65 protein-coding genes and 2 tRNA genes (2 of these 67 running past the window's edge) are annotated in these 57,311 nt (G+C 41.3%); 43 read left to right on the top strand and 24 right to left on the bottom strand.

Annotated elements, in window-relative coordinates:
• Positions 1-581 carry the 3' portion of a DUF4435 domain-containing protein gene (locus tag LCF41_RS08310; protein WP_225087643.1) on the top strand. It extends 277 nt beyond the left edge of the window, so 581 of the gene's 858 nt are visible here — the last part of the coding sequence; its start codon lies beyond the left edge, outside the window; it ends in the stop codon at positions 579-581.
• A gap of 386 nt (positions 582-967) precedes the next feature.
• Here LCF41_RS08310 and LCF41_RS08305 read toward each other — a convergent pair whose 3' ends face one another.
• The 8 genes from LCF41_RS08305 to LCF41_RS08270 all read right to left on the bottom strand — a co-directional run bounded on the left by LCF41_RS08305 (position 968) and on the right by LCF41_RS08270 (position 4,348).
• Positions 968-1,210, bottom strand: a complete 243-nt coding sequence (locus LCF41_RS08305; RefSeq protein WP_225087642.1) for an H-NS family histone-like protein — start codon at positions 1,208-1,210, stop codon at positions 968-970.
• Between the two features lie 61 nt (positions 1,211-1,271).
• The gene (locus tag LCF41_RS08300) at positions 1,272-1,637 is read right to left on the bottom strand and encodes a hypothetical protein (RefSeq protein ID WP_225087641.1); all 366 of its coding nucleotides are present in this window, start codon (positions 1,635-1,637) and stop codon (positions 1,272-1,274) included.
• 65 nt (positions 1,638-1,702) lie between these two features.
• Positions 1,703-1,939, bottom strand: coding sequence for a hypothetical protein (locus LCF41_RS08295; protein WP_023302109.1), 237 nt, complete (start codon positions 1,937-1,939; stop codon positions 1,703-1,705).
• A gap of 50 nt (positions 1,940-1,989) precedes the next feature.
• Complete coding sequence (locus LCF41_RS08290; protein WP_129317819.1) at positions 1,990-2,286, bottom strand: hypothetical protein; 297 nt, start codon at positions 2,284-2,286, stop codon at positions 1,990-1,992.
• 83 nt (positions 2,287-2,369) lie between these two features.
• Complete coding sequence (locus tag LCF41_RS08285; protein ID WP_103180576.1) at positions 2,370-2,687, bottom strand: hypothetical protein; 318 nt, start codon at positions 2,685-2,687, stop codon at positions 2,370-2,372.
• A 19-nt stretch (positions 2,688-2,706) separates the two neighbouring features.
• Entirely contained in the window at positions 2,707-2,919 is a 213-nt protein-coding gene (locus tag LCF41_RS08280; RefSeq protein WP_225087640.1) for a helix-turn-helix transcriptional regulator, read from the bottom strand.
• 197 nt (positions 2,920-3,116) lie between these two features.
• A complete protein-coding gene (locus LCF41_RS08275) occupies positions 3,117-4,010 on the bottom strand; it encodes a DUF6387 family protein (protein WP_016243657.1) in 894 nt (297 codons plus the stop codon).
• 248 nt (positions 4,011-4,258) lie between these two features.
• A tRNA-Ser gene (locus tag LCF41_RS08270) sits at positions 4,259-4,348 on the bottom strand.
• A gap of 109 nt (positions 4,349-4,457) precedes the next feature.
• On the opposite strand from LCF41_RS08270, the gene mtfA reads away from it, so the two are divergent.
• The 15 genes from mtfA to LCF41_RS08195 all read left to right on the top strand — a co-directional run bounded on the left by mtfA (position 4,458) and on the right by LCF41_RS08195 (position 19,472).
• Entirely contained in the window at positions 4,458-5,255 is a 798-nt protein-coding gene (mtfA, locus tag LCF41_RS08265) for a DgsA anti-repressor MtfA (RefSeq protein ID WP_225087639.1), read from the top strand.
• A 110-nt stretch (positions 5,256-5,365) separates the two neighbouring features.
• Positions 5,366-5,441: transfer RNA gene (locus LCF41_RS08260), tRNA-Asn, on the top strand.
• 179 nt (positions 5,442-5,620) lie between these two features.
• On the top strand, positions 5,621-6,895 hold the full coding sequence (locus LCF41_RS08255) for a tyrosine-type recombinase/integrase (RefSeq protein WP_225087638.1): 1,275 nt from the start codon (positions 5,621-5,623) through the stop codon (positions 6,893-6,895).
• 80 nt (positions 6,896-6,975) lie between these two features.
• Positions 6,976-8,184 carry an IS256 family transposase gene (locus LCF41_RS08250; RefSeq protein WP_225087637.1) on the top strand — a complete coding sequence of 403 codons (1,209 nt, stop codon included), beginning with the start codon at positions 6,976-6,978 and terminating at the stop codon, positions 8,182-8,184.
• 772 nt (positions 8,185-8,956) lie between these two features.
• The gene (gene speD, locus LCF41_RS08245) at positions 8,957-9,346 is read left to right on the top strand and encodes an adenosylmethionine decarboxylase (protein ID WP_225087636.1); all 390 of its coding nucleotides are present in this window, start codon (positions 8,957-8,959) and stop codon (positions 9,344-9,346) included.
• Complete coding sequence (locus LCF41_RS08240; protein ID WP_225087635.1) at positions 9,336-10,193, top strand: spermidine synthase; 858 nt, start codon at positions 9,336-9,338, stop codon at positions 10,191-10,193. Before speD ends, LCF41_RS08240 begins: the two co-directional genes overlap by 11 nt.
• 16 nt (positions 10,194-10,209) lie before the next feature.
• A complete protein-coding gene (locus LCF41_RS08235; protein ID WP_225087634.1) occupies positions 10,210-11,310 on the top strand; it encodes an amidinotransferase in 1,101 nt (366 codons plus the stop codon).
• Positions 11,303-12,685, top strand: a complete 1,383-nt coding sequence (locus LCF41_RS08230; protein WP_225087633.1) for a phenylacetate--CoA ligase family protein — start codon at positions 11,303-11,305, stop codon at positions 12,683-12,685. Before LCF41_RS08235 ends, LCF41_RS08230 begins: the two co-directional genes overlap by 8 nt.
• Positions 12,686-12,693: 8 nt before the next feature.
• Positions 12,694-13,932, top strand: coding sequence for an ATP-grasp domain-containing protein (locus LCF41_RS08225; RefSeq protein WP_225087632.1), 1,239 nt, complete (start codon positions 12,694-12,696; stop codon positions 13,930-13,932).
• The gene (locus LCF41_RS08220; RefSeq protein WP_225087631.1) at positions 13,913-14,932 is read left to right on the top strand and encodes an ATP-binding cassette domain-containing protein; all 1,020 of its coding nucleotides are present in this window, start codon (positions 13,913-13,915) and stop codon (positions 14,930-14,932) included. Before LCF41_RS08225 ends, LCF41_RS08220 begins: the two co-directional genes overlap by 20 nt.
• Positions 14,907-15,740 carry an ABC-2 family transporter protein gene (locus tag LCF41_RS08215; protein ID WP_225087630.1) on the top strand — a complete coding sequence of 278 codons (834 nt, stop codon included), beginning with the start codon at positions 14,907-14,909 and terminating at the stop codon, positions 15,738-15,740. The genes LCF41_RS08220 and LCF41_RS08215 overlap by 26 nt, the downstream gene beginning before the upstream one ends.
• 1 nt (position 15,741) lies before the next feature.
• Positions 15,742-16,512 (top strand): ABC-2 family transporter protein, encoded by a 771-nt coding sequence (locus LCF41_RS08210; RefSeq protein WP_225087629.1) that lies wholly within the window; start codon positions 15,742-15,744, stop codon positions 16,510-16,512.
• A gap of 6 nt (positions 16,513-16,518) precedes the next feature.
• Positions 16,519-17,412, top strand: coding sequence for a fatty acid desaturase family protein (locus LCF41_RS08205; RefSeq protein ID WP_225087628.1), 894 nt, complete (start codon positions 16,519-16,521; stop codon positions 17,410-17,412).
• Entirely contained in the window at positions 17,402-18,688 is a 1,287-nt protein-coding gene (locus LCF41_RS08200; protein ID WP_225087627.1) for a PIN domain-containing protein, read from the top strand. The genes LCF41_RS08205 and LCF41_RS08200 overlap by 11 nt, the downstream gene beginning before the upstream one ends.
• A gap of 232 nt (positions 18,689-18,920) precedes the next feature.
• Positions 18,921-19,472 carry an N-acetyltransferase gene (locus LCF41_RS08195; protein ID WP_225087626.1) on the top strand — a complete coding sequence of 184 codons (552 nt, stop codon included), beginning with the start codon at positions 18,921-18,923 and terminating at the stop codon, positions 19,470-19,472.
• A 308-nt stretch (positions 19,473-19,780) separates the two neighbouring features.
• Here the strand turns inward: LCF41_RS08195 and LCF41_RS08190 are convergent, their stop codons facing one another.
• Both LCF41_RS08190 and LCF41_RS08185 read right to left on the bottom strand, forming a co-directional pair.
• Positions 19,781-20,233: a DUF6998 domain-containing protein gene (locus tag LCF41_RS08190; protein WP_225087625.1), complete on the bottom strand. Its 453-nt coding sequence runs from the start codon at positions 20,231-20,233 to the stop codon at positions 19,781-19,783.
• Positions 20,234-20,300: 67 nt separating this feature from the next.
• Complete coding sequence (locus tag LCF41_RS08185) at positions 20,301-20,495, bottom strand: hypothetical protein (RefSeq protein ID WP_039308002.1); 195 nt, start codon at positions 20,493-20,495, stop codon at positions 20,301-20,303.
• Between the two features lie 241 nt (positions 20,496-20,736).
• Between LCF41_RS08185 and LCF41_RS08180 the strand changes: the two genes are divergently transcribed.
• Positions 20,737-20,910 (top strand): hypothetical protein, encoded by a 174-nt coding sequence (locus LCF41_RS08180; RefSeq protein WP_225087624.1) that lies wholly within the window; start codon positions 20,737-20,739, stop codon positions 20,908-20,910.
• Positions 20,911-20,990: 80 nt separating this feature from the next.
• Here the strand turns inward: LCF41_RS08180 and LCF41_RS08175 are convergent, their stop codons facing one another.
• Entirely contained in the window at positions 20,991-21,524 is a 534-nt protein-coding gene (locus LCF41_RS08175) for a hypothetical protein (protein WP_225087623.1), read from the bottom strand.
• 98 nt (positions 21,525-21,622) lie between these two features.
• A complete protein-coding gene (locus LCF41_RS08170) occupies positions 21,623-22,924 on the bottom strand; it encodes an ATP-binding protein (RefSeq protein ID WP_225087622.1) in 1,302 nt (433 codons plus the stop codon).
• Positions 22,925-23,465: 541 nt separating this feature from the next.
• Between LCF41_RS08170 and LCF41_RS08165 the strand changes: the two genes are divergently transcribed.
• A complete protein-coding gene (locus LCF41_RS08165; protein ID WP_225087621.1) occupies positions 23,466-24,005 on the top strand; it encodes a hypothetical protein in 540 nt (179 codons plus the stop codon).
• 33 nt (positions 24,006-24,038) lie between these two features.
• Here LCF41_RS08165 and LCF41_RS08160 read toward each other — a convergent pair whose 3' ends face one another.
• Positions 24,039-24,269 (bottom strand): hypothetical protein, encoded by a 231-nt coding sequence (locus LCF41_RS08160; RefSeq protein WP_225087620.1) that lies wholly within the window; start codon positions 24,267-24,269, stop codon positions 24,039-24,041.
• Positions 24,270-24,552: 283 nt separating this feature from the next.
• Between LCF41_RS08160 and LCF41_RS08155 the strand changes: the two genes are divergently transcribed.
• The 6 genes from LCF41_RS08155 to LCF41_RS08130 all read left to right on the top strand — a co-directional run bounded on the left by LCF41_RS08155 (position 24,553) and on the right by LCF41_RS08130 (position 29,380).
• Complete coding sequence (locus tag LCF41_RS08155; RefSeq protein ID WP_225087619.1) at positions 24,553-24,930, top strand: hypothetical protein; 378 nt, start codon at positions 24,553-24,555, stop codon at positions 24,928-24,930.
• Positions 24,899-26,281, top strand: coding sequence for a relaxase/mobilization nuclease domain-containing protein (locus tag LCF41_RS08150; RefSeq protein ID WP_225087618.1), 1,383 nt, complete (start codon positions 24,899-24,901; stop codon positions 26,279-26,281). Before LCF41_RS08155 ends, LCF41_RS08150 begins: the two co-directional genes overlap by 32 nt.
• Positions 26,282-26,599: 318 nt before the next feature.
• The gene (locus LCF41_RS08145; protein ID WP_225087617.1) at positions 26,600-27,403 is read left to right on the top strand and encodes a hypothetical protein; all 804 of its coding nucleotides are present in this window, start codon (positions 26,600-26,602) and stop codon (positions 27,401-27,403) included.
• A 36-nt stretch (positions 27,404-27,439) separates the two neighbouring features.
• Positions 27,440-27,814 carry an META domain-containing protein gene (locus tag LCF41_RS08140; protein ID WP_225087616.1) on the top strand — a complete coding sequence of 125 codons (375 nt, stop codon included), beginning with the start codon at positions 27,440-27,442 and terminating at the stop codon, positions 27,812-27,814.
• Between the two features lie 36 nt (positions 27,815-27,850).
• Positions 27,851-28,177 carry a hypothetical protein gene (locus LCF41_RS08135; RefSeq protein WP_225087615.1) on the top strand — a complete coding sequence of 109 codons (327 nt, stop codon included), beginning with the start codon at positions 27,851-27,853 and terminating at the stop codon, positions 28,175-28,177.
• A gap of 426 nt (positions 28,178-28,603) precedes the next feature.
• On the top strand, positions 28,604-29,380 hold the full coding sequence (locus LCF41_RS08130; RefSeq protein WP_225087614.1) for a hypothetical protein: 777 nt from the start codon (positions 28,604-28,606) through the stop codon (positions 29,378-29,380).
• 429 nt (positions 29,381-29,809) lie between these two features.
• Here LCF41_RS08130 and LCF41_RS08125 read toward each other — a convergent pair whose 3' ends face one another.
• From LCF41_RS08125 to LCF41_RS08105, 5 genes are all read right to left on the bottom strand, one after another.
• The gene (locus tag LCF41_RS08125) at positions 29,810-30,220 is read right to left on the bottom strand and encodes a hypothetical protein (RefSeq protein WP_225087613.1); all 411 of its coding nucleotides are present in this window, start codon (positions 30,218-30,220) and stop codon (positions 29,810-29,812) included.
• A gap of 124 nt (positions 30,221-30,344) precedes the next feature.
• On the bottom strand, positions 30,345-30,734 hold the full coding sequence (locus LCF41_RS08120) for a hypothetical protein (protein WP_225087612.1): 390 nt from the start codon (positions 30,732-30,734) through the stop codon (positions 30,345-30,347).
• Positions 30,735-30,769: 35 nt separating this feature from the next.
• Complete coding sequence (locus tag LCF41_RS08115) at positions 30,770-32,449, bottom strand: DNA-binding protein (RefSeq protein ID WP_225087611.1); 1,680 nt, start codon at positions 32,447-32,449, stop codon at positions 30,770-30,772.
• Positions 32,442-33,746 (bottom strand): site-specific integrase, encoded by a 1,305-nt coding sequence (locus tag LCF41_RS08110; protein WP_225087610.1) that lies wholly within the window; start codon positions 33,744-33,746, stop codon positions 32,442-32,444. Before LCF41_RS08110 ends, LCF41_RS08115 begins: the two co-directional genes overlap by 8 nt.
• Entirely contained in the window at positions 33,743-34,933 is a 1,191-nt protein-coding gene (locus LCF41_RS08105) for a tyrosine-type recombinase/integrase (RefSeq protein ID WP_225087609.1), read from the bottom strand. Before LCF41_RS08105 ends, LCF41_RS08110 begins: the two co-directional genes overlap by 4 nt.
• A 398-nt stretch (positions 34,934-35,331) precedes the next feature.
• Here LCF41_RS08105 and LCF41_RS08100 point away from each other — a divergent pair, with 398 nt between their 5' ends.
• The 5 genes from LCF41_RS08100 to LCF41_RS08080 all read left to right on the top strand — a co-directional run bounded on the left by LCF41_RS08100 (position 35,332) and on the right by LCF41_RS08080 (position 39,028).
• Positions 35,332-36,246 (top strand): hypothetical protein, encoded by a 915-nt coding sequence (locus LCF41_RS08100; RefSeq protein ID WP_211026288.1) that lies wholly within the window; start codon positions 35,332-35,334, stop codon positions 36,244-36,246.
• A 153-nt stretch (positions 36,247-36,399) separates the two neighbouring features.
• Positions 36,400-36,594 carry an AlpA family transcriptional regulator gene (locus LCF41_RS08095; RefSeq protein ID WP_039508997.1) on the top strand — a complete coding sequence of 65 codons (195 nt, stop codon included), beginning with the start codon at positions 36,400-36,402 and terminating at the stop codon, positions 36,592-36,594.
• Between the two features lie 16 nt (positions 36,595-36,610).
• A complete protein-coding gene (locus LCF41_RS08090) occupies positions 36,611-37,195 on the top strand; it encodes a DUF2857 domain-containing protein (protein ID WP_224072141.1) in 585 nt (194 codons plus the stop codon).
• The gene (locus LCF41_RS08085) at positions 37,185-37,394 is read left to right on the top strand and encodes a TraR/DksA family transcriptional regulator (RefSeq protein ID WP_225087608.1); all 210 of its coding nucleotides are present in this window, start codon (positions 37,185-37,187) and stop codon (positions 37,392-37,394) included. The genes LCF41_RS08090 and LCF41_RS08085 overlap by 11 nt, the downstream gene beginning before the upstream one ends.
• Before the next feature lie 368 nt (positions 37,395-37,762).
• Positions 37,763-39,028, top strand: a complete 1,266-nt coding sequence (locus LCF41_RS08080; protein ID WP_225087607.1) for a hypothetical protein — start codon at positions 37,763-37,765, stop codon at positions 39,026-39,028.
• 219 nt (positions 39,029-39,247) lie between these two features.
• Here the strand turns inward: LCF41_RS08080 and LCF41_RS08075 are convergent, their stop codons facing one another.
• The 6 genes from LCF41_RS08075 to LCF41_RS08050 all read right to left on the bottom strand — a co-directional run bounded on the left by LCF41_RS08075 (position 39,248) and on the right by LCF41_RS08050 (position 44,363).
• On the bottom strand, positions 39,248-39,430 hold the full coding sequence (locus LCF41_RS08075; protein ID WP_225087606.1) for a hypothetical protein: 183 nt from the start codon (positions 39,428-39,430) through the stop codon (positions 39,248-39,250).
• Positions 39,431-39,665: 235 nt separating this feature from the next.
• On the bottom strand, positions 39,666-40,310 hold the full coding sequence (locus LCF41_RS08070) for a hypothetical protein (protein WP_225087605.1): 645 nt from the start codon (positions 40,308-40,310) through the stop codon (positions 39,666-39,668).
• Positions 40,311-40,332: 22 nt separating this feature from the next.
• Positions 40,333-40,581, bottom strand: coding sequence for a hypothetical protein (locus LCF41_RS08065; RefSeq protein ID WP_225087604.1), 249 nt, complete (start codon positions 40,579-40,581; stop codon positions 40,333-40,335).
• 746 nt (positions 40,582-41,327) lie between these two features.
• Positions 41,328-42,260, bottom strand: a complete 933-nt coding sequence (locus LCF41_RS08060; RefSeq protein WP_225087603.1) for a hypothetical protein — start codon at positions 42,258-42,260, stop codon at positions 41,328-41,330.
• 592 nt (positions 42,261-42,852) lie between these two features.
• Positions 42,853-44,124 (bottom strand): hypothetical protein, encoded by a 1,272-nt coding sequence (locus LCF41_RS08055; RefSeq protein ID WP_225087602.1) that lies wholly within the window; start codon positions 44,122-44,124, stop codon positions 42,853-42,855.
• Positions 44,103-44,363, bottom strand: a complete 261-nt coding sequence (locus tag LCF41_RS08050) for a hypothetical protein (RefSeq protein WP_225087601.1) — start codon at positions 44,361-44,363, stop codon at positions 44,103-44,105. The genes LCF41_RS08055 and LCF41_RS08050 overlap by 22 nt, the downstream gene beginning before the upstream one ends.
• 743 nt (positions 44,364-45,106) lie before the next feature.
• Here LCF41_RS08050 and LCF41_RS08045 point away from each other — a divergent pair.
• From LCF41_RS08045 to LCF41_RS07980, 14 genes are all read left to right on the top strand, one after another.
• A complete protein-coding gene (locus tag LCF41_RS08045; protein WP_225087600.1) occupies positions 45,107-45,328 on the top strand; it encodes a hypothetical protein in 222 nt (73 codons plus the stop codon).
• 79 nt (positions 45,329-45,407) lie between these two features.
• Positions 45,408-46,073: a lytic transglycosylase domain-containing protein gene (locus LCF41_RS08040; protein WP_225087599.1), complete on the top strand. Its 666-nt coding sequence runs from the start codon at positions 45,408-45,410 to the stop codon at positions 46,071-46,073.
• Positions 46,070-46,351 carry a TrbC/VirB2 family protein gene (locus LCF41_RS08035; RefSeq protein WP_225087598.1) on the top strand — a complete coding sequence of 94 codons (282 nt, stop codon included), beginning with the start codon at positions 46,070-46,072 and terminating at the stop codon, positions 46,349-46,351. The genes LCF41_RS08040 and LCF41_RS08035 overlap by 4 nt, the downstream gene beginning before the upstream one ends.
• A 9-nt stretch (positions 46,352-46,360) precedes the next feature.
• Entirely contained in the window at positions 46,361-49,108 is a 2,748-nt protein-coding gene (locus LCF41_RS08030; RefSeq protein ID WP_225087597.1) for a VirB4 family type IV secretion/conjugal transfer ATPase, read from the top strand.
• A 23-nt stretch (positions 49,109-49,131) separates the two neighbouring features.
• Positions 49,132-49,848, top strand: a complete 717-nt coding sequence (locus LCF41_RS08025) for a TrbJ/VirB5 family protein (RefSeq protein WP_225087596.1) — start codon at positions 49,132-49,134, stop codon at positions 49,846-49,848.
• Positions 49,849-49,858: 10 nt separating this feature from the next.
• Positions 49,859-50,083: an EexN family lipoprotein gene (locus tag LCF41_RS08020; RefSeq protein WP_225087595.1), complete on the top strand. Its 225-nt coding sequence runs from the start codon at positions 49,859-49,861 to the stop codon at positions 50,081-50,083.
• An 11-nt stretch (positions 50,084-50,094) separates the two neighbouring features.
• Positions 50,095-51,135, top strand: a complete 1,041-nt coding sequence (locus tag LCF41_RS08015; RefSeq protein WP_225087594.1) for a TrbL/VirB6 family protein — start codon at positions 50,095-50,097, stop codon at positions 51,133-51,135.
• 87 nt (positions 51,136-51,222) lie between these two features.
• Positions 51,223-51,363, top strand: a complete 141-nt coding sequence (locus LCF41_RS08010; protein ID WP_040031394.1) for a putative periplasmic lipoprotein — start codon at positions 51,223-51,225, stop codon at positions 51,361-51,363.
• Entirely contained in the window at positions 51,356-52,039 is a 684-nt protein-coding gene (locus LCF41_RS08005) for a VirB8 family type IV secretion system protein (protein WP_225087593.1), read from the top strand. Before LCF41_RS08010 ends, LCF41_RS08005 begins: the two co-directional genes overlap by 8 nt.
• The gene (gene virB9, locus LCF41_RS08000; protein ID WP_225087592.1) at positions 52,036-52,929 is read left to right on the top strand and encodes a P-type conjugative transfer protein VirB9; all 894 of its coding nucleotides are present in this window, start codon (positions 52,036-52,038) and stop codon (positions 52,927-52,929) included. The genes LCF41_RS08005 and virB9 overlap by 4 nt, the downstream gene beginning before the upstream one ends.
• Positions 52,926-54,158: a VirB10/TraB/TrbI family type IV secretion system protein gene (virB10, locus tag LCF41_RS07995; RefSeq protein ID WP_225087591.1), complete on the top strand. Its 1,233-nt coding sequence runs from the start codon at positions 52,926-52,928 to the stop codon at positions 54,156-54,158. Before virB9 ends, virB10 begins: the two co-directional genes overlap by 4 nt.
• Positions 54,148-55,164, top strand: coding sequence for a P-type DNA transfer ATPase VirB11 (gene virB11 / locus LCF41_RS07990; protein ID WP_225087590.1), 1,017 nt, complete (start codon positions 54,148-54,150; stop codon positions 55,162-55,164). The genes virB10 and virB11 overlap by 11 nt, the downstream gene beginning before the upstream one ends.
• Positions 55,165-55,206: 42 nt before the next feature.
• Entirely contained in the window at positions 55,207-55,509 is a 303-nt protein-coding gene (locus LCF41_RS07985) for a conjugal transfer protein (RefSeq protein WP_225087589.1), read from the top strand.
• 724 nt (positions 55,510-56,233) lie between these two features.
• Positions 56,234-57,311, top strand: the 5' portion of a protein-coding gene (locus tag LCF41_RS07980) for a type IV secretory system conjugative DNA transfer family protein (RefSeq protein WP_225087588.1). 785 nt of this gene lie beyond the right edge of the window; the window shows 1,078 of its 1,863 coding nt (coding positions 1-1,078); the start codon lies at positions 56,234-56,236; its stop codon lies off the right edge, out of view.

Here is a 57,311-nt window from a genome sequence, read left to right as displayed (position 1 = left end):
TAAATTACGAGGGGGTTTTTTATACTGATGCTCATGATCTTGAAATGATGTTAGTTAAAGGTGGAGTGGTTGATAAATTTATTATGTCACACACAGATAGAAAACTAATTCAAGGGGAATTAGCTGAATCATTCTGTCGTGATGTAAAGATGAATATCCTTTGTGCATGTTATAAAATCGGACTTCTCAAATGGTACAATTATCTTACACATAGTAATCTTAATTTCAAAGGATTAAAACATCGGGATTTTGTAAGCATTAATAAAATAGAGGTTTTAGTTGATGAGAATGAGTATATAAACCATGTAGTTAATAGAAGTCGTGCCGGTGGGGATTTTAATGTAGCAGACTTATTTAATGAAGTGCGTAAATTAGAATTAATGTCTCCAGACCACTTTTCTATATGCAATGGACATGATTTCACTTGTATATTAAAAATGATGTATGGGACGGATGTATCTGTAAATAAGAACATGCGTCTGGATGAGATAGATAGTTATATGCGTATGAGTTACGATCATCACACATTTAGAACTACGAAATTACATAACTGCCTGAATCAATTGTTAACTTTACATTAAGGCTTAAGTTAAAATTATTGCGGTTTATGAAAATACAAGCTTTACTGAGCGGAGTGCTATCTCCGCATTAGCGCTGCAGGAGCGGTGGTATATAGCTGCTCCTGCCTATCGGACATAGTACCGGAGTGGAAAGAAGCCTAGCTGATCGTAACACCTCGTCTGCAAATTCTAGGCAATGAACATCTTTAGGGGCCCTTGAACCAACGGAAGTATCATTGCTCAGAAGCAGTACTTCTCAGGGTTCTTAAGCATTGGAGTTTATTCAATTTACTTCTCAGGACGTTAATGGTCAGAAAACTGAAAATTTCAATATGTCATAATGTTTTATTTATTCGCCATGCATGATAGACATTTCGGTGATAGTTAAAATATAGTTCATTACTGAATCATATAAATAGATCCTCCAGTGATACACGATCACGCCCCATTTTCTCAAGCAACTGTTGTAATCTCTTGGCTCTCAATTTCTGAGCCTTTTTCTCACCAATCTCCTGATAGTATTCTTCCCGGCGTTCCGCAACGACTTGACGGAACTTCTTCAAAAGCTGTTCCAGTGTTTTCATATCTGTTGTCGCAGCTTCAGCTTGTATTTTTTTATACATATACATAACATGAAATTCATCAATCATATGGTTATCTCCGTTTGATTACAGGATTATTTCCCTCTGCACGAGGGAATATTGCCATGTTTCAATACTGATTCACAGTCATTTTTAACTTCCAGAAAATACGTTCATCCACATCATCCGGTTTGATGTTTTTCAGTACAAGCTCAATGATATGTTCTTTATGCCAGTATAAGATAGTATCTTTCAACTCATCCATATTGATCTCAGATACATCTTTGCCTCTTCCACTTTTAACAGAGTCTTCAACTTCACAAGCAATCAAAACATCATAAAGTATCTCTGATAACATTTCCCCTGTTAAAATATTCATGGCTGTTTCAGGCTGTTTTTCAGAGATACTATAGATCGTTTCGCAATATCCCTGTAATACATTTGTGATAAGGTTTATTGACATTTTATTGCTTTCATTTAAAACAATCTCTTTCATACTGATTCCTTTTCTTAAGTTAAATATTAGATAAATATTAGATAAATATCGAGAAGGTATTAATACTATTTATTAGATACTATTTTGATGATTACAGAACCATATTCCAGATCCATCTCATCATACAGTGTCTCATTTACATAACGATTTAAATCATCTAACAAGGTCTTATCATTCATTATTTCTTCGACAGAGCTACCTCTTAATGCGATAAATATATCCAAGCTCTCTTGGATAAGGTTCATCACTTTAGGTGTTTTTTCACATAACATACTTACGATTACTGACATATCATTCTTCATCTGTTTTTCCTATTGTTTATAGTTAGCCCCTTCCGGGGCAAGATTAGTTCTTACTTTCTAAAGTTTTCTGAATACCCTACCAGCAGCGCTGCTACTTGTTCAAAGTTAACCTCATGAATATCACCACAGTTTTCTTCTTGCTTGGTGAATCTCTCAAAGTTATTCTGAATATGGTCAATCACATAAATAATAAATGGACTCATAAAATCAGGATCATCCAAATAATCATTGGCATCTCCATCGCCATTAACTTCCATAAACATATTCCAGCTTGCGCAAAATGATCTACAAGCAAGATCATAAAAAAGTTCTGTTGATTTGTTTTCAATAATATTTTCTTTAGTCATATTTATACCCTCATAATTAAATGCTTTTTATTCATTTCGTTTGTTATTAGCCCCTTGCGGGGCCGAATAGATGACGCCAGCGATTATGTATGTAAAATATAGTGACTCATCATATGATGTATCTGCCTCAGGTTGACAAGCACTTCATCAAAATATACGTTTTTAAGCGATGCTTTATATTTATGTTTTTTCAAGAACTCATTAAAATCTTTCTTACCATTCTCTATTATTGATTTTAAAACACCTTCCATATAACCATCATCTTCAAGATTATGATAGAATCTTTCCCCCATATACTCATGCATACATCGCAAATAGTAGTCATAGTCTTCGCCACTTTTCAGAACAAAGTATTTTGTATCATCATTACTAACATTTATTCCTATTTTTTGCACTTTCATTTTCGCTTCCTCTTATATGTTATTTATTATTTTTGCGTGAATCGGAAATAGTATTTTCAATCCATGCATCAATCTCACTTTCTACAAAAGCTACACATCTTGCCCCTATGATTACCTTATCCGGGAATCGGCCTTCCTTAATAAGCTCATACATTGTGGTTCGACTAAATCCGACTCTTCTCAGAACTTCAGGAACACGGATTAATCTTTTACCTGCGATTTCATTTCTCATTTGTCTTTTCCTCTGTTGTTTCGACAAGAGCTATAGTAGGAAAAATTGAGATCGCAGGATGCAGAGATTGGCAAACAAGATTTTTATGAGGAAGTCGAAAGAAATGATTTTCGGGGAAAATGGGAGTTTGTGGATTTCGCTGGTTTTGAAGAATGGGGACCAGACTTGACGGTAGTCCCCTACATGCAGGAAGTGAGTTACTTCCCTTTTCTCTCGTCTTCCTCTTCTTTTTCGTTCATTTTCATCGCTTCGGCTACCTTGGTATCCATCATGTAATCGTTTTTACTCAGCCAGAGGTTAAACAGTCGCTCAAATTCGCGCTTGAGAACTTTTTCAGTAAAAGGCTTGTCGGTATCCTTGATTTGAGAGCCGCCTCTGATGACCTCAGAGTCGTTAGGGTAGAGGAGACGGGAAAACTGCTCATAAGAGATTTTGGCATCATTCCGCTTCGCCCAAAGCAGCAGATCAAGCATTGGGATAACCCTGAGGTTGATCACCTTTTTGACAGTGCTTAGTCCGAACCGAAACGAACCAATTGCTGGCTCGCCAACGGTATGCTCCTTTCGCCATTGAGGGAGCATTCTTTTGATATGCTCAATAACCTCATCGTCAGTCAGAAACTTAATGTTTAACCACAAATACAGTGGATGCCCATCATCAAACTCGTCAATGTCTCTCAGCTTCCGCATCCCATCCTCTTTTGATGTCGGGACAGACGATGCATCAGCTGAGTAACCTACTCGGTGAAGTAGCTCAAGGTCCCGTAGCCGTGCCTCGTAGCGACTAATGTCGTTGACGGTCATATGTCTGACATGCAGCCGCGCATCCACTAAAGGGTTTTTCTTTTTAGTGGTAGGGGCGGTTCTTTCTGTCGAACTCGCTAAAAGAGGATGACCAGCCAGAATCTTGGCTTCTTCTTCCAGATAGCGTTCATGCCGGGAATGTTCTTCTTTAGTAAAATCATGTCGGTGCAATGATACGCGCCGACTGATTTCATAACTTAGGTCGTTAACTGTGATCTCTTGAAGGACATCATAGTTGCTTAACTTGAACCACTGCTTAACAGCCTTCATTGTGTCGCTGGCTTTCATCTGTATTCCATTTCTCCCTAACGTAACTCACCCGTCAGCCAGAGCCGATTTTCTCGTGCCAACAATGACCTAAAGATAAATTGTTTTGAGAGTGTGAGCCAGAGGAGATAAAAATGAATGCTCGAATGAGTGCAACATGATAGAAATGAGTGCGTCGGAACAGGCTGTTATTAATGGATTTTTAATGCATTACCTGATGCATGGCATGAGAAAAACTTAACGGTAACTTATTGATTTTAAAGAATGAGTGGCGGAGATAGGGGGATTTGAACCCCCGGTAGAGTTGCCCCTACTCCAGTTTTCGAGACTGGTCCGTTCAGCCGCTCCGGCATCTCTCCGTTTAACTGTTGCCATGATGCCCGCTTTTACGGCATGTTAACAACGAGTTAGTTTAACAACACACGCCCTCGCCTTTAAATTCAAGTGACGACTTAACGAGCAATAACGATGATTAAATGGCCATGGAAAAACACTCAACCTCAGGTGCAGACACTTGAACACTGGCAAGCTGCGGTCTCCATCCCACTTCTCGCCCCCTTAAGCGATGAAGAACTTCAGCAGTTGGTCGCACTTGCCGATCAGTTTCTGAAGCAAAAACGCCTGATTCCGTTGCAGGAGCTAGTGTTAACGGAAATCATGCAGCAACGCATCGCCCTGTTGTTTTCCCTGCCGGTCTTGTCGCTGGGAATGGATGCGCTGGATGGTTTCCACGAAGTTCTGGTTTATCCCGGCCCGTTTATTGTCGAAGAAGAGTGGCAGGACGACATCGGACTCGTGCATACGGGGAAAATGGTACAGTCCGGGCAAAGCTGGGATCAGGGGCCGATTGTCATCAACTGGCAAGAAGTGCAAGACTCTTTCGATCTCTCCGGTTTCAACCTCATCATTCATGAAGTCGCACACAAGCTGGATATTCGCAGCAGCGGCGAAGCAACTGGCGTTCCCCTAATTCCCCTGCGCGATATTGCTGTCTGGGAACAACATCTGCGTGGCGCGATGGATGCTTTGCAGGAAGAGATTGATCTGGTCGGTGAAGACGCCACCAGTATGGATCCCTATGCCGCCCACGATCCGGCAGAGTGCTTTGCGGTGCTGTCGGAATACTTCTTCAGCGCCCCCGAACTTCTCGACGATCGTTTCCCCGACATGTACCGCTGCTTTCAAAAATTCTATCGACAAGATCCGCTCGCCCGCCTAAAAAACTGGCAAAGCAGCGTCAACTACCGTGCACCATCCATCTACTAACTCATAAAAAAACAGCGAATTGTACATAGCCTAGGCAGTCAGACAATAAAGCTGATTTTGCCGTTGACAGTACCGCAGGTGGCGGATATTATGCGCCCCGTTCACACGATTCCTCTGTAGTTCAGTCGGTAGAACGGCGGACTGTTAATCCGTATGTCACTGGTTCGAGTCCAGTCAGAGGAGCCAAATTAAAGAATGTAGATGCCTACGGGCGTCTACATTTTTGCATTTAATCAATCACTTGCCTCCCCTCTCTTGTCTACTAACATCCACTGAAATACACCTATATCCAGCAATTTTGTTGGTAGATTTCTTGGTAGTTCTGGTTAGATTTTCCTTATACCAACAAAAAGGAAAGAGAATCTATGTCACTTACTGACACCAAAGTAAAAAAAGCTAAACCTCTTGAGAAAGAATACAAGCTTACTGATGGTTTTGGTATGCACCTGCTTGTCCACCCGAACGGATCTAAATACTGGCGGCTTTCCTACCGCTTTGCACAGAAGCAAAAACTGTTAGCGTTGGGGGTTTACCCTGCTATTTCTTTGACTGACGCAAGGGAGCGTCGTGATGAAGCGCGTAAGCTGATTGCTAATGGGATTGATCCAGGAGCCAGAAAAAAATCAGGCCGGGAGCGACAAGGAACACACGATGAGTCCCGATCCTTTGCTGTAATGGCTCGTGCATGGGCTGAGACCAAAACCAAGTGGTCAGAAGACTACAAAGTTAAGGTCTGGAGACGCATTGAAAACTACCTTCTGCCATATCTGGGAAATCGTGATGTATCAGAGCTTGATACCAGCGATTTACTCATCCCCCTCAAAAAAGTTGAGAAGTTAGGCTATCTCGACATCGCCATGCGCCTGAAGCAGTATACAACCTCTATCATGCGATACGCCGTCCAGCAGAAGATCATCAGTTATAACCCTGCTTATGATTTGCAAGGCACTATCGAAAAAGGTGAGACAGCGCACCGCCCTTCTATCGAAATCTATGAAATTCCCGATCTCTTACAAAAACTCGACAACTACCGTGGTCGAGGTCTTTTAACAGAATTAGCGATCAGGCTCACATTATTGGTTTTTGTCAGGTCAAGTGAGTTACGCTTTGCCCGATGGAGTGAAATCGACTTCAAAAAATCTCTCTGGGTTATCCCTGAACAACGAAAGGAAGTTAAAGGGGTAAAACACTCTGGTCGTGGTGCCAAAATGAAGAGAAAGCATTTTGTCCCACTGTGCAGGCAGGCGGTTGAGATCTTGAAAGAGGTTAAAAAGATCACTTATGGTGAAAAAGCGGGTGACGGGTTTATTTTCACCGGGTTTTACGACAGTGATTCTGCGATGAGTTCAGGAACTATCAATAAAGCCCTTCAGCGTATGGGATATGACACCAAAACGGATCTGTGTGGGCATGGCTTTCGCACGTTAGCCTGTAGTGCATTGACGGAATCGGGATTATGGTCGGAAGACACGGTTGAGCTTCAAATGAGCCATAAAGAAAAAAACACCGTTAGATCTGCTTATACCCATAAAGTTAGCCATCTTGACCAGCGTAAACTGATGCTGCAATGGTGGGCTGATTTTCTGGATGCGAACCGCAATGGAATAGTTAGCCCGTTTGAGTTTGCACAAAAAGGATAGATTTTAAAGAGCCTGTACATAAATTTGTGTAATTGCCTGATTTTGATATGTTCAATCCAACATCAAAAGCAGGTTAATTTATGGACGAAAAACAATTACAGGCACTGGCTAACGAACTGGCCAAAAATCTTAAAACACCTGATGATCTCAGCCAGTTCGATCGCCTGCTGAAAAAAATCAGTGTTGAAGCCGCCCTTAATGCTGAAATGTCCCACCATCTCGGGTACGAGAAAAACCAGCCCAAAGCGGGTCTTAACGCACGTAACGGTTATTCCACAAAAACGGTCATTACTGGCGATGGCCCGCTCGAACTGCGTACTCCGCGAGATCGTGATGCCACATTCGAACCTCAACTGGTGAAGAAAAATCAGACCCGGATAACCAGCATGGATAACCAAATCCTGTCGTTATACGCCAAAGGCATGACTACCCGAGAGATCGTCGCGACGTTTAAGGAACTGTATGACTCAGATGTGTCGCCGGCCCTGATTTCAAAGGTCACGGACGCAGTGATGGAGCAGGTTGTTGAATGGCAGAATCGGCCGTTGGATAGCCTTTATCCCATTGTTTATCTTGACTGTATTGTCCTTAAGGTCCGTCAGGATAGTCGTGTCATCAACAAATCCGTGTTCCTGGCCTTGGGCATCAATATCGATGGTCAGAAAGAACTACTGGGTATGTGGCTGGCGGAAAATGAAGGGGCGAAGTTCTGGCTGAATGTGCTGACGGAGCTGAAAAACAGAGGTCTGAACGACATTCTCATCGCCTGCGTTGACGGTCTGAAAGGCTTCCCTGACGCTATCAATGCGGTCTATCCGCAAACCCGCATCCAGTTGTGTATAGTCCATATGGTGCGCAACAGCCTGCGCTTCGTCTCATGGAAGGACTATAAGGCCGTCACTCGCGACCTGAAGGCGGTTTATGGGGCCGCGACGGAAGAAGCGGCGTTGCAGGAGCTGGAAACATTCGCCAGGGTCTGGGATGAGCGCTACCCGCAAATCAGCCGGAGCTGGCGTGCAAACTGGGCGAATCTGTCAACATTCTTCGCGTACCCGAGTGACATCCGTAAGGTGATTTACACGACCAATGCCATTGAATCACTGAACAGCGTCATCCGGCATGCCATAAAGAAACGCAAGGTGTTCCCGACAGATGACTCAGTAAGGAAAGTGGTGTGGCTGGCAATACAGTCGGCATCAAAAAAATGGACGATGCCGATCCAAAACTGGCGGCTGGCGATGAGCCGCTTTATTATCGAGTTCGGTGACCGCCTGGACGGTCACTTCTGAGAAATGGCATTTACACAGAATCATGTACAAGGTCATTTTAAAAAGTCAAGGACGACACTACTTCATAAAAATATCAATACCTCTACTAATTTTCTCTCTCATTTTTATATTCACAAGAGAAAATAGTCACCTCCGGTAAGATCTATACCAACAAGATTTCAGGTAATGTGGATTTCTCCATTATTTGTAGTATGGTTTTTTTCAGAAAACTAAAGTCATCCTGATGTTGAACCAGAACCCCCCCTCCTTCTGATTCTGATTTTTATCTTCTGGATCACAATTCTTCATAAAAGTATCTAAAGACACCACAATAAAAGACATTTAAATTCAGACATTCATACCTCTCTCACTCTACCTAAATAGAGATTTTATATTATCCCATGAAATTTATTTACTACAGTGTTTTATGCCAAAAACTATTGATAGTATTTCTATAAACCGAGGGAGATGTTGAAGACAACCGCTTCCCCGGTAGAGATTGAGCCAGACACACTGAAAGAATTAAATTACAATTCCTATATTAACCAATATCGTAAATAAAGAGATGCATTCAGGTGACACCAATTAGTTAGCATGAAAATTATAATTACTATAATTATATTTATTAACATATAACCACTAAAAACAAATTCATTGGAATTTTTTCCATGAGCATTTTTTCTTCAAAAAATAGATATATGAAAGTATTTGACTAAATTTTTTTTGCATGATAAAAAAGTAAATAGGATGTGAATGGATTGTTGCCTTTTAATTTCTTCAAGAGGTCATCATAATGGTGTCATCGGGTAAAAAGGATTGCTCCGATTATTCTTTCAGCGGAAAGCATGTTTTTGCAGAATTCTACGGTGTAGATAATGCCCTCCTCAATGATCAATATACTCTTATAAAAGTAATGCGTTCTGCTGTTGAAGCTACGGGCGCAACTATTCTTCAAGAAACATCACATAAATTCGATCCAGAAGGAGTAACCGCATTATTTTTATTATCTGAATCACATGCATCAATTCACACCTACCCAAATTTTTCGGCTGCTTTTATTGATATCTTTACTTGTGGTGACTGCAATCCAAGCTTAGCTATCAAGGAAATAGAAATGGCATTAAATCCAACAAAAATTCAATCAACAAGCGTCATTAGAGGAGAAATAAAAAATGCAAAATAAAATTATTGAGCCAATTGGTAAAGGGGTAAGCCGCATATGGGAATTAGAGAATATAATTTATCAGAAAAAAACACCTTTTCAAGATATGATTATAGCCAAAACAGCTCAGGGGATAAGCCTATTCTGCAATAACGAACGACAAAGTGTCGAAGAGTCACAACTTATATATCATGAAGGTCAGATTATCCCTGCTGCTTTATTTTGTGGTGAAATCAATAATGTGCTAATCATAGGCTCCAGTGAAGGAGTCATCAGTAAGCTTGCTGTTGAATTAGGTGCAAAAAAAGTGACACATGTAGATATTGATGCTGACTGTGTTGATGCTTGCGCAAAATATCTGCCTTATGGTTATACCTTAGAGGAAGTTAATACTGCAAAAGAAAACAAAGGTCCAATCCACATCATCATAGGTGATGGTTATAAATATATTGATGATGCAATAGCCAGAAATGACATGTTTGACATTATAGTACTGGACTTGCCTGACGAACAAGAAGACTGTGCGCAACAAAATCGTCTATATAGTGCTGAATTTAATAATAAGATCAAAAAGCTCCTCACTCCTAAAGGGGTATTTATCTCACAGGCAGGATGTACCACATACTGGAGAAATAGCACGTTAAATAATGCAATAAAGAGATTTCATGATAGTTTTACAAGCACAGTATTCTTTGAAATGGAAGAACAAAATTGGGTTTGGCTGGTCGGAGCAAATTTTGAATGTGAAGATATTGTCGAAAGGATGACTAATAAACTTGAAAACCTTCCTTATAAACCAAAATTTATCGACAGGCAATCAATTATAAAATCGACTATAATTCCTACTTCATTACGTAATAACATTTAATTCTAGAGAAGAAAAAATGGATTTTCAAAAAGAAGAACCGTGGTTTTCCACTCAAAAAACTTGTCCTGTTGAAGTTTATACAGAATGGGATCCTCTTGAAGAAATAATTGTTGGCGATATTGATGATATTCGTGTTCCTGAATGGGATCCAGGGCTTGATGCTGTAATACCAAAGAAATCAAAAAGCTTCTTTAAAAATAATGCCGGTGGTCGTTTTCCAAAAGAGTTAATCACGCTCGCTAAAAAAGAAGTAAACCAGTTAGCTGATATTCTGCAAAGTGAAGGTATTCGCGTTCGTAGGCCTGAAGAGGTAAATCATCATAAGACTATTATCACACCACATTTCAGCACAGGTGGAGGATTTTATTCGGCGATGCCTCGCGATTGTCTTTTCGCTATTGGGAAAAAAATCATTGAAGTTCCTATGGCTTGGCGCAGCCGTTACTTTGAAACATTTGCATTCAGGGAAATACTGAATGACTATTTTTCCCAGGGGGCGGAATGGTTGGCGGCACCAAAACCCATGCTAAAAGACAGTTTATGGAAAATTGGACATGACTGTGAACAAGAAGAAAGATTTGATTCAATTATTAATGAATCAGAGCCGGTTTTTGATGCAGCAGACTTTATGAAAATGGGAAAAGACATTATTGGGCAACGTAGTCATGTCACCAACCAAAAAGGAGTTGAGTGGCTGCGTAGAGCTCTGGGCGATGAATATCGAATTCATATTTATGAATTCGATGACGCATCTCCTATGCATATTGATACAACCATACTTCCCTTGGCTCCAGGAAGAGTATTAGTAAATAAGGCATGGGTTTCTAAAATACCTGATATTTTCAAAGACTGGGAAATTCTTACACCACCACCGTCAATGCTTGATGATGCTCATCCACTGTTTATGACGTCGAAATGGATACATACTAATGTATTGATGTTGGATGATAAAACCGTTGTTGTTGAAAAAGATGAAGAATTGTTGAAAAAAGCATTCAATAAATGGGGATTTAAAACGATTTTATGTCCTTTTAAGCATTTCCAAACCTTTGGTGGGTCATTTCACTGTGCAACCCTTGATGTTAAACGTAGCGGGAGTTTGAAATCCTATGTCTAATCTTTATGACGTAAGGAAACATCACTGCAATATTGACGCTATCATTTACCACTCGAATGTAGAACCTCTAGGGGTTGAGACTATTGAACGGCAAAAGGGTATGCGTGAACTGCTTGATAAAAAGTACACTGATTTTAGATCAAGGCTCACACTTGATCGTGAAGAACTTGATGTATGGAAGTTAAACAGACTCAGTAATTTAGTGGACTGGGCATTTTCCACCTCACCTTTCTATCGGGAAAAATACCGGAATTGTGGTTATGAAAAAGGGGCAATTCGCTCGTTTAACGATTTCGCCAAATTGCCTACTATTAATAAAGATGATGTTATAAATAATTTTCCTGTGGGTTTACCATCTAATGAATATGATCCAGCTACATGCCGTTGGATGAGTAGTTCCGGTTCTTCTGGTAAACAGGTTCAGATCATCCTTCCTCAATCTCGCGCCAATCTTGATATTTTACATAAGTATAGGATGTTTGAGTTTATGTCTGGCCGCCCCGTAGATCCTGATCGTTGGCTATACAACATTCACTATTGCGTGTGGTGGCATACTTCAATTCTAGGAGACTATAGGGTATTCACCCTGAGCCAAGACTGTCCTGGGTTCTTTGCTCTAGAGCACATTAAAAAACTCAAACCGCAGATTATATCATCTATTGGTAGCTATCTGGAGCAGTTAGCTGCCCTTGGTGAACGTTTAGATGTACATGGTGTAGAACTGGTATCAACCAACTCAGAGACCACAACCCAAGAAGAACGTAATCGTTACGAGAGTATTTTTCACGTTCCAGTAAGAGATGAGTATTCTTCTGAAGAACTTGACATTATGGCTATGCAATGTCGAGACAAACATTACCATGTAGTTGAAGACGATGTGCATATAGAAGTCATCAATTGTGACAGTCATGGAGTGGGTGAAATTGTCGGTACTGATCTCTGGAATGAAGCGATGCCGATGATTCGTTACGAACAGGGGGATCTATGTGAAATGGAGGTCAGTGGTGGGGTTTGTACGTGTGGAAGTCACTTCCATCAGTTAAAAAAACTTCACGGCAGGGCTGATCAAGCACTCACGACTCTGCATGGAACAACAATTCCACCAGGAAGCATTCTAGATGCAGTAGAACGTTTCTTTTGTCAGGATGATGCTAATATTGCAGAATTTCGTGTTGTGCAACTCGCCCCTGATAGAATTGAAGTGCTCTATGTTCCCCGAATCCCTACAGTCACTCAGAATGGTAATATATTTAAAGCATTTCAATCTCATATTAGTAAGATTTTTTCTCATGATGTCAGTGTCCTTCCTGTATTGTTGGATAAGATACCGGCAGAAAAAAGTTACAAACGAAGAACTGTTATTAATAAATGCTGAATACCAATATGGAAAAAATACTAGTTGTTTCATGTGAATTGGATATTCCCCAAAAACTCTCTGAGCTAAAAAATTTTTTCGGAATTCCTTCTGAAAATTTCATTTTTCTTATTGAGGATTTTACGGCAACTGGAAGTGTTATAGAGGACGACCGACATTTTGTTGTTCGCAATTTTGCTTTTCATGCTGATATAGCGGTGACAGTAGAACGAATTTGTCTTTATCATCAGATAACTAAAGTAATATCTAATGACGAGTTTTCAGTTTTTATCGCGGCATATGTTCGCCAAAAACTAAAACTTGAAGGGATGACGTGCTATATTGCTCAAAAATTCCGCGATAAGAAAATGATGAAAAAAATAGCATCTCTTCATGGTATTCCGACCCCAAAAGAATACAATAGAGACGATATTTTACGCGGCGAGGCAAACTTCCCTCTGATAATAAAGCCTAGATCTTTGGCTGGTTCTGTTGGAATAAAGTTGCTCTATAGTATTTCTGATCTCCCTTTATTAAAAGAACATTCTGGTGATGATTATCGGGATATGGATGATGCGCAGCACATGTTTGAGGCTTACAATTCCAGTGATATTTTCCATATTGACTGTGTCATCATAGCTGGGCGCATTGAGTTTATATCAGTTGGTGCTTATGACGGCACCCCTTTAAACTACCTCCAAGGTTACGAACTTGGCTGCATATCAGTTCCATATAAGCAAGTTGTTGAGATCTGGCACCCCTTTACAGAAAGATTGAAAATAGCATTTAATCTTCCTGATGGAGTTTTTCATATAGAGGCTTTTTATCGCACAAATGAAGAGCCTGAACTATTGGAAATAGCATACAGGCCAGGTGGCGCAGGTGTAGTCGACGCTATCATGCATACTTATGGTATAGATCTGCGGTTAATACATTTAGGCGCACAATTAGGCCTGATTCATGACCTTACTATTTTTGCAAAAAATAGCACTTATGCCTATTTAGTCTATCCAAAAGATCACCATTCAGATCATGAAAAAAGAGTGATAAGTGTCGAGACCCCCAATCTAAAAGAGTTGCCGACATTGAAAATTAATATTTTGCCAAAAATTGGAGATGTTGCATCTGGGGAATTTTACTGCCATAAAGATTGCTTAGGTATGTTTATATTTTCTGGCGACCGGAGCAATGTTATAAAAGACTATATGAATATAAAGTCAGGATATAATTTAGTTCTAGGAGAGACGAATGACATCACCTTTGATTGAGTTCAATAATGTGTCAAAAAGCTATTGTAATAAGCTAAATGAAGGTAATTTCAAAGAAAGGATAATAGGTTTATTTCGTCCAACCTATACATATAGTAAGGTTCTCAATGATATAAGTTTCAACCTGCATACAGGTAAGTCACTAGCGATACTTGGCCCTAATGGCGCAGGGAAATCGACTCTGATTAAGATTCTTTCCGGTATCCAGTATGCTGACAAGGGCTGCGTTAAAGTGCTGGGTATAGATCCTTATAAAAAGAGAAAAAATCTGTTTAAAGAATTAGGTGTTGTATTTGGACATAAGAATTGCCTATGGTGGGATTTGCCGTTGCGTTACAGCCTGGAGATGGTTCAGCCATTATATGATCTCGATAAAATAACATTTAATCACGATATAAAAGAGATTGCTACTTTATTAAATATCACTCATCTCATGGATAAGCCGGTACGATTATTAAGCTTAGGCGAACGGGTAAAAAGTGAGCTTGCTTTTAATTTATCCTTTAGACCGAAAATTCTTTTTTTGGATGAACCGACGATCGGACTAGATATTACATCGAAACATGAGATAAGAGAATTACTTAAACGTTTAAAACAAGAAAACGGTATTGGGTATGTAATAACCAGCCATGACATGGGGGATATTGATGGTTATGTTGATGATATAATTCTTTTACATAAAGGAGAAAAAAAATACCATGGAGATATCAACTCTCTTAAAAATATGATCTCATCCTTGGTCAGAATTACTCTTTTTCATGAAAATTCAATGGAACAATCGGTTGCCCTACAACGAGTCAATGAAATTGCGATAAAAGAATCAATTAAACTGGAAAGCAAACAGTTGAACAATGAAGATTTATCACTAGAAATTTCATTACATCGAGATAACTATCCACGTTTTATACAAACGCTGACGACAGAACTAAACTGCGTTTTCTCAGTTTCCACACCTTCCCTTGAGGAGATGCTCCGTGTTAAGTTTAAAGAATTTAACTAATCGATTACTTGTTATGTATTATTATGCAAAAAATGGTCTACTAACGATTGTGAATGACAGAGCAATGTTTTTTACTGACTTTGTCATGGGAACACTATCGCCATTCATTATTCAACTCATTTTATGGAGAGCAATTTTCTCTGAAGAGAGAGACCATATAAATGGTTTTAGTTTTAATGATATGATTTATTATTATATTTTCGCTTTGATATTTTCACGATTAAATAATGGTTATGATTTAATTCGCTCTCTCTCTGAGAAAATAAGAGAGGGCGAACTAGAAGTCTATCTCACAAAGCCATTAAACTATATAGCTCAGAAACTTTTCACTTTTTTCGGTGAAAGCATTTTATATACCACACCGTTATTACTCGTTTGTTTTTTTAAAAACAGCCCATCATCAGAAAATAACCTCATGTTTTTTAACTTAATAACTTATTTTATGATGATTGTATTCATTGTTGTCATATCACAGTTACTCTGTTTTTTGCTATCTTTCAGTCTATCCTTACTCAGTTTCTGGGTAATTGAATACAATATATTACTGTCTTTCAGTATACTTAGCTCAGCTCTCCTTGGTGGAGTCCTTTTACCACCTACTTTTTGGCCAGACTGGCTTGTCCCATTAATGCAATTTAATCCTTATCGTTTTACAATATCCGCGCCAGCTGAATTTCTCACAAATTATAATGAAACTGTATTTCACCATTTTATACTAGGTAGTTTTTTTTATATTACTGCATTTTTAGTGATAATTTTTATTCTCTGGAATAAAGGGCTTAAAATATATAATGGAGCTGGGGGGTGATATGAAAACCATTTCTTATTATATTACAATGAATATAAGAAGACAGTGTGTCTATGGAAAAAATCTAGCAGGCGAATTTATATTGTCACTATGTTATTATTTGATCCAATTCATATTTATTGATCAAGTATCTTCCTTCTCAAATGGCTTGGGAGATTACAGTAGAGAAGAAATCCATTTGATATTTGTTGTTTTTGTCCTACTTGGAATGTTGTTAAGTATTTTTACGAATTCTATTGAGATTTTTTTTGACAAGGTAGCAGATGGAAAAATTGAAGTATATCTAACAAAACCGATTTCTATATGGCTCATTATGTTATTTGGATGGTGCAAACCATTAAACATAATTAACTTTATTGTTCTCTGCGTGTGTGCTTATTTTTTTGTTGACTTTCCAAATAAATCATATAATGAGATGGATTGGTTCTCGTTTACAATATCCCTATGCTGTATAATTATCATAAATATATGTTTTTTCATGATTTTTAATTTCATGACTTTTATTACAAACAGAAAAATGCCAGTCGAATATTTTCATGAAATGATTTATGAATTATCATTTATTCCTATTTCACTTTATCCTTCAGCGATAGCCAAATGGCTTTTATTTATATTACCCATGGCATTTTCTGCTTCACTTCCTATATCACTACTTCTCGAAAAAAATGAATGGATGATTGAAAATTTATTATTTAGTACTTTGTTTTTTATTATATTAACCTATGTCACATACAGAGGAACAATAACCAAGTTCAACGGATTAGGGGGTTAAATTACTATGGACAATTTTTTGATTGAAAAAATAAAGAATGAGAATAGAAAAAAATCATTACTATCGGCCTCAATTGTCGCATTTAATAATATCCTAATCCCTTGGGTTGTTATTTTATTAACCTGTTGGCTGACCACTATAAATGCCTTTTTTTATGTTCTTTTCCCGTTTGTCTCTTTTTATATAGGAACCCGCTTCAGAGCTATTAACAACATGTCTCATGAATGCATTCATTTCAGCTACTGTCATTCTAGAAGATTCAATGAATTTTTTGGTGAGATATTCGCGGTGGCTGAGTTTTCTAAATTCAAATTAGTAAGAAAAGAGCACCTTTCACACCATAAATATTTAGGTGACATGCAAAGAGATATGGATTTTTATAGTATAAGAAAATATGGACTACATAAAAAAATGACACAAAAACGAGTAATTAAGCACATTAGCCAAGCACTGATGTTGTTGCAAATTAGAGATACATTCTTCTTCGTTTTATACGACAAAGATGCTCCACTCTGGGCAAATACTCTACGTGGCACATATATAACAATACTAATTTTACTTTGTTTTTATTTTCCCCTATGGTTTTTTTTCCTATTTATTCTACCGTATTGCTATTTCTACCAGGTGCAGAAACATCTCACTGACGTACTCGACCACGGCGGATTACTAAATAATGATACACCTGTAGATAAATCGAGAAATTTCATCATTAAAAATCGAATTCTTAGCGCTCTTTTAATGCCAAGATTTGATGGATACCATTTGGTGCATCACCTATTACCTTGGGTTAGTGTTGAGAATCATAAAAAAGCACATATGATTATGATGGAAAATAATGAGTATAAAAGTAAAGAGCATTATGCTTTTCAGCAATTAAAAGGGTGGTTCAATGACAAATAATAATCACTATTTGATCAACAGAATTGAAAATCTTTCATACGCGAATGAATACAGGTTGCAGGCTATAGAGCATGGCATAATAGATCCATCATGGGAATGGTTATTAACATCTATCGAATACAAAAAAAATCAGTTAAAAAACCTTGAAATATCTTTATTTACAATAGAGAAATTGATGGAATCACTATGGGATTCTTATAATCATAATCCTGACTTACTGATGAAAGAATTAGGAATCCCCGAATGGATATATCCTTTTATCGCTCTTGATAATCAAGCAATACCTATGCCTATGCGTTGGGATGCTATATTTATTGGTGAGCAGTGGAAAATTATTGAGATTAATACTGGATTCTGCCTAGGTGGACTAAATAGTTTCCCAATTAACGATATCCGCACAGACTTTTATGCCCATAGTAGCAATGGTATTAATATTGCTCCATTAGATAACTCATTTCAATTTTTGTCAGATCATATACATGATATCATAGCTGATAATTTGGTTATTATCCCTGTAGTTGAAACATCAGAGGGGTATGAAAAGTATAGTTTTTATTTAGATAGTTTTGCCATGAACATGAATAAAAATAGTTCATACATATATATACCAGGAACTATTGAGGATTTTCATATAACCGAAAATAATATTCTATTTAAAGGTCATGAAGTGACTTATTTTATTCCAATGTTCACTCTAAATGAGTTATCTGAAAGTAAATCAAGATACAGTCTTTTTCTAGAAGCGTTGTATGAAAAAAGAATTATTTCTCTGCTTGGGTTTAGGGAAATGATCTTTTCAAATAAAGCATTTATACCATGGATCATCAAACATGCTATTGCCACACTCCCCAATGAACAGGCTAAAGAGATAGAAAATATTTTCCCAATGGGAGATATTCTAACAAAAACGAATATAGAATCATTTTATGCTCTTAATTTTATTCTAAAACCTGCTGATGGTTATGGTGGAACAGATATTATCTGTAGTTGGCTATGTGATAGTGATGAATGGATAAAGGCGCTGCACGATGCTCTCTCAAGTAATTCTTTATGGGTAGTGCAAGAAAGAATTATTGGTAATTCATCTTATATGCAGTCCATCAATGCACAGGGAATCATAAAAGAAGGTAACTCATCAATTGTGCATGGTTTTATTACTCTACGTGGAAAAATGATCGGGAATTTAACAAGAGCGGCAATTGGGATTAATGAACCTGGTGTCATAAATGGCCATCAAGGCGCAGCATGTGGTTTATCAGGTCTTTCCTCATTTTAAGGTTATGGAGAATTCGTGATGATTATAAGTGTCTGTAAATGTGATAAATGCGGAAAGATGCAGAAAATCAATACAGATGGGGATAACTCATCAGGTATATTCACATTCCAACATAAAGAGGGAAATATAGATTACAGTCTAGATATCTGTAAAAATTGTTTTCTTTTAGCTTTCCACTCTTATTCTCAACCTCAACGCCCTACTTTAACAAATATAGAAAACCATGATTATCATGGCCTTAAATTCAAAAGAAAGAGATAAAATCATGATTATATATAATAAAATAGTTCCTGATGATTTTGATGTCCCCTTGATTGTTAAAGGTAATGGTTTTATTCTCCGCCCCCTAACTCCGGAATATTCCGACCTAGATTATGATGCAGTGATGAAAAGTAAATCAATATTGAGTGATATTTTTTCCGATAGCTGGCCGGAAGACATCAATAGTGCTGAGGACAACTTGAATTATATAGAAGAGGATTATGAAGATTTTAAGAATAGAATTGGTTTTTCCTATATAATATTAGATCCTGATGAACTTACATGCTTCGGATGTGTGTATATTTTCCCTTCAGTATTTGAAGGCAGTGATGTTGCTATTTATTACTGGTTTAATATAACAATTGTCGATACACAACTCTCTTTGAGTGTCGAAAAATTTATTCGGGAATGGATTGATAGCTACTGGAAAATAAAAGACCCTGCATATCCAGGTAGAGATATACCGTGGTCAAAATGGCTCAGTAGGCCTAGGAAAAAATTTCCATTACGTAAAATTCAATAGTGGTAACCTTCGTTTAAAACAGCCAGTGATATATTTCTACTGGCTTAGATTATTAAGATAAAATGAAATGGCTATAATAAGAATTAGTATACATTTAGCAATGCAATAAAAATCTTATAATTTAATCATGTTAATTACCACCTACTGGAAATGTAGAAAACTCTGAGTATTGATAACATGGCTATTCATAAGAAAATTTTATTTAATCCAAACCTATTATAAATCACAATTATAGTGCATAGCACTATAATTTAATTAACTTTAAATAACTCAGTGGTATCTTCTTCCCCCATAATAATTCATACCTACTAAAAATATCCTGACCAAACCTTCCGGCCAATCTGCTTAAATTTACTGACAGATAACGAGCCTCGTTCATTACGAGATTTAGAACCAGGTGCGAGTAATGCGTATGTGACTTCAGGGCGGTAGGCTTCCCACATCTCTTTGACAGTGAATACATCATCCATCAATACCAAAATCACAGAATCCCACTCATGCTCTAACCTGATAGCTCCCACCCTTTGCCCCGGTTTTGAACTATCAGCAAGAGAACGGCCTTTGATTTGGATTTTACGAGCCTCAGAGCCAATAGCGTCATAGCCAGCACTACGTGCTTCCATTAGCTTCAAACCTAATAGCTTAGCGGCATAAAACTCTGCTACTTCACCAGTTATTCCGAGCGGCTTACCTGTAAGTTTTTTGTATTTCGCTGCCAAGTCTATTGCTGCAACCAAGAGCTCTTCGACTTCATCGTTCACTTACATTTCCTGTGAGATAGGTTTTGCTAGTTTTTGGGCAAGACCAGGAAAGGGAGAGAAGGCCCATTCATCCCTTCGGCTCAATCCCCTGCTTTCTCAATTCCTGACGAGCAAGCTCTTTGAACCAGTTTCCGAGACTGACACCTTCTTTTGCAACTACCTCATCAAGCTGCTCTCGGAGTTCAGGCGAGATGCGTATCTGGAAAGTCGGTGATTTACCTGTTGATGAAGATTTTTTCGTATCGCGTTTTATCGTTGACATGTACGTACCTTTTTAACTATGATGAATTTTATAGGTACGTACACTATCACAAAGGCACATTACACTCATCACCAGTTTCGCCCCTGAAAGGTATGCGACTACCAGGCAGGGGCTAACCACACCGTTAGAGGAACTAACGCCATGGCTATTAGCAAGTCTAGCAATTCCCTTATTGATAAGCACCTTAAACACGTTAAGCGTTATTATAATCGCTTCCGGAAAGATACTATGGGGGTGGGCTATGTTCGATAACACACCTTTAGAGCAGGAAGAAATCATCGATCAGTGCAGAGCGTTGCTCTACGCTGTTATCGAAACCAAGAATCCTCAAGCCAAAGAGATTTTGACGTTCATCCTCTGGGAAAGACTCGACTGGTTATATCAGGACTTTCATTCTCAAGGAACTGTTCAATAATAATACGAGATTAATGCACATACTTTTTCAGTCGGATTTGGAATAAGATATTTTAATATTTTCAAATCCGAGCTTTAACTTTATATATTTAATTTTCCTATGACAGCATTCGCAGATTCTCTCCCATAACTAATCAAATCAGTTGGACCGGTATAATTTACATTTGAAGGTAAACTCTTTCTAAAATATTCATGAGCAACAGATGCGGACACTATGGCAGTATCAAATTCAGGAGTACTACCTTTAGAAAAATGCTCTGAATTAAAATGTGCTATTACATTGTTTCTAAAAGCAGTCATTTCTTTCCAATATAATTTAAATTGACTTTCAGTCATTCTAATTTCAGAAAATAACAAACTACGAAAACCAGTATGGTCATCTGTAATATTTTTCCAATGTGTTTCTTCAATATCAGAACCAAAAACCCTACACCAGTTTATTGCAGCATCACCGATCAAGGCATTACAGACACTTCGGAACGGAAATAAATCACCTGAATTATAGTCTAAGAAATCAAGCCTTTCATATAAAGAGAAAAAAATATGAATTGACCTAGAGAAAGTAGTCAAACACATCATGGAATTTTTAATACCCCTTATTTTTTCTCGATCCATAACCCCTCTTGTAGAAACATAAATTTGGCCATAATAATTAATTCATCGTATCTTTTTTAAGAAAAATTAAATTTATTAACATGATAAATTATATAAATTCAAAATCCATCCATAGGACATATTATCTCAGATTTTATTTCTTCTAAGTCTGCATTTTTTAAGAAGAAGTAGAGCGTGGAGTCAACTATCTTAAGTTGTCTTGAGTTCGAGTCATATGCAATCACAGGTGGATTAATACCTTTATTAGCTTGTAATTCAGCTAACCCTTTAAGGACAAATATAAGTTGTGACCCTTTTAATTCATCCCTTCTATGATGTATTTGTTTTATACTATGAAGTAAATTTTCCTTACTTATCCCCCCATTTACACCATGAAAACCCAACTTCAATATATGCATGACAATATAGTAATGAAGAAAATAAGGTAAAGGTGCGTCTTTAGCAATCGATGAACCATTACCTGATGCGATAGATTCTAAATTTCGATAGTGCCTCCCTGAATACTCTTCAGTTTTTAACACAATAGCCCGTTTAAATGCTTTTATATCATCAATAAAGAAATTTTCTGTTTTTTTATTATTAACTCCATTTTCGATACATGTGTTTTTTAACAACTCTTGAAAAACACCAACACTAGAAAAAGCATTTTCAATACACTCATTTAAAATCACAGAAGAGAATGTAATATTTAAGATACTTTCTCCTTTTCTACAAATTAATCTGAAATCATCCTCAGACCAAGGTTCTACAGGAATTTCAGAAACTCTATCAAGTAGCTCTCCATTAAATTGAGCAAGTCTATTCGCCTCTTTCCAAACCCCTAATATTATAAATCTTATTCTCAGATCCTGAAATGTTCGGAGATCGAATGCAAATGAACGCTGTAGTTCTTCTGGTAAGTAATGGAAATTTTCTAATATAACAATCTTTTTATTTCCAACACGATGTATCAGATCCGCCACATCATCAGGTAATTGCAAATTAAATTCAATTTCATCATATTGCTCACTTATGTTTTTGCTTTTTTCTTTATCGTATCCTAAATTTACTTCTCCTTTAAGCACCATAGCAACAGCCCCTTTAATCGTTGCTTTAGTGCTGACTTTTGATTTATCTCCAGTCCCCTCAGAATAAGAAGTTCTAAGGATTACACCAGACTTCCTCAAAATAGACTGATAAATATCCTTTAATTCAGTTTTAGGGGAAAGGCTGATAAGTATATTATCATCATAGTTTATATATTTTTTTACAAGTGCTGTTTTACCTTGCTTAGATGCACCATATACTATTATTTGCTTGTCGGTTCTTAATGCATCTATAAATCTACTATCCACATTCTCTCTTTCCAAGTAACTAGCAACCTGCTTTCCACTAACTCCAAAGACATCTTCAATTTTCAATTAAAACATCCTTTTTAATCAGATCAAAAAAACAAAAAACTACATTTTTATTATTGTTTTATATACTAATGATTGAAATTTATCTAGTGCTAACCACTAGCATTTCAAATAATTAATAAAAATAGAAAGCTAATTATTTACTTTAGTGAACATGATCACCCCCCCTTGTTTTCCCAATTTTTTGTAGCATGTTTTCGTTGCTTGGCCCATTAAGTAAAAAACCAAATTAGATAACAGAATAACTATTTCAAAGCTAACTATCTTGATGAGAGGTTATTTCTATGGATATGTGTCCTGCTTGTCAGAACTCTCTGCATGAATCCGTAATTGCAGAGGTTGGTAATGAATACTATAAAAGTTGTCCTTCTTGTTCATGTAAGAATGGTTCGCATGTTTTTTATCGTCATCAGGACTTTGGTATGAGAAACATGGGAGATGGTCGTTATATAGTTCAATCTTGGTGCCCAGGATGCAGATTGCAGCAAGGTGCATATCCTGAAGTTTCTTTTATTTGTTAATATTAATTAATCGAGAGATAATAATGTCAGAAAAAATTGAAAACAAAACAATTAAAGACAAGAAAATAAAAATATTATTAACTGGAGAAATTGACTTAAAAGATATAATTGGAGAAACAAGCCTCACAGAAAAAGAAAACCAAGAGATGGAGTGTAAAAAATACACGAAAATTTCTATATTCCATGAATTCGGCCTTCCACTCACATTAATATTTTTTTTATTTTTAGCAAGTCTTTTCTTTGAAAGAAAACCTTATGACGTTATAGTTTTAATTCCAATTTATTATGCATGGTTTTTTTATCGAGTAATTAACAAAAAATCTCCATCCAACATAAATTACTTGAGAAAAATGGCAGATATGGTTACTATATTCTCAGCGTTAGTAACAGCTGTTTTAGTGGTGTTTAATGTATTTGAAATTTCTTTCAATTCACTTATGAAAAATGAATTAATACGCATATCTTCATTTTTCATATTAGAAATATTTGTCGCTTTCGCCTCAATAAAATTATTTTTTTCTTTTAAAGATTTTTATGATGAAAGAAAAAAAATAGTAAAATAACAATCAGATTACTATGTCCTATCTGAGTGTATCTCATTTTTTATAATTTTTAATGAGTAATGAAATTGAATAGGGAATATATATCGGGCCTAAAATACAAAAAAGGGTTATAGCACCAAACCATATTATCTGTAATCCATTGGGACTATCACCAACTTGAGCCAAAATATTAAAATTAAAATAAAAGAAACCTAATATTATATAGACAAAAAGAATAAAAAAACCGACCAAAAAACCCACAGCCCATCTTATATCATTATTCATAAATTACCTCATTTAGCTTAATTGACCCCACATATGTACGTATCACGAGAAGAAATTAAAAGCAAATATTTTCACGAAACAAACATAATATAATTAAACAAGGGCTAACTCTCCGAAGCGCTACGCTGGCTTCTCCGAGTTCTCCCTTGTTTTTTTCGCCCTTCGGTTGAAAAAAATTAAAAGCAAAATCAACACCATGCATTGACATTGTTAGCTTCTGCCATATAAGTAAGTCTAAGCATAAGGAATATGCTTTGATTTAATTATATGAAAAGGAGTTCATATGATCGAAAATAATACTTTTAATAATATCCTTCGCAGCCATTGCGTCAGTGTCAGATTAAATAATGAAGAGTTGTCGCTTCTGAATGAAAGGCGTGGCAGTCATCGCAAAGGTGAATGGCTGCGGATGGCGTTTCTGCATAACCTCCCCTCGGTTATTCCATCGATTAATCTCGAAGCATGGAAAACCCTTGGTGAGATTTCGCAGAAGTTAAACAGGCTTGTCGTTCATCTGGACAACAAAGGTAATGACAGCCCACTCTCACAAACGGAACTCTTTGCAGTGAGGCGTCAGATCTCAGAGCTTCGCCAGCACTTACTTACTGATAATATGTGGAGTGCTTCCCATGAAGGGAATGCAAAAAATCCGCAGGGGTAAGGGTTTCGCTGGTGTTGTTCTCTACGCATTAAAGCCAGGCTCTCACCATAGAAAAGATCCGATAGTAATTGGTGGGAACATGCTGGGGGATATAGCCGGAGATCTGATCGCTGAATTCAATACCACAAAAACGCTTCGCCCGGATGTGGCTAAACCCGTATGGCATAATTCGCTTCGATTACCGAAGAACGAAGCGCTGACAGATGCTCAATGGTCAGAGATTGCTGATGATTACATGTCACGAATGGGCTTCTCTGAAACGCACCTGAGATGCTATGTGTTGCATGACGACACTGAAGGCCAACACATCCACATTATTGCCAGTCGTATCAATCTCACCAATGGAAGCCTTTACTTGGGTAAAAACGAAAATCTCATCAGCACACGTATCATTCAGCAGCTTGAACGCGACTATTCACTAAGAACCAAAGGGCCAGAATTGGTAGCATCACCATCCCCAGCTTCGCCCTTCCCTCCTTCGCTATCCAGAAAATCCCCGCCCCAGAAACCGATGGGCGCAAAACCAAAGCCTAAAAAGCTGTCGCGTAACGAAGCGATGATGGAGAAGTATAAAGAAGAGCTATCGCCCAAATCGGTAATCCAGGAAGCCCTGGAAGAATTGCTTGCCGGTAAACCATCAATGACTGAGTTTGTGACACAGCTTGTGGCACGAAACATCAGGGCAGTCCCGAATATCGCTTCTACCGGAAAGATGAATGGGTTTTCATTCGAATACCACGGGATTGCTTTCAAAGCTTCGCAGTTAGGTAAGTGTTATTCCTGGTCTGCCTTACAAAACAGGCTCGATTACCAGCCGGAACGCGACAATGCTTTCCTGTTTGAACTGAAAATGCCCTCAGTCAGTAAGGCATCGGTTAGCGAAGCTCTTGATATGACCAATGCTATAGATACCCCTGAAATCATCAAAGAAGACGTTAACAGCCCCGCCGAAACGCTTACCCCCAACAAAGACGGCGGTCAGGACGAATACGCTATCAATTATCCTACAACGCTTCACAATGAAGCTGTTGCAAGTAACAAAGAAGTGTATGCAACCGAAGCGGCAAAAGAAGCTGGTGCAGATGCTAAAGAAGCACATTCAACCGAAGCGGCAAAAGAAGCTCACCACAGAAAGACCCTCTCTATGATTCAGACCAGCTTCAGATGGTTAGAAACCATTCCCTACCTCAACATCATCATTGGCATGTTGAAAAAACTCAAAATCCCGACACTCAAACGCCCAGACAAACACAACACCATCACTGGCGTGAAGATGATAGAAATTACGGCAACACCAAAAACCACCATCCAAACTCCGCAAAAATCACACCCATCATCATTCCAAATGTAGGGCTGAGAAGCCGTCCAGCAAGCCTTTCTTCATACAAAAAACACAAGATTAACGATCGTTAATACCGATCTATATTTAATTTATGATAGCTTTTATCTATCACAAGTAAACCATCGATCGTTATAAGCGATTTGCTTTGTTTGATCACAACTGTTCAAAATGTAGCTGTTCCTTTTCCCATAATAGACTGATTTAACTGGTCTATTTACTTATTCAACTAACGATATAGGTTCAGCAATGACAAATTTCGTCTCATACATAGTTCCTGACCTCTTCATACATCGAATATGACTTTCACTCAGCTATTAAGGAATTTGTATGAGCCTTTTATTCATGAGACGTTTCTGGATCGGCGTATTGCTTCCTGTGTTTATCGACTGGCTTTTTATGGCAGGTGCAATTCAGCTTTGGTGGCTCTGGCTACCTATCAGTGCTCCCCTGCTCATCTGGGCTTTTTTTGCCTACAACAAAAATAGGAAAGAAGACGCAGATTCCAGAATCTGGATCCGCCAACAGTGGGAAGAGAAAATCACTACTGAAAAATTTGAATTTTGCGGTCGTGCATATACGTTTCAGGAAACGCTCTCAGGCACGGTCATCAGCTACAACCCGAATAATGACACTATCTGGGTAAAAACAGATGCTGGGGATGAGACACAAATTTCCGCGCATGGGCTACCGTTCCGTGAATCGCATCGTATTAAAAAATACGAATTCAATGGCTATCATGACCATCATTCCTATGCATCATTTCATGATGCACTGATCGTTAATGAAACCACCAAAGAACGGCATGTAAACGTGCCGGAAAAATGTTTTATTGTCTTCGGATTAACGACATTGACTCTGCTTTTGTTTATTCGACCTATAGTAAGATTTACTGCTAGTGCCTATAATTCTGCTATGCCCGTCCCAAGCTTTTTCCCTGTTACCTTTATCGTAACTAATATTATCTCTGCCGTTTCATTTATTATTTTCCTTTTTGATTTTAAAAATGATGATCTATGGGATATCTATTTGTTATCAACACTGGTCTGTCATGTCCTCATCAGATGGTTAAACATCAGGTCTAGCAAATTTAATATCAAGTTCAATCGTCTGGTTATTTCATTTACACGTTAAGACCTAATAATAGTAAATCCTTAAAGGTTTAAATTAATGAAAAAATTTATCATCGTAACATTGGTATCACTCACTCTCTCTGGATGTTATTCCTTCGGTAATCAGACTCTGAAAAATGTAACGCAGGAAGACGTAAAAGCTAAAATTGTAAAAGGAAAAACCACCAAGTCAGAAGTATTAACCGCCTTTGGTGAGCCGGATAAACGTATCACCTCAGATGATGAGGAGAAATGGTCTTATTCTATGCATAACTATCGCAGTAAACCAACATCATATATTCCGATTGTCGGAATACTGACTGGTGGAACGGATATTGAAGAAAAATCAATTCTCATTACATTTAAAGGTGAAAAAGTCAGTTCGTATGAATTCACTGCCAATGCTAGTGAAATGAAACGTGGTGCCTTTTAAATCCTTTTAAGTTCAGCAATAATCAGAACGAGAGCAATGATGAATAAAAAACTATCCTTAGGTTTATTACTGGTGCTGTCCTTTTTTCTCACCGGCTGTGACAGCGAACCGTCAGATGCTGACGTATCTAAGGCAATGCAGTCTTTTACTGAAGAGATGAACAAAGGAGCACCGTCCGAATCAGCAAGAGTCGTTTTCAATTCAGCCAAGAAAATTGCATGCAAAGAGAAAGACAGTGACGGCGGTTACAAATGCACACTCGAATACAATGCCAAGATCCCGTTTTTGGGTGAAAGAACATCAACCATGGAGCTCAAGTTCTTTAAATTTGAAGGCAAGTGGAAAGTCTCGCCGTCGAAATAACCTATAAGTCATAAGCAGCATCAGGGAAAGCATCAGCCCGTAGTTTCACCGCTACGGGCTTTTCATCACATCCTACCACCACTCTTCCTGACACAGCGATGGCACCCTAATCTGACAATCCGCTCAGTGCCAGGAGCGGACAGAAAGTAAGATCATAAGGTCCACTTTGAGCGAACAGCGGCCTTTAGATGGCCCCCAGAAAAGGCACTTCTTTTGTATGTATTTCAATCAATACCTACAAATCCCAGTGTAGGTTTTTAGTATAGTGGACGCTGAAATCAAAATATTAATACTTATTGACATAACCACGATCCGGTGAGAGGCTATATTAAGGCTCAATTACACAGATTTTAATACTATTTAGTAATGTGAATTTAGGTTGATTTACTTTGTTATGTATTAGGTGAATTTAATTATGAGGTTGATATGAGTAATTCTGAAAAATTTTGGGACATTGGACCTCATTCCCCGTTGCCTGTGGAAAAAACATTTCATTCGTTTGTCCGAAAGTATGGGGGGTGTGTTGTTTCTGAAATATTACCTGGAAACCCATCATTTGAAAATGCTGATTATTCATTCAAAAATAATAATATAATCGGGGAGTTAAAGGAAATCGAGACTGAATTCCTTAACCAAGAAAGTGCAAAAATAAAATTTTCCGAAATGATGGGGAGATTATTAAATGAACGCCCAAATTGGAAACCTTCTCTTATGGGAGGGAAGGATGATTATCCAGATTGGTTTAAGATTGAATTTATAAGGCTGGCTCGGCCGGGGATTACCAGGATTTTAAAGAAAGCAAACAATCAAATTAAAGAAACAAAAAAACATTTTCATGTCCCTAATGCAAAAGGGGTATTGTTTTTTGTCAATGATGGTTTTACTGGTATTTCACCTTTTTTAGTTCAAGCCTTAGCTTGTGATGCATTAACTCATTCCTATTCCTCAATAGATTGTTTTTTATACATGACCATCAATCGCTATGTAGAACTCGATGGTTCAAATGAACCTCAATTAATTTGGGCACCAAGCTACAGTGATCGAACTGATGATTCATTTGTTGATTTTATAGATAATCTGGGACGTAATTGGTTTGATTTCTTGGAGGCAAAAATAGGAGGTTTTACGTCGAGACACGAAGAAAGTGACAGAAGTATCCTATTAAACTCTAAAGCAATAATCATTCCACCTCACCAAAACTGAAAATAGCCTCATTTCAATGATTGATTGGTAGCAGGTTGGATGAAAGGTCTCCAGGTCTGCTAGGTAACTTTTATTTACAGTCCCTTAACGTACTGAGATACGAAAAAACTAAATCAGGATCTGTACTGACAAATCGTATGGAGAATTGAACGTTATACGGCGGGAAGAACTTCAAATCAAAAATCGAAAATCGAAAATCGAAAGGTAAGTGTAGGGCCGCTTTGACCTAATAACGGTAATAGTATTCATTAAAGATATTGCAATGTTTTTATTGAGTTACTAAGGCTAAAATTTAGTATTAAACACTTTTAGTTAGGATATTATTCTAAATTTCCCCCAAAGTCCGCTCTTGGCACAGAGCTGCCCGTCAGATTACGCTTAGCTCTGCGCAGCAACTGTGCCAGATCGGGTCTTAGCTAACACATGTCATCACAATCGACAACCACTCTTCCTGACGCTCGTTGAGGCTCTTATCAGCTTGTTGGCGTCATACTTCTTTTTCTCATGCACATAGATTCTTTCTGTTCTTCCACCGTTGTTGATGATGAAGCTGATGATAGAAAGAAAGACTTTATTCAGACGGGGTTTATCAATCAAATCATCACTGATTTTTTCGATATGAGAATAGTAAGAGAGAAGTAAAAAGCTCAGCACCACTTCTCGGTTTGAAAACGTCAGATTTTCTATGTCCTGCTGGTATTTAATATAAAATCCGGCACAAAAAAGATAAGACTGCTCGGTGATTTCCGCTTCTGAAAAGCCCGATTCATCGAGCTTATCAACAAACCTGTCCAGCAACAGCAGATACCTTTCCATTAAACTCATATTTATTTTTTTCATAACTATGCATCCTTGCATTTAAATTATTATTAATTGTCGTCCTGACAACATACCAATATCACCATTAAATTAAAAATCAAGCAATTCGTAAAAATATATTTACGCCACCTGTTTTCGTTTACAGTCACTTTTTTTCAGGTAACGGTTCATTAAGTTGGTGCGATTTCATCCCATATTTATTGGCGTTATACTGCCACAGGGAAAACTGCTCTTTATAACGGTTGTTTTGCTGCTCAAGCATTGCCATCTTGTTTTCAATATGTCGTATTCTCTGCGCCGCAATTTTCAGGCTGGCGGGTTTCTTTGGTTCAACGCGGCTTGTCTGTATCATTTTCTTTTTCATTAAATAGGCAGCCACGATATCTTCATGCATACTCAATGACTGACGACTGGGTTTCTTTCCGATAAATTTTTCAACTTCGATACAAAGCGCTTCCCATGTTAATTTTCCTTGCCAGCCCTGAAGCGTTTTTTTAATGACTGTGATATCTGATGATGTTAAATGTTTTGCCATACGGCCTCCTGATGATTAATTTTTATAAGATATTTTTATTTTTTACTCTGCATTTTCTCTAAAACAGACAATACGGCTTCGTGGTGAGCCACCCATTTATCCGCACCAAAATACGCGCCTTTCACTGCCTTTTTCGCCATCCGAAGGTGCTGACGGATTTTTTTGACAGGCTCATGCCCGTTCATTCCCCCTGCCCAGCCGTAATACAACGTGCTGGCTAATTTCTTGCAGGGGAGCATCAGGTAGTCATGAACACAATAACCGTAGGGCGTGACGTGAACCGCACCGTGATCCGGCTCTTCTGTGATAACCGGAATACTGACAGGCAGAGCGTAACCATGAGCCCCCAGCTTCAGCGCTTTGATTTTCTCGTGCATCTCTTCCTGAGAGACATGATTATAGGCACGGTTCTGCATGACACTGACTCTGCCTGACCATTTGGCGATCTCCATTTCTGAAAGTTCCCCCTGATGCGCCAGCGTGTTGAGAAGGTGCCTCGGCTGATGGGAGCGCAGAAATAAGGGGTTCCCCTCATCATCGATATAACCATGACGTGCAAAGATATTCTTCACCGTGCCGGAAGGTCTCGTCTTTGCAATATCAGAGGCAAAGAAATGATACGCTGGCCTGCAAATCTGAACGTCCCGCGTCTCCCTTTTCTCACAGCCCTGATATTTGTTCAGCAGACACAGCGCATTGCTATATCGCACAGACTTTTCTTTATCAAACCAGGGAAAATCCGCAGGCAGACACGGCATCACCTTCTCGTTTACAGAGCGTGCAGCAGTCTCAGGTTTTGCTGAACATGTTTGATTTTCTGCCCGTTTCGCTATTGAACGGGCGTTTTCCGACAGAAGGCGTAACCGGCTGACCGCTTTTCTGGCAACCGGCACCATAACATCAGGCACCCACTTGATAGTGGCCCCATAGCCCTTGACGGCATGAAAGCGAAGCCCGTAACGCTCCACGCCATTTTTATCTTTCCGGGTGATCTCACAGTCTGCCGGTAATGCCAGAATTTCTGAAATACGGTTTGGTGAGCACATCAGCAGGGCAAAGACCGAGGTGGTAAACAAATCCCGCTCACTGAGTTCATCATCCGGTCGTGAAAAAATTTCAGCGATAGCGAGTAAAGCCCGTTCGTCCGGTAATTTATGCTTTCTGTCCGGATCTTCTTTCTCAGGCAGATAATGATTTTTGAAATCGGGTTTAGCCGGATTGCACCAGCGAAAAAAACCACAGGTAACGAAGCCGTGGGTCGTAAGAAACTGCGCCAGTTTTTCAAGCTGTGTGCCACACTGGTATAACACATTATCTTTATAATACTGTCTGGCGGTCTGCATCGCTTCATCCAGCACCAGAACCGACGTGTTATAGATATGGGCATTCCGGCAAACCTGCAACAGCGCTTTTTCCAGACACCTCAGTGCCATGAGTGCCGCACCGTGACGTTTGACCGGGCGTAACGCCTGCTGGTAACGGATATAGCTTTTGGCAAAAGAAATGAAATCGCTGTCCATGGCACATTCATTGCTGACTGCGCCTCTCCCCGTCCCCAGCTTGCAAAACGTTGCAATACCTTTCCAGACAGGTGAATGCCAGTTTAAATCCGCACCAAATACGGTCAGCTTATCCCGGCAAAAAACAATAAAATCACCGGTATTCTTTTCCGCACTCAACCCGGCCTGAGATTTGAATACGGTCACGTTACCCATGCGCCACCTCGTCATTATTCTGGTGAGTGAAAGGTCTGAAATAAAGGCACTGATGACACGGAATGGCTGTCGCACAGGATGAACAGCTTTTTACTTTCGGCTTTTCTTTCCCAAGAAAAACATCGGCAATAAAGGATAATTTGTCAGAAACAGCATCGTTAATCCTGACGACACTATCCGGTAAATTTTCAACATAAATCCCGGCACAGGCCGTGGAAGAGTGATCTAACAACTCTGCAATGTATTGCACATCATACCCGTCACGCGCCATCCTGGTGCCAAGGGTATAACGGAGTCGTTGGGGACTTATTTTCATGATTTCACCGGTTCTTTCAGAGATGACCTGCTCGGTATTAACCACGTTGATCAGTGCATCATTAACCCCGTTTCGGGAAGCATGAAGTCTGTCCGACGCCAGTAACGCCGTCATATTCTGACCTTCGCTCAGACGACATTGCGACTCACACAGAAAAACAGGCACATCCTCTTTTTCTGCCGGTTGAAGCGCCCTGCCGATAGCCTTCTCAATCCGGCTTACCGACGCCTCTGCCTGTTGCCTGACAATATCAAACAGATATTTATCAACGTTCAGGAGCCTGAAGGTCGTCCTGAATCCGCCCCCCTGTTTGATCCTGGGGAAGTTGATGAAATAGCCAGCATCACTATTATTCTCTTCTTTTATGTCCTGATATTTTAATGAGGTGATTTGCAAGGGTCGTCTTCCGGTCAGGCTGACCAGCAATGCCATTGCAGACTCAGACAGCGTGATCCTGCCGTTTTTCCCGGCATGGTGGATCGCCCTATTTAATCCCTTATGCTCCGTATCCGTTAAGGGGCCCTTTTCAGGGCTTTCCTGTTTTACAACGTCTCCGGGCGCTTTAACCTTTATTCTCATGGCTTTCAACAGCGTAATGGCATTGTCATCGATACCCGCATAGCCCAGGGAATGCCACTTAATCAGAAAACATCTCAGCACAATCAGACTTGCCAGCGGCGTTGCAGGTGAAGCTCTGTAATTCAGGATCGCTGACTCATCAATATAATCAGGGGACATCTCACGGATAAACCGCCTCATGGTGTTATTGATCTTCACCACATAACCCGCACTCCGTTTACAGGAAAAAAAAGCCAGTGTATTGAGATACCCCTCATGCAATGACGGGGTTAATGTTTGCAATACAGAATAAACATTGACCGTATTATCCTTATCCAGATGCCACCGTGTATCGGAGAGAGAAAATGAATAACCTGAACGTGTTGCCATTAAACAGGGTTTGTTTTCTTTCACTTTATTCATAACATCTCCCTGATGATTTCTTGCTGAACAGCCAGTGAGGTTTCATTTGCCTTTTTAGTAAGATGTCTTTTGTTGTAGATCATCGCCATCTCAGAGCCCGGCACCCAGCCCATACAATACACTCTGCATTGCCCTTCTCTCACCTCAGAAAGACCATGGGCATCTGACATGGAAGAAAAGTGATCATTCCATGTGTGTCTCAGTTGATGCCCGGTTACCCCGTACAACTCCGGTGAGCACTGGCTAATCGTATGGATGATTTTCCGGTAAGCCGACATCGACAGGGGATTTCCCTCTGTATCCCCTTTCTTATAGGTAATAAAAAGAAAATCATTTTTCTTTGCATTTCTTATTTTTAGCCTGTCTTGCTGGATGTAATTATATAATTCAGACATGACCGCTTCCTCAGAGAGGAGCACCCTTCCCCGCGTTTTGACAAGCGGCTGCTTAACCCTTGGATCTGATTTGTCATTGGCGCGGCGCTGGATAGTAATAGAGGAACAGGCAAAATCAATATCACTGATCCGGAGATTTAAAAGCTCACCGGCTCTGATCCCGTAACTGAACAGTAATAAAATGATGAGCCTGTTCCGTGTCTGAACCTCAGGAGAAAACGGATTTAATGCAGACCCGACGCTGACTACGTTAAACAGAATATCTTGCTGCGCCTTCGTTAAGGACTTTTCAGGGATATAGTCACGATATCCGTCAGAATCAGGTCTTTTATTTTTCAGTTCAGCCACCATCCTTGTGATCCGGGCGTCAAGATTTACGTCTACCGAATGCGGTAAGTGATGATGGTATAGCCAGTCAAGGTAATGGCAAATAAACGTCAGTCTGAAATACTTTGTCGGCGCTTTCACACTTCTGCTACCGGACGTTTTTTCCCTATTTTTGAAGTTTTTCGAAGCGAAATCAGCCAGTGCATCAATTTCATAAGAACTTAAAAATTCCATTCGGGTGATCCGATCCACGATGTCTATTTCTCTCATATGAAAAAATCGATAAAGTAATACCAGACTTCCGGCAACCACCTCCATTGTATTAATCGACACTGATTTGCTCCTGACGTTTGTCGTTATATAAAGATTAGGATCAAAAAGCGGCTCTCCTGTCAGACTGTTAATAACATGGCAATATCGCTCACCATTATCAAACATAAATGTATTCGTTCTAATATGATCCATATTCTCTCCTTAAAATATTTTACAAAAGCACTCTAGGTGCAATATATTATTAAATTACAAATAATAAATTTACAAAAAAATCTTAAGAAAATGACAAAAAATAATAATTAAACTTATTTTTAATCAATCAGATAATAACGATATTTTTTACATTTAATATCTCAGGTGTACTTAATGGCATAAAAAATGATATGAGGAAGTTAGCCTATCTGGTAATAACCCCCCAGTTCGAACATTTTGTGACGGCTAGCGAAAAGCAATTAATAACATCACCGTTATCACAATAACCCCTCACTAATCCTATTCCTCATTTTTAGAATCCTATCTATACGTCATGGCTGCATAAGGAAACGTTAGCCACCTATGCATATATCATTTTCATATAAAGGAGATGAATCATGATAATGAAAAATAGGATTTTCAATACCTCGAGTGATAAATTTAACTGGATTACGATACCAGAAGCCATAGTGATAGCAACTCAGATACGAAGCTCACCGTTAACAGAAGCTGATATTTATCGCCATGCCTTATACGGAGATATCAACCTTTCGATCTACTTCCAATCTCCAGTCATCTTACGAAGAATCAAAACATCAAATGCTAAGGCAAAACTTAAGCCTATAGGCAATCATTTGATTAACCAGCTATGCATTCTCGAAAAAAACTGTTTCATCAATAACAGAAACTTAATCGTCACCACCGAGGGGAAATATACTTACCCCACACAACAAGTGATTGATACAACGCTTATCGGCTATGAATACGTTCTGGTTCAACGTTTATTAGCGAGATCTCTGGGTATTCCACTACCCGTAATCGGAGAAAGTCACGTTAACTATGGTCTTACTGTCAATATCGGCGACGATCACTTTCAAATATTTGAGAAAATCAGGTATCGCGAAAGAGTAAAACAGCAAATAATGAAGCTCCCTAAAAATATTGCATCACATATTACTGAAAAAATCCCATACCAGAAAACAAGGCAGTATAGCCATCGAGAATATTTTCCGATTCACGATTTACCAAAGGATGCCTGTTTTGTCATCAAACATGCCGAACTTGAGAAATTAATTAACATGCCAGCCAAAAACGATACTTCTCCTCCCTCCTCAACACGTATATCTACGCCGTTATCCAGATTGTTCTGGCTTGCCTGTAAAAACAATGAGTCTATCAGACCATTAATCAGGCAACCCTATAAGCTTCTGTCCATCTTTGAACAGTGGGCCTCAGACGAAGGCATGACCGATCGATTCAGCGGCGATACGTTAAAAACGGCGCTTGAACGTGGTTCACCGACGTCCGTTTAGGCACCCAATTAAAATGACATTACACGCTTCAATCTAAAAACCCGTATTAAGGATTGTGGTGTCCGTAATACGGGCTCTTCAACTTTCACTCCTTTCCTCACTGTGTTTTTTTGTCATCTCCGGGCATATCCCATTTCTGCACTGGAGGTATTTATGACAGCTCATCAGTTATTACGTCTGAAACAAGTGGAAGTAAAAACCGGTCTGAAACGCTCGCAAATCTACCTGTACATGAAAGAAGGCACCTTTCCCTCTTCAATAAAGATTGGACCTGCCAGCGTCGCTTGGCTGGAATCTGAAATTGACGAATGGATTAACCTCAAATTAGCTAACCGCTTAACGCGATGAAGGGAGATACAGCATTATGTTCCCCTCACTGAATTACGCGGTGTTAACAAACGCCCTTGCCGCGCTTAAGGAAGGCAATTTTCGTTATTGTGAAACGTTAGGATTCACATTCGACGAATTGAATGCCCTCAATCAGCTATCCCTCGACGAACTATTTATTGTCAGCCGGGCATCCGCACAGTTTATGTCGATCACTGTTCGTCACGACGTTCTACAACAGATTCTGGCGTTGTCCCGCCAAGAGGCGCAACGCCAGCAACAGATTAATCGGGCCATCATATTGGGGGGATCTATCGCACTCCTTAATCATTTTTTTGGACTCACCTCAAATGAGGTCTGCACTCGCCGCCGGTTGCTGGGTGTCACCATCCCTTATGGCCGAACGCCTATTCCAGATGAAACCGTTGATGCCGAAATCTGGCTGTCATGGCAAAAGAAACGCACTGAAAACCTTGATACACCTGACGCGCTGGAAGCAATGATGCAGGTTACTGAATCATTGTCTTCCCGCGAAAAAGGGCTCTCCCTGACCGCCGTCTGGAACCGTATCACCCTTTGTGAGAAAGAAGCACTGAACAGGAGGACATCGCATGCCAGATGAGATCGATCGCGATCAGGAATTTAATGAGCAACGCCTGGAAGAAATGATTGAACAGAATCGTTTTAAGCCAGCAACCACGCCTTCATTACATTACTGTCGTTTATGCGGTGAACCTATTCCCGAGCAGAGACGGCAAACCCTGCCGGGCGTGACAACCTGTACGGAATGCCAAACCATTCTTGAGCGTCGTCAGAGCTGATAATATGTAATCATACGCGCAGAGAAATGCCCTTCTCTGCGCGTTTTTATCATCTGGATAAATCGATATTCATATTTTAAACAGTGAAGAACTGAACAGGAATCGTGCTAACGTTATTACTTATCTGTGTAAGCTCAGACTCGCCCTAGTCGTGTTCTGTGTTAAAACTCGATAGAACCTGACAGTCGGCACGAGCGAGGAGCGGAAGTGCGCTTTAAAGGTAAACTAATCCGCTTGCTTGAAGATCTCTGAAAGAGAATGGTCCGCTTTGCCGGGATACTTACAAGGGCATAATGAAAATATGAGTAAAATTAGAGTACACTAATCCACGAGGAGCAAATCAGTCCGTTACGGAACGAGAAAGTTTCATGTCAAAATCAAAAGATCCATTGGCTATTGCTTTGAGCCTTGCATATGACCGGGCAATAACAGCACGTGAAGCTGTCGAGCACAGGTTAGCCAGTATCCTTCCTCAGGAGCGTATAGTTGAGCGCTGGTTTAATGATACAGCCACTATCGCGGCTGAAGAATATTCAGGATGGGATATACAGTCGTACCCGATTCAGACGCGGATACAAAATGAGTGTAATAAATTAGCGCGCTATAAAGACGAAATAGATGGCCGCCTTGCGAAATATGCAGAAGCTTTGAAAGCTCTGGAACAAGTAAAAAAGAGAATTCTTTCCGCTAAAGCCCATGCTTCTTCGCCTGAAATGGCGAACTTGTTAAAAGCTTACCCGCAAGTTTTACGTCGCAATCCCTGGCCTGATGACTGGCCCCCTCAGATAAAATTTCACGGCCTTAAAACGCCACTTCATGAAGCGCATTGTTTTAGGAAGAATATCGTCTTACCTACGCCCCCAGAGCCCTCGCTGACGCCATTCCATATAAACCTGGTTGGTCATGAAATTGAGCTTTTTGCTCGCTATCAGGAAGGAATTCCCTTCTTTAAAAACCAACTTTCTGCATTTCTTTATGAGCCAGGTTTTTCCTCTCGCTGGCCTGCTATCCTTGAAGCAATCCGATGCGGTATCCGCTGGCCACTTTTAGACAGATATATTGAAGAAGCCGAGGAGCCATGGCTTCCCAGGGAGTTTATCGCTGAAGAGTTCGGTCTCAGAGGTTCATTGAACCGTCGCGATCAGCTTGCGGATGTTATGAATCAGGTCTCTCAGGAGGCTGCTCATTGGTATCTGACACAGCATACGGGAAGTACGATTTTGTACGAAGACTTTGTGGATACAGATATTATTGAAGAGCTAATGAGCATCGGTCTGATAAAATGGGGGCCAGAGATGCCCACACGTGAACTATTACGTTACATTCCTTTTCCTGAAGTGAAGTTACTCTTCGTGCTTGCAGATTTAGCCCCACCAAGAGGATTTGATGCGGCAGTAGCTAAATTTAACGAATTGATTGAAGCCTACGGTAAAGATGAAATCGAATATAAAATCAAATGCCTTATAGACGCATCTCGCATCATTGATGTATTAGAAATTGATGGATGGAGGCGGGAAGAACGGCTTGGCCCCCGTGCACGCGCCAATGTTTTAGTCAGTACATTGGTTATATTAGATGAAGGAGACCCAGGACCTCTTTGTATAATCAACTGGAATTCTCATGGGAACCATTAATTAGTTGACCTGCTCCAGTTGCTAAACTGACTTCATGATATCGTAGAGGTCCGCTTCTTGGCACGAAGCCGCCGATCAAGTCGGATTGAACTCACAGCGAAAAGCGGAAGTTCGGAATGCATACTTACATCAAGGTGTCCTGAGTCATAGGGAGCAGGTCAGGTATATGTGTAATGACAAGCCTTTACTTCAGCGTAAAGGCCCATATCGATGGTTTGTCTACTGTTTATTATTCGTTGTTTTAGTGGCTGAGGGTGCAGTACCTGATGATTGACTGGGAACTGGCTGCATTTTCGGCATCGTTGCGCCATGTTTCTCAATGCTAGAGTTTGATACTTTAACCATCATAGGTGATATAGCACCATCTCCAATACGAACTGCTTTGTAATTATTTGAACTCATTACTAGGCTCCTTATTTATTCACGGCTATTGGACGAAGTTGTAGAAGGTTGCTGATTAGACCCTCCAGAGGATTGCTGAGGAGCGGGTGCGGTAGGGATCGCCTGCATCTGAGGAACATTTGCACCATTTCCTATAAATACGCGCTGCATGGAGGGAATAGGGGCTCCCTCCGTGATGGCTGAAACTGACTGTATTGTCTTAGACTTATCGTTCAAGCTATCTCCTATCCTTAACTTATTCTTTGGGGGAACCTGCAGATGGCTGTGAGTCAATCGCAGGTGTATCTGGCTGATTCGTTGGTGTTACTGGTTGCATGAATTGAACCGTAGCACCTTTATCGATAGGTACTTTTTGCATCACTGGCGGTGGCAACCCATCGTTATTAATTTGCTGCGTTTTTTTTACCATATCGCTTTTGCTAACCTCTGCTCTTCTATCAAAGTTGATCACACCAAATGTGATGACCGAGATTATAGCTAGAACAAAAAAAATACCTGAGAATCTGTTCACCCAACTCAAAACCTTTGATATCAGGCTTACTGTTCCATAAACACTTTCATCTTCTTCGATGTAATATTTATGAGCAATTTCTAGCTCAGCCCTCAGTGCTGCATTACTAATCAAGAAACTAAATATAGTTGCTAATATTGCACATCCAAATAATACCCATGCGGAGTAAAGCAGCCAAATATGTGCTGTTTGACCTTGAGGGGCTATATCTTTAAAGACAGTTAATGAGATGGCAAGGCCAGCAGATGATAACGTCAGAATGTTCTTATCATAGTTGTCAGTATTAGAGAGCTCACGCTTATCAACTTCTGCTTTGTAAGTTGCGAAAATTGCTGTTGCCTGAGCTCGCTGCTCTTCAGTCCTTGCCACTGATCAATTCCTTTAGCTGAACTTAACGAGATTTATTCGACTGCGATAACAGTGACGCTGCATAGCTTTTGGTTTCCTCGCTGTACTTTGAACTTTGCATAACATCGGAAGCTATCGTCTCCAACTCAGCACCAGTTTGCTTACCTGTACGAGCTTGGGCAACCACGGAGGCAGCAAGCTTCTTCTTAATTTCAGAGGAATTTTCATTTTGTAGAGCTTTCGCTGCTTGAGAGGCGAGCTTAGGTGAGGATTGTTTTTTGTTGATAGACATAGAATACCTCCGAGAGGAATACAATATATTGACAGCATAAGAACAATTACACCCATATATAGTAGTGAAGAAAAACATTAATAACAACGTCATTGCAAAGACTAATTGTGATTCAGATCATAGAAGCACTGTTTCTATAAACAGTGCTTTGAGTCGTGAAGCAGGGCTAACCTTTGCCACATAGTGCTGTGGCATTGACTTCCATTACATTCATAAAAAAATCAGATAGTTAGTATTTGGTGTCGCTTCAATCCAGCTCCGCCAATCATGATTGGACAGTGATAGGGCACCACTAGCAATAACAGGAATTTAACAGTCTCATCAGAACATCGACCAGACTGTGAGGAGACCCAAAGGGATACGCAAAGCAGCCTTGGATCCCTGGTGATATGAAAACTCACTTTTGCGGGCTTTTTTGTTCCTGCCCTATGTATTTTGTTCGCCACGCACCAATAGGTCCTATTTCTTTCACTATTGCTGGTTCCCAAACCTCATGTCTGCTTTTTAAGCCATAACTGATGTGAATGGCAGTTATGAGCGAGGAGCGGAAGTTTATCATAAATAGCTTCATAGGTTTCTTCAGTAACTAGTTATTCAGCGAATTAGAAAGAAAATAAACCCATATCCAAACAGTGAAGATTGGGGGAAATAATGAATAATATGCACAGTTATCTAAATTAAAAAATAAATTCATAATCGATATTTTTATGCCCTAATTAGATTAGAGCATAATTAGTAAAAATACATTATTTGTTATGGAGAAAATCATTAAATGCGTTAGGCAGGTTGTAATTATCAGGCTGAATGTAATCAGCGTTTGAAATGTTATCAATCAATGTTATCTTTAACGACACAGCTATATTTCCAAGGGGGCTTTTGATCCTTGTTGAGGAGTGTAATACGATGATTATCAGAGGGAGTGCCTTAGGATAATTGTTAAATATTTCCTCAATCTCATCTTTTAATTCAACTTTAATCTTATTTATTATTTGGTAGATATCATGGTTAATAATATTAATGGCTTGAGGGTAATCGTCATACACATTTCCTTCTATCTTAGCATGTTCAGCAATATTCATTGCATTTAATAAAATATAACCAGTATTACATTGTGCACGATTAATCTGTTTTGCAGCAGACCTGATATTATCAACCACCGTCTTGGGATTGTTACTGTTTAATGTCTTGCAAGCGATAGATGTGACTGTACCATTAAAATCGAATATTACATCAGGGTTCGTACCATCAGAGGAATGAACGAGATCATCCAAGGTAACATTTTTTCCTGCTGACACCGCAAATAAACCAAAAATCAGCTCAATGAATTTATTGGTTTTGTCGTCTTGCTTACCTGTAACGTTACTCAAAAAATTAGCTTTTCTATTAATTTTAGGAACAGCTTCAACTAAAAGTTTTAAATGAGGAATAAGTTTATAAAATTCTTCACAATCTTTGACAGACCAAATCCATCGATAAAGTTCATGCAATCCCATAAATGCAATCCGTCCCTTTTCAGATAGAGCCGGTTGTGGTGTTTGGTTGTACTTTTCAAAATAGTCCATGGCTTCTAAATAATCATCTTCCAAACCTGAACCGGTTTCTGGGATGACATCCGAACTTTTAAGGAAAGACACTAGTTCGTCTAGTTGCGGCTTCATTTCATTTATATCAAAAAACATAGTTTCCTCATGTTTTACAAAAAAAGAAAATGTGTATTTAAAAAGGTTAGTTACTAAAGCACAAACATAATCATATTATTGCATATAACGCACAAATAAAAAAAAGGCATTAAACATGTTTAATATTTTTTTGAAAACTTTGAGATACATACTTATCAATATCACTAATTAGAGATAAAAAAGTGGGTACTTTATAAACATTGCCACGCCTCTATCAGAAACATTTTTCAACGCTAGTGAAATGTTGCAAAATATTTGGCTAGCATACCAATTTCGCGGCCTTGGAAATATTAAGATTATAAAGTTAATGTTGCATCCCCCCGTTGAACTCACAGTTAATAACGGACAACAAAAGACAATACTTCACAGTGAGATTAAGTCTTGGTCAAGGTAAGATCCACATAAGAATTATTCCCCCAATAATAAAAAATTAAAGTTTAAAAAACATGTAATTGATCTGATAGCTATAGTCACAAGGCATACCTAAATCCGCTTATGATTGAGTTGCATTTTTTTAATCTAACATCGTTTCTAATTGGAGAGCAGTATTGGTATAGTAATCTGTGATATATGCCCCTATAATTACTGAATGTCATTTATATGTCCCCTGAAGTTGAATTATTTCTCTCTTTAGCTTCAAGCAGTTACTATTTTCAAGGATAAAATTTAACAATGGATTGCAGTTCTGGATCGAGCTAAGTTCAACTTTCTCTAAATCGGATAATGTAAGGCTTTCTGTACTGACAGCATAATTTGCTCCATCAGATGTCAATGCTGTATCAAGAAAATCGCCATCAAACTCAGGGCGGAACCATATGGGGAATGGCATGGCTGAAATTTTATATTCATTTTTAATGAAGCAAAGCATGTTAATTTGATTCGGGTTCTCTTCAGCAATTTGCCCCTCAAGGATAAAAATAATGTTCTTTCTTAATCCTTTCATCACTATATAATCGCTGGTTTTTTTGGGTAGTACTTCAGGCATCACATAATCTGCTAGTTCTTCGGCAAGTTTATTATAAGCATCATCAACTTTATTGTTATAATCCCCACCCAATTTAAAGAAATGTGTAATTGCATCAATATTCAGCTCCCCCTTACCGGAATCGTCCAAGAGGTCAGCAAAGGCTTGTTCGGATTCAATGCACCACTCATATACTTTAGACCTTGATAGTTCAAACTGTGCTTCGTCAAAATCAGAAAGAGCTAGGCAATAAGAATGCATTAGTAATGCCATTCTATATGGAGGTAAAGGTTGGGGTACCTGTAACTGATCGTTGGGATCCCAGTAGCTGGGGGCATGCATTCTTAGCGTAATATAACTAGTCATGAAACAGTATTTCATTGTCTCATTTTCATTTTGATAAAACGCTCTCCATGAAATGCCCAAAGGTTCATTATTTTCAACTTTTAGCTCTGAACGCCACCCTCTCACCAACTCAGTGAAAATCAATGTCCATCCTATTGCACCATAATCAGCATCACGCTCAAGCGCTTGTTTTTCTAATATTGATAATTGTGGACGCTTTACGTTTTGAGCCGAAGATTTTATTTTATTAATTATGCCAAAATGACCATTAGTGATATGCGTAATTTCATGTCCGAAAATAAAATCCAATCCAGTCATAATAAGATGCATTGAAAATAATCTTCTAATTCGGCAGGTGGGTTGACAAGGTGAGAAGATGTTAAAATCTTCTTCACTTGGTATATAAATTGTTTTCTCAGTGTTTTCTTCGAGATTAGAGAATCCAATTCGTGGAAGAATATTAGGATTGCTCATCATTCTGGTGAAAATTGCTGATACCATTGATATGGTACCAAAGTTAATTCCAATGAAATCTATGTTTTTTTTCCAACGCAAGCAAATCCACCAATTTTTCCACTATTGATTATTCCATATCTAAGAACTCTATCAGACTCACTATAAAAGCGTTCCATTGTCAGTTTTGTTAGATGTGAAAAGTGTTTTATGATATTGTCAAATAAGTTACTGTAAAATCCTTCAGTTATGATGCTCTCATCATAAAGCCCCCCTCTCCCCTCAATGGTTAGCTTAATATCATCTGAAACTTCTTGCACACTTCTGATGATGGCTCTCATATTAATCTCCATTTTTTTTATAAAAAACACTTCTCAAAATAAAAATTATTTACCATTATATCAATTAGATTTTTTTTGAAATTTTTTATATCAAAAGTCATAATGCTAATTTATTCTGTTAGAGATGATAACTCAACCTGGAGTAAAGAGTCCTAAAGCACTACCACTGAACAGGCGATAGGAGAAAGTTTCTGAGCAACTCCGGGCTTATGTTGGCAGGATAAGTAGCATGCTGAATGTTGTTCGGAATACATCATACTCAGTCTATATGTACTTCTTACAATTTTATCAAGATTATCCAGACTTCAATGAATACTCTTATCTTGCTACAGTGTCTCACTGCATTCAAATTTTTCTATGTTAGCAGAGTCCGCTCCTGGCACACAGCCGCCTGTCAGGTTAGGTATTTCTATGGGCTATAAAGCACCAGTTCAAATCTAATCCAACTTACCATCGCAATAATTACCACGCTATGTATTATCTCTCTCACTTCCTTTTTGATTTTAGCATTCTCATCCTGTCTCTGATCTCACATTCTAATCGCGTCACTTTCTACTGGCGAGCTTTATGGACGTTTATTCGTCCGGGGCGGGTATTGCTCTTTAACAATACGAGTCGGGCTGTCACACAACCACAATTCAGGGTGCCGCTGAATGTTCTCGCTGACCCGTTGAAACCGGAATGCAGAATCGGAATGTGATCGATTGAGTTATTCACCATGACTTTTTATTGAAGGAAATAGCATGAGAAAACCTACCTATCACGTATTTGTCACGCAGGAAAGCCAACCCGATGCCGGCAGAGAGAAAAACACCTACTGGACAAAGGTCGGCGTGGCGTTCGCTCATAACGGAAAACCGGGATTGAACATCGTGCTGACACCCGGTATTGCTGTCTCCGGTAAGTTGGTGCTCCTTGAACCAAGGGACGATAGCGACATACCGCAAGCCTCCCTGCACGATTAACCCGTCCCCCTCACGTACCTTTCCTCTGCCACCGACAGACTGATGATTACGTGTGGCTCGACTTTTTACCGAGGCAACCATGCTTTCCCCCACTGCCTTTCTGGCGGCGGCCATGCAGTGTGCCGCCACTATTCACCCATCGACCGCGTTTGATGTGGCGAAAGCAGAATCCAGCTTTAATCCTTACGCTGTCGCTGAAATTGTACCAAAGGAAGAAAGAGCGCCCGATAGCATAGGCGTCATTTCTCATCAGCCCACCAGCAAGCAAGCTGCCGTCAACATCATCAACCGGGTAAAGGAAAAAGGTCGCCGCTATTCGGTCGGGCTGATGCAAATCACCAGTACCAACTTCCAGCATTACGGCGTGACGGCCCATGACTTGTTAGACCCCTGCACTAATCTGTTCGTTTTTGAGCGCATCCTCACCGACTGCTACCAGCGAGGCGGCACGCTGAAAAGAGCACTCAGTTGTTACTATTCCGGCAATTTCGATACGGGTCAGCAGCCAGAATCCGCCTTTAACCAAACCAGTTATATCCAGCGTATTGGCTATGTGGTCCCGTCTACGCGAGCAGCTCTCAAGCACAATACCACCAGCCAATCCACATCAGATGTTCATTACCCGACCACCGTCCTGCGCGGTGAACTTACCGATAAAACCACACCGGCTTTAACCTCCTTGCACTATCCCAACGCCGTCATTCGCGGCGATGTATCCCTACCTGTAATTAAAGAGGAGAAATGACGATGCAAACACGTAAATACTGGTCTGCGTTTTCTTCCCTGCTGATATCGACCCAAACACTGGCAGCCGGGAGCGGATTTAATAAAGCCAACGATACGCTGAGTAACACCTCCACTGGCTTGCTCGGGCTGGCCGCCGTCACGATCACGCTGGCAACCATGTGGGTGGGTTACAAGGTGCTGTTTGACGGTAAAAGTTTGCATGATATGCGCAACGTCATTATCGGAGCCATCCTGATTGTCGGTGCATCGGGCTTTGGTGCCTATTGGGCATCATAGGAGGAACCGATGACCACCCTGAACAAAGCGCTGACCCGCCCTGCCGCCATTATGGGTATCCCTCTCGTCCCGTTCGTGATCGTCAGCGGGGCTATCGTCCTGCTGTCGGTCTATATCAGCTATTACCTTGCGTCGTTATTGATCCCAGCCTGGCTGGAAATGAAGGCAAAAGCTCGAACGGATATTCATTATTTCGAACTTCTGTGGCTGGCCTTTAAAACCCGTGGGCGATTTGCCACGGATCGCCATTTCGGTGCTAGTGCCATGCTGGCAAGCCACTATGACGCCGTCGATGTTTCGGAGTTTACCGATAAGATGAAATTAAACGAGCGCATCACGCTGGATAAATACATTCCCTACTCCTCCCACATTCACCCACACATCATAAGAAATCGTGCCGGTGATTTAGTCGCTACCTGGGAATTGGACGGTACTGTTTTTGAATGTGAAGATGAACATCATCTGACATTTTTGGCAAGCCACCTTAACAACCTGATCCGCTCGTATGAAGGGCTACCGATCACCTTCTATATCCACCGCATACGAGAGAAATATCAGGATGGCTTTGAGGCCAGTTCGGGCATTCCCTTTGCGGATGAAGTCACGAAACGCTATTACCAGCCACTAAAAGAGAAACCACTCTGGCGACATCGGCTGTTTTTCAGCGTCTGTTATGCCCCTTTCTCCACGCTGGAGAAAAAAATCATGAAGACGCAGACCGCCGGAAAAAGGAAAGTAGCACTGGATGATGCTCTGAAAGGGATGCTGGAGCACCATGAAGCCATCAACACCGCCCTGTCACGTTACGTGGCAACACCATTGGGCCTCTATGAGGAAAAAGGTCGGGTTTACTCTTCGCAACTCGCTTTCTACCATCGGCTGATTATGGGCAAATGGCAGAACGTGGCGGTGACACGCACACCGTTTTATCACGCACTCAGCACACCGGATGTGTTCTTTACCACCGATACCGCCGAATGTCAGACGGTCGGCGGTTCTCGTTTCTTCCGCAGTCTGGAAATTAAAGACTATTCACCGGAAACCTATACCGGCCTGCTGGATGCGCTGTTGTATGCCGAAAGCGAGTATGTGTTGACGCAGTCTTTCACCTGTATGGCACGGGATGAAGCACAAAATCATATCCGACTGGCAGAAAAACGGCTGAACTCAACCGACGATGACGCTATTTCACAGCGAGAGGAATTGATCGTCTTACGCGACCTGCTCCAGTCCGGGCATGTGTCTTGCGGCAAGTATCACTTCTCGCTGCTGGTCTCGTCCGTCAGCGCCGCTCAGGTAGTCAAGGAGACCAATGCGCTGGCCCAGCCTTTTAACGATCTCGGCATCATGACATCCCTATCTACGTTGTCGTTACCAGCCGCCTATCTGGCTCAACTTCCCGGCGTCTATACGTTACGACCCCGTCTGGTGGTGGTCAGTAGCCAGAATTACGCGGATATGGGGAGTCTGCATAACTTTCATTCTCACAAGAGAAACGGCAATCCATGGGGTGAGGCTATCGCCATCCTGAAATCACCTGGTGGTGGCGGTTATTATCTGAACCTGCATGACAGTCAGGCAGGACGGAATGACTTCAATGAGAAAACGCCGGGGAATACCGCCATCATCGGTAAAACAGGTTCAGGAAAGACCCTGCTGATGACGATGATGAAACAGTTGATGCAGAAGTACCGCAATCCGGCGACATTTGCCGCCTCTTCCACCCTCAAACGGCTGACCACTGTTTACTTTGATAAAGACAGAGCGGCGGAGATGTCTATCCGCCAGATGGGCGGTCGCTACTTCCGTATCCGAACCGGTATCCCTACCGGATTCAACCCGTTTTCACTTGCACCCACTCAACGGAACATCAGCTTTATCAAGCGGCTGATCCGGATGCTGTGCCGTCGTGACGGTAAGCCACTTGATCCCCGCGATGAAGAGCGTATCAGCACTGCGGTGGATACCATTATGCTGGACTACCCGCCGGAATATCGCCGTTATGGTATTACCCGATTGCTGGAAGTGTTGCCAGAGCCACCGACCAAAGAGGCACGAACCAACGGTCTGCGTATACGCCTGAAACAGTGGGCGCAAGGCGGTGAATTCGGCTGGGTATTCGATAACGAGGAGGACACATTCAACATCAGCAATATTGATAACTTTGGTATCGACGGTACGGAATTCCTGGATGATGACGACATACGCGGGCCGATCACCTTTTACCTGCTATACCGCGTCACCAGCCTGCTGGATGGTCGCCGACTGGTGATGTTTATGGATGAGTTCTGGAAATGGCTGGCTGATGTCGAGTTTTCTAAATTCTCCCTCAATATGCTCAAGGTGATCCGCAAACTGAACGGCGTTTTTATCCCCGCTACCCAGTCGCCCGATGAAATCGTCAGGCATCCCATCGCTCCGGCGATTATTGAGCAGTGCAGTACCCAAATTTTTCTCGCCAATCCCAAAGCCAGCCATGCGGATTACGTGGAGAAAATGAAAGTCCCGGAAAGCGTTTACGACATTGTCCGCAACCTCGATCCGAGCGAGCACTATATGGTCGTCCTGAAAACACCACTGCGTGCTGGTGAAACTCGCCCGTTTGTCGCCATGGCAAGAATGGATTTATCGGGCCTCGGGAACATCACCAAAATCCTAAGCGGCAGTGAAGACAACCTGAAAATATTTGATGCCATTTATCAGGAAGGTATGTCACCCACCGACTGGAAAGAAACGTTCCTTAACCAGGCTATCTGATATTTACCTCGGAGGTTATCACCATGCAAACCAGAAACGTCTTTCTGGCGTTATCGCTATTAGTTTCCACACCCGTACTCAGCGCGGGTATCCCGGTGTTTGATGCAGCCAGTAATACCGAGTCGATTAACCAATGGGTACAGAAACTCCAGCAATGGCAGGAAACAGTCGCCCACTATAAAAGCGAGCTTGACGCCTATAAGCAGCAATTAGCGACCGCAACAGGCATACGGGATATTCAGGGGTTTCTCCGCGAGGCGAAAAGCCTGAAAAACGATATCGAACATCTGCGTAAAAATGGTATTTCACTGGATGACCTGCTGACCAACCCAAGCGGTTATTACTCTTCTGACCTTCAGCGCCTATATAGCAAATATCAATCGTTTGATATTTGTAATCAGTTCAGTTCATCGCAACGGTATCTGGAAAGTTGCAAACAGCTTGTCCTCAATCAGGCGGTATCGATTGAGAATACCAGTGAGGTCCAAAATAAGATTAATAGCACATTAAACGACATATCAGACTTATCTGACCGCATTGCCAACGCCAAAGACTCGAAAGAGTCACAGGACCTGGCTAACGCGGTGGCAGCCAAAAGCGTACAATTGAACGCATTAACCAGCCAATGGGAAATGTCAGTCAAGCAGGCTGAACAGCGATCCGTGATGTTGACTCAACAGCGGCAAAAAGCATTCAATGAACAACAACTCGTCTCCCCGATTCCTGACTTTAATCATTGAGAGGGTAAGAATGAAAACGTCACTTTGCATTTTTCCGATTATTTTAGGCTCATTATTTCTGGCGGGGTGCGACAACCCGAAATCAACGCAGTGGTACAAAGAACATCCGGATGAAATGAGTCAGAGATATAAGGCGTGTGAATCATCTGGTGATGACTCCCTGGATTGCAAAAATGCGCGAGAAGCGCGATTTGAACTCCGTCAGGAAAATGCCAAGGTTCCCGATTTGAATTAAAGGGGTAATCTATGTCAGGTGGTATGTTTGTTGGAATGAACAACACGATCACTGACGGTTTACATGCCGTACTGCGGGGACAAACCTCCGTGTACGGCGATATGGTAAGCGTTATCGCCGTCAGCTCCTTCACGTTATTTGTCACTTATCGGGGTTATCAAACCCTGGCAGGAAAACTTCAAACACCAGTAGAAGATGTCATATGGGATGTCGGGCGAATGCTATTAATTATGACATTCGTTTTAAATCTCGATGGCTGGCTGGATTTAGCCATTTCTGCCATTAACGGATTAACTGACGGCGTCAGCGGGGATGACAATGTCTGGGTCTTACTGGATACCGTCTGGGCGAAAGCGCAAACGATAGGACAAAAGCTTTATCAACAGGATGATTCCACCTATGTAAAGCTCAACGGCGGTATTGCCCAACTTCTGGTCTGGGGAGGTGCAATCGTCACTTTGCTATTTGGTTCGGCGGTTAACCTGTTAGCCGGAATAATCATTGTATTAATGACCACCACCGCACCGTTATTTATTTTCTGCCTGCTGTATGGATTCCTTATTCCGATGTTTAACAACTGGCTGAAAATTATCTTCACGGTGATTCTGACGATTATGTTTTCCGCGTTATCTATCAGGATTGTCATCAACTATCTTAATGGGCTATTAGATAAAGCGGTTAATTTTGCAGATAGCGCCAATATCATCACACTGGGTGTTCAGTGCTGCGTTGCAGGTATTATTTCTGGCGTCATTATCTGGTTTGCAGCAAAAATCGCGAACGCATTAGGCGGCGTCGCTGTTCAGGTCGCACTACAGGGTGCCGCTATGGGCGGTCTACGTGGGCTGACAAAACCGTCTTCTGACGCGGCGAAACCCGCTATGAAAGCCGGGGCGGCGGGTGCCCGGCTAGCGGCAAAAGCGGGCGTCAACGCCGCTACTGCAACAGGTTCACTTATCGCCGCAGGCACCAACAAAGCCCTATCCGCATGGCAAAAACGTGCGGCGTCTATCGATAGTATGAAGCGCTTCAACCAACAGCGTAACCGCTAATCCCCTTCTAACGTAGTCTCTCCACCGCATGCCGTGGCAACCGCCATCGGTATGGTATTTCTGTCTTCGACAAACACAGGAATCGATATGAAATCCAGCCTCATTTTTCTGATGCTGTGCGTCCTCACGGGCTGTGCACAGCGTCAGCACGATTTGACGCCAGTATCTGGCGATCCTCAACCGGTTAATTCCCCCGCGATTATTCAGGAGCTGACAAAGCATGTCTGAAACAGAAAACATCATTGCGTCATCCCGTACCTTTGAATCTGTCCTGCTAGAAAAGGATGAACGGGAAAAAAAACTGGCGTGGCGCATAGCAGCCATAGGGTTTGCTTTGGCCGCTATGGCGATCACCGCACTGATTATTCTGCTACCGCTGAAAAACACCGAAATAGAATTATGGTCGGTGGATAAACAAACCGGGCGTTATGAATATATGACTCGGATTAAAGAGCAGGATATTTCCTCTGAAAAAGCACTGGCTCAGGCGTTAGCGGCGCATTACGTCAGGCTCCGCGAGGGGTATAACTATTTTGCTCTCCAGCGTGATTATGACGATGTGCAGTTATTCAACAGCGACAGTGTGAACAGGGATTATCTCGACGGGTTTAACAGCAATCAGGCACCCGATGTCATTTTCAATAAAGCGGAATATGTCGTGTCTATCGACATTATTTCCAACGTTCACGCGACCGCGACAGCGCCTGACCATCTGGCGACCTTACGCATTAAACGCACTATCCGCCGCATTGTCGATAACTCGGTTAAAGCAGATGTCTGGAACATCCGTCTGACTTATCGCTACCTCCCACGAAAACAACTGACAGACAGCCAGCGAGAAGTGAACCCGCTGGGGTTCATCGTGACCAGCTACCAACGCGATAAAGAACTGAGGGGTGAATGATGCTGAAAACAACCGTGATTTTGAGCCTCCTTCTGATGTCATCAACAGCTTGGAGCGCGGCGATACCGCACAGCAGCACGTATGACAGCCGAATGCAGAATGTCACCTATAACAGCCAAAATGCGACCATCGTCAACACCCGCCCCGGCTACCTCACCACACTCCTGTTTGATGACGATGAAGAAGTCATCGACGCGCAGGCAGGTTTTCCAAAGGGTTGGAAAGTCACAAAAAGTGATAACCGAGTCAGTGTCAGTCCAAACCCTATCACCCAGCCGGTAACCGATGATAACGGCAACAACGTCAATAAAGTGTTTCTGCCAACGGCGAGCGAATGGAGAACCAATCTCTTTGTCGTGACATCGAAGCGCGATTACAGTCTGGAACTAAACGTGCTGGAGAATGACTCGCCTTCGCAGGCCTTTATTATCCGTTTTCGCTATCCGGATGACGAGCGCAGGCGATCAGAAGCAGCCAGCGCAGCTCGCCTGAAGCTCCTGCGTGAAACACAGGAAAAGCAGCAGATAACGACAGCCTTCGAGCAAGCTACCACGCCGCGTAACTGGCTTTATACCAAGCGAGTCGCGACGGGTTCAGCCTACATAGCACCAGATTTTACTTACGATGATGGCCGCTTTATCTATCTGGGTTTTTCTCCCACCAAAATCCTTCCGTCTCTCTTTCGGGTCGTTAACGGGCAGGAACAGACCGTAACACCTCGCATAACCAAACACGGAAACTACACCGTGGTCGTCGTGCGGGCAATGTCGCCACAGTTGGTATTGCGCTACGGCAGCGCGGTAGTCGGGATTGAGAATACGTCATTCGGCAACGCCACTACTGGCAGCGGTGACACCGTATCACCTGTCGTCACACTGGAGGCCAGATGACTGATAAAGCAGACCCAGAGACAACGGAAAAAACCGTGGCGGAGCTGGAGGCTGAAGCCCGTGAACGCGCCCGTTCAGCGATGGCGAACCAAGCACCAGAGCAAAACACACCTCCCGGCCAACCCGAAGTCACCCGCTTCAAAAAAGCCTCAAGCCGCCGGACACTGCTGGTCAGCCTGCTAAGTCTGGGCGCACTGATTGCGCTGGCATTGGGTGGAGATCGCTTCCTTGCATCATTAAAGCAAAGCGATGATAAGGCGGCTGAAACCACAACCCCGCCATCAGCCAGTACGGGGCAACATGAGCGTAAAAACCTCGGTATGGACAACAATCCGTTCGGCCTGTTCGGTCAGGACAAACAGGAAACCGCAACAGATAATCATCCAATACAAACGGCACCACCGTCAGAGCCTACCGTTTTAAATAAGGCAGCAGCACTGACCGATGGGTCAAATAGTGCCGTTGATTCCGCACAGAGCGGTCATGCTCTGGCTTCACAAACGGCACCTTCCGGCACACAACGCAATCAGAGCAAAGACACGCCTGCAACCACATCTGGCAAAGAGGCTAACGACGCCAATCCCGGTATTGCAACAGTGGCCAGCGTCAGGCGACTGGGTCTCGATCCCAATCTCTATCTTCCGGTTGATCGTTATATTCCGTGCTCAATGATGCGACGTTTTGTCTCTGACGTAGGCGGTCGTATTTCTTGCCTCATCGGCGAAGATGTCTACAGCGCTAACCATTACGTGAAGTTGCTCCCTGCCGGAACCGTCGCCAGAGGGTTTTACCGCACCGGGGCGATGCAACATGGCCGGAGCCGAATGTTTGTCATCTGGACGGAATTACGCACACCAGAACCCGGTAGCCTGCAAATCCCGCTGATTGATACCGAAGCTACTGGTCCATTGGGTGAAGCCGGGATTAGCGGCTGGATTGATACCCACTTCTGGGAACGGTTCGGCAATGCGTTGATGTTGAGCACTGTACAAGATGTGGCCGCCGCCGCATCCAATTCAGCACCGGGGAAAGACCGCAATACCGATTACACCGAAAACACCCGCGCTTCCGCGTCAGAAATGGCGAAAACGGCGTTAGAAAACAGTATCAATATCCCGCCCACGATGTACCTCAATCAGGGCGATGTGATCGGGATCATGACCGGTACGGATATCGATTTCTCTTCCGTTTATCAACTGCGTCTAAAAAAGAGGTGGTATGAACGCTGAAAACCTGTCGCTGGATTTTATGAAAAACCAGTTATTTGGTGAGTTTCTGCCACTGGCAGGCCTAACGGAAATCGCCATCAACCGACCCGGAGAGATTCACACCAAAATAAATGGTCGATGGCAGAAGCATGATTCCTCTATTACATTGCGTCAGTGCCATGCGTTTGCCAAAGCACTGGCCTCATGGAATGAGGACAATATCGATGATACCTCCCCTATCCTTTCCGCTACATTAGGATCAGGTGAACGTGTCCAGACCATTATCCCCCCAGCCTGCGAGCGGAATACCGTATCGATTACGCTGAGAAATCCGTCATTTGAGCAGAAAACACATCAATCCTGGATTGATGCAGGTTTTTATAACCGGATAGCGGGTAAGGAGAGAAACGAAAGCAAAGATGATGAACTGATCCGCTGTTATAACAATGGCGATATTCCCCACTTTATCGAAAAGGCCGTCGAGTATGGCAAAACCCTCTTTATTGTGGGTGAAACTGGTTCCGGTAAAACCACCTATATGAAGACGTTGCTGCACTATATTCCGCCACATCTCAGGCTAACCACGATTGAAGATAATCCCGAAATCCGGTTTTACCACCATGCTAATTATGTTCATCTATTTTACCCGGCGGATGCTGGAGAGGATGCGATTATCACGCCCGGCAGGCTTATTCGTGCGAATTATCGCATGAATCCCGACCGTATTCTGCTGGCGGAAATTCGTGGGCGGGAGTCATGGGACGCACTGAAAATTATCGGCTCTGGGCATGAAGGTCTTATCACCTCCCTGCACGCAGGCAGCCCGGAAGAATGTATTGAAGGGGTCATTGACCGCTGCTATGAGAACCCTGACTGCAAAAATATCCCGTTCGATGTACTGCTACGCAAGGTGCTTAAATGCGTAGATATCATCGTCAGCGTAGATATTCACGGTGATATTCGTCGGATGGGGGATATTTATTTCAAACCGATACACCTTCATCAAATGAAAGAAACCTTCAGATAAAAATAGCTAAATCGCCTGTTATTTCCAATAAAGGTATTTGATATGAAAACGATCCTATTCACCGCCTGTCTTTTCTGCATGAGTTTACTACTACCCTCTTCCGTAATGGCCGCTGATGCCTGCGAGATTGTTTTATGTCTGTACGGTAGAACAACCGGTAAGGGGGGAGGAAATGAATGTCAGTCTGCTGAACGTTCCTTCTTTAAGGTTGTGAAAAAGAACAGACACGGATTTCACCCCAACCGTACCGCCGATGCACGAGAAGCCTTATTACTCGAATGCAAATCAGCCGAGCCGAAAATCATAGACCAGATAATTAATAAATTTGGCCGTGTGCGTAATTGAAATCAATGAAAAACGGTAATAACAATATCTGGATTATTACCGATTCCCCTGTCAAATCGAGATGGCAAACTCGGCACCGGTCGTGACGGTTTTAGGCTTTTAAATTTATGCGAATAGCAAAAATTTAAAAGTGGCGTAAGGCGAGTAAATTCTATTTCGTAGAAATAGCTAATTTGCGTCACCGAACCCATCTGCAAACAGACGCGCCCACGCGGATTTTGCAGGCCGGGGGAGCCGAATAAATTTCGCCGCCCCAGCGAGCGAAAAGCTATCGCCCACGATAGCGGTTTATTTGGGGGGCTTGCCCCGCACACCGTCGCAGCTAAGTCTCCGGCCAAAAGCCGGTAGCGTGGCGCGACCACCCGCTTTGAAGGCGTTTTCCCATTTTTTCGCTTGGCCGGAACGGACAAAAGAAAAAATAGGCGAAAAACGGCGTCTCAAAGGGGGTGGTCGCGCGTAGCAGGCGACGGTGTGCCGCCGTTGACCTTGGGGGTTTTGGCGCGGCGTCCAGCCACGACATTACCCCCATGTGACAGGTAATAAGGGCGTCCAGCCCGCATGAACTGGCGCACGCTGTTTCGTGTCGGGAAGCCTGCTTTCCGACACATGGCCGCAGAGCGGTCACCTTCTTCGCCCCAGACGTTCGCCCCGCCTTTTCGCCCAACACCGTGGGGCGAATTGATGGGGCGATGCCTTGGGGCGAGTCGCTGACGAAGGAGGCATCATGATTTTAAATAAGCTTGCCGTTTCACTGTCGCCAATAGTGAATGGTACGCTGGCCTTTATTGATGTTATTCAACAGCATCAATTGATGCTGGCGCTATTATCGGGCCTGACCCTGCCATTTTTTGCCTCAATGAAAAACGATGAACGGCAGAAAGCTCCGCTATGGAAAAAACTGATTATCAGTTTTTCCCTGCTGTGTTTTCTGTTTGGCACAATGGGACCATTACTCATTAGTCTTTTTCAGTGGCTTTATAACGGTCGGATACTTACCCGCACACCCATTCTGGACTGGTCAATATTAATCATATTTACCGTGGCAGGGTTTATTTTCCATATTACTCTTCGTCGGGTATTAACGCCTGAACTGGATAAAATAAAAAAACAACTCATCAAAAAGAGCAGTCTTGAGCGGGAATTACGCACCGATGTACGCACGGTAAAATTCCTACTGCCGGAAACGCTGCATTATAACCCGCTGTGTTATATCGATCTAAACAAGGGCATTTTTATCGGGATAGACCGTGATGAAAAACCGATGTATCTGCCGTTAGGAGACTGGCAAAAACAACACGCGGATATTATCGGCACCACCGGAGCCGGTAAAGGTGTAGCAATCGGTATATTGCTTTATCAAAGTATCCTGGCGGGTGAAGGGGTATTTATTATGGACCCCAAGGATGATGAATGGGCACCACATCTTTATCGGAAAGCCTGCGAGGATGCAGGTAAACCCTTTTGCTTAATTGACCTGCGAAAACCGCAATACCAATTAAATCTGATTGAAAATATTACGCCTGACGAACTGGAGGAATTGTTTGTTGCGGGATTCAGCTTGGCGGAAAAAGGTCAGGAATCCGATTTTTATCGTATCGACGACCGAAAAGCGGCACGTATGGCGGCACAATTTGTCAGCAGTCATCCCTCTTCGACTATCCGCAATATTTATAACGGCGAATATGTTCAAGGTATCGCGGAGGATATCAAAGCCTTTTTCGGCAAGATTGAAGAACTGGCATTGCTCAATGCCATCAACGCGCCGACAGGATTTTCACTCCAATCGGTTTTTGATGAAGGTG

The organism is Pectobacterium colocasium (assembly GCF_020181655.1).
In the GTDB taxonomy this organism is placed as follows: Bacteria; Pseudomonadota; Gammaproteobacteria; order Enterobacterales; family Enterobacteriaceae; genus Pectobacterium; species Pectobacterium colocasium.
This window is presented reverse-complemented; position numbering and strand designations above follow the sequence as displayed.

Coding starts and splice junctions, on each gene's coding strand:
- LCF41_RS08305 (WP_225087642.1), bottom strand. CDS start 1,210: ATGATTGATGAATTTCATGTTATGTATATGTATAAAAAAATACAAGCT.
- LCF41_RS08050 (WP_225087601.1), bottom strand. CDS start 44,363: ATGAGAGCCATCATCAGAAGTGTGCAAGAAGTTTCAGATGATATTAAG.
- LCF41_RS08115 (WP_225087611.1), bottom strand. CDS start 32,449: ATGGGTAACGTGACCGTATTCAAATCTCAGGCCGGGTTGAGTGCGGAA.
- LCF41_RS08075 (WP_225087606.1), bottom strand. CDS start 39,430: ATGAGTTCAAATAATTACAAAGCAGTTCGTATTGGAGATGGTGCTATA.
- LCF41_RS08240 (WP_225087635.1), top strand. CDS start 9,336: ATGCAAAATAAAATTATTGAGCCAATTGGTAAAGGGGTAAGCCGCATA.
- LCF41_RS08255 (WP_225087638.1), top strand. CDS start 5,621: ATGTCACTTACTGACACCAAAGTAAAAAAAGCTAAACCTCTTGAGAAA.
- LCF41_RS08085 (WP_225087608.1), top strand. CDS start 37,185: ATGCCAGATGAGATCGATCGCGATCAGGAATTTAATGAGCAACGCCTG.
- LCF41_RS08020 (WP_225087595.1), top strand. CDS start 49,859: ATGAAAACGTCACTTTGCATTTTTCCGATTATTTTAGGCTCATTATTT.
- LCF41_RS08095 (WP_039508997.1), top strand. CDS start 36,400: ATGACAGCTCATCAGTTATTACGTCTGAAACAAGTGGAAGTAAAAACC.
- virB10 (WP_225087591.1), top strand. CDS start 52,926: ATGACTGATAAAGCAGACCCAGAGACAACGGAAAAAACCGTGGCGGAG.
- LCF41_RS08275 (WP_016243657.1), bottom strand. CDS start 4,010: ATGAAAGCCAGCGACACAATGAAGGCTGTTAAGCAGTGGTTCAAGTTA.
- LCF41_RS08160 (WP_225087620.1), bottom strand. CDS start 24,269: ATGAATAATGATATAAGATGGGCTGTGGGTTTTTTGGTCGGTTTTTTT.
- LCF41_RS08145 (WP_225087617.1), top strand. CDS start 26,600: ATGAGCCTTTTATTCATGAGACGTTTCTGGATCGGCGTATTGCTTCCT.
- LCF41_RS08185 (WP_039308002.1), bottom strand. CDS start 20,495: ATGTCAACGATAAAACGCGATACGAAAAAATCTTCATCAACAGGTAAA.
- LCF41_RS07985 (WP_225087589.1), top strand. CDS start 55,207: ATGAAAACGATCCTATTCACCGCCTGTCTTTTCTGCATGAGTTTACTA.
- LCF41_RS08235 (WP_225087634.1), top strand. CDS start 10,210: ATGGATTTTCAAAAAGAAGAACCGTGGTTTTCCACTCAAAAAACTTGT.
- LCF41_RS08100 (WP_211026288.1), top strand. CDS start 35,332: ATGATAATGAAAAATAGGATTTTCAATACCTCGAGTGATAAATTTAAC.
- LCF41_RS08040 (WP_225087599.1), top strand. CDS start 45,408: ATGCTTTCCCCCACTGCCTTTCTGGCGGCGGCCATGCAGTGTGCCGCC.
- LCF41_RS08200 (WP_225087627.1), top strand. CDS start 17,402: ATGACAAATAATAATCACTATTTGATCAACAGAATTGAAAATCTTTCA.
- LCF41_RS08300 (WP_225087641.1), bottom strand. CDS start 1,637: ATGAAAGAGATTGTTTTAAATGAAAGCAATAAAATGTCAATAAACCTT.
- LCF41_RS08230 (WP_225087633.1), top strand. CDS start 11,303: ATGTCTAATCTTTATGACGTAAGGAAACATCACTGCAATATTGACGCT.
- LCF41_RS08035 (WP_225087598.1), top strand. CDS start 46,070: ATGACGATGCAAACACGTAAATACTGGTCTGCGTTTTCTTCCCTGCTG.
- LCF41_RS08140 (WP_225087616.1), top strand. CDS start 27,440: ATGAAAAAATTTATCATCGTAACATTGGTATCACTCACTCTCTCTGGA.
- LCF41_RS08125 (WP_225087613.1), bottom strand. CDS start 30,220: ATGAAAAAAATAAATATGAGTTTAATGGAAAGGTATCTGCTGTTGCTG.
- LCF41_RS08045 (WP_225087600.1), top strand. CDS start 45,107: ATGAGAAAACCTACCTATCACGTATTTGTCACGCAGGAAAGCCAACCC.
- LCF41_RS08220 (WP_225087631.1), top strand. CDS start 13,913: ATGACATCACCTTTGATTGAGTTCAATAATGTGTCAAAAAGCTATTGT.
- LCF41_RS08130 (WP_225087614.1), top strand. CDS start 28,604: ATGAGTAATTCTGAAAAATTTTGGGACATTGGACCTCATTCCCCGTTG.
- LCF41_RS08165 (WP_225087621.1), top strand. CDS start 23,466: ATGTCAGAAAAAATTGAAAACAAAACAATTAAAGACAAGAAAATAAAA.
- virB9 (WP_225087592.1), top strand. CDS start 52,036: ATGATGCTGAAAACAACCGTGATTTTGAGCCTCCTTCTGATGTCATCA.
- LCF41_RS08210 (WP_225087629.1), top strand. CDS start 15,742: ATGAAAACCATTTCTTATTATATTACAATGAATATAAGAAGACAGTGT.
- LCF41_RS08295 (WP_023302109.1), bottom strand. CDS start 1,939: ATGAAGAATGATATGTCAGTAATCGTAAGTATGTTATGTGAAAAAACA.
- LCF41_RS08285 (WP_103180576.1), bottom strand. CDS start 2,687: ATGAAAGTGCAAAAAATAGGAATAAATGTTAGTAATGATGATACAAAA.
- LCF41_RS08280 (WP_225087640.1), bottom strand. CDS start 2,919: ATGAGAAATGAAATCGCAGGTAAAAGATTAATCCGTGTTCCTGAAGTT.
- speD (WP_225087636.1), top strand. CDS start 8,957: ATGGTGTCATCGGGTAAAAAGGATTGCTCCGATTATTCTTTCAGCGGA.
- LCF41_RS08060 (WP_225087603.1), bottom strand. CDS start 42,260: ATGTTTTTTGATATAAATGAAATGAAGCCGCAACTAGACGAACTAGTG.
- LCF41_RS08110 (WP_225087610.1), bottom strand. CDS start 33,746: ATGAATAAAGTGAAAGAAAACAAACCCTGTTTAATGGCAACACGTTCA.
- LCF41_RS08065 (WP_225087604.1), bottom strand. CDS start 40,581: ATGTCTATCAACAAAAAACAATCCTCACCTAAGCTCGCCTCTCAAGCA.
- LCF41_RS08205 (WP_225087628.1), top strand. CDS start 16,519: ATGGACAATTTTTTGATTGAAAAAATAAAGAATGAGAATAGAAAAAAA.
- LCF41_RS08180 (WP_225087624.1), top strand. CDS start 20,737: ATGTTCGATAACACACCTTTAGAGCAGGAAGAAATCATCGATCAGTGC.
- LCF41_RS08120 (WP_225087612.1), bottom strand. CDS start 30,734: ATGGCAAAACATTTAACATCATCAGATATCACAGTCATTAAAAAAACG.
- LCF41_RS08030 (WP_225087597.1), top strand. CDS start 46,361: ATGACCACCCTGAACAAAGCGCTGACCCGCCCTGCCGCCATTATGGGT.
- LCF41_RS08005 (WP_225087593.1), top strand. CDS start 51,356: ATGTCTGAAACAGAAAACATCATTGCGTCATCCCGTACCTTTGAATCT.
- LCF41_RS08175 (WP_225087623.1), bottom strand. CDS start 21,524: ATGGATCGAGAAAAAATAAGGGGTATTAAAAATTCCATGATGTGTTTG.
- LCF41_RS08195 (WP_225087626.1), top strand. CDS start 18,921: ATGGCCTTAAATTCAAAAGAAAGAGATAAAATCATGATTATATATAAT.
- LCF41_RS08150 (WP_225087618.1), top strand. CDS start 24,899: ATGAAGGGAATGCAAAAAATCCGCAGGGGTAAGGGTTTCGCTGGTGTT.
- LCF41_RS08105 (WP_225087609.1), bottom strand. CDS start 34,933: ATGGATCATATTAGAACGAATACATTTATGTTTGATAATGGTGAGCGA.
- LCF41_RS08135 (WP_225087615.1), top strand. CDS start 27,851: ATGATGAATAAAAAACTATCCTTAGGTTTATTACTGGTGCTGTCCTTT.
- LCF41_RS08015 (WP_225087594.1), top strand. CDS start 50,095: ATGTCAGGTGGTATGTTTGTTGGAATGAACAACACGATCACTGACGGT.
- LCF41_RS08025 (WP_225087596.1), top strand. CDS start 49,132: ATGCAAACCAGAAACGTCTTTCTGGCGTTATCGCTATTAGTTTCCACA.
- LCF41_RS08155 (WP_225087619.1), top strand. CDS start 24,553: ATGATCGAAAATAATACTTTTAATAATATCCTTCGCAGCCATTGCGTC.
- LCF41_RS08010 (WP_040031394.1), top strand. CDS start 51,223: ATGAAATCCAGCCTCATTTTTCTGATGCTGTGCGTCCTCACGGGCTGT.
- LCF41_RS08080 (WP_225087607.1), top strand. CDS start 37,763: ATGTCAAAATCAAAAGATCCATTGGCTATTGCTTTGAGCCTTGCATAT.
- LCF41_RS08250 (WP_225087637.1), top strand. CDS start 6,976: ATGGACGAAAAACAATTACAGGCACTGGCTAACGAACTGGCCAAAAAT.
- LCF41_RS08225 (WP_225087632.1), top strand. CDS start 12,694: ATGGAAAAAATACTAGTTGTTTCATGTGAATTGGATATTCCCCAAAAA.
- virB11 (WP_225087590.1), top strand. CDS start 54,148: ATGAACGCTGAAAACCTGTCGCTGGATTTTATGAAAAACCAGTTATTT.
- mtfA (WP_225087639.1), top strand. CDS start 4,458: ATGATTAAATGGCCATGGAAAAACACTCAACCTCAGGTGCAGACACTT.
- LCF41_RS08290 (WP_129317819.1), bottom strand. CDS start 2,286: ATGACTAAAGAAAATATTATTGAAAACAAATCAACAGAACTTTTTTAT.
- LCF41_RS08090 (WP_224072141.1), top strand. CDS start 36,611: ATGTTCCCCTCACTGAATTACGCGGTGTTAACAAACGCCCTTGCCGCG.